This is a genomic window from Dactylosporangium sp. NPDC049742, from assembly GCF_040674675.1.
Taxonomy (GTDB): domain Bacteria; phylum Actinomycetota; class Actinomycetes; order Mycobacteriales; family Micromonosporaceae; genus Dactylosporangium; species Dactylosporangium maewongense.
Genome location: NZ_JBFANF010000030.1, coordinates 57,672 through 115,342 on the forward strand (window position 1 = coordinate 57,672; position 57,671 = coordinate 115,342).

At 73.4% G+C, this 57,671-nt stretch carries 44 protein-coding genes (1 of these 44 only partly in view); 20 read left to right on the top strand and 24 right to left on the bottom strand.

Annotation, left to right across the window (positions count from 1 at the left end; all coding sequences use genetic code 11):
- Positions 1-27: 27 nt before the first annotated feature.
- Positions 28-444, bottom strand: a complete 417-nt coding sequence (locus tag AB0J72_RS31600) for a Fur family transcriptional regulator (RefSeq protein ID WP_363405061.1) — start codon at positions 442-444, stop codon at positions 28-30.
- Positions 445-641: 197 nt separating this feature from the next.
- On the opposite strand from AB0J72_RS31600, the gene AB0J72_RS31605 reads away from it, so the two are divergent.
- Positions 642-2,099 carry an MFS transporter gene (locus AB0J72_RS31605; protein ID WP_363404926.1) on the top strand — a complete coding sequence of 486 codons (1,458 nt, stop codon included), beginning with the start codon at positions 642-644 and terminating at the stop codon, positions 2,097-2,099.
- 47 nt (positions 2,100-2,146) lie between these two features.
- On the opposite strand, the gene AB0J72_RS31610 is transcribed toward AB0J72_RS31605, so the two are convergent.
- From AB0J72_RS31610 to AB0J72_RS31620, 3 genes are all read right to left on the bottom strand, one after another.
- Positions 2,147-2,773 carry a DUF4328 domain-containing protein gene (locus tag AB0J72_RS31610; protein WP_363404928.1) on the bottom strand — a complete coding sequence of 209 codons (627 nt, stop codon included), beginning with the start codon at positions 2,771-2,773 and terminating at the stop codon, positions 2,147-2,149.
- A 79-nt stretch (positions 2,774-2,852) separates the two neighbouring features.
- Complete coding sequence (locus AB0J72_RS31615; RefSeq protein WP_363404930.1) at positions 2,853-3,851, bottom strand: transmembrane transport protein; 999 nt, start codon at positions 3,849-3,851, stop codon at positions 2,853-2,855.
- Positions 3,848-4,717 (bottom strand): ABC transporter ATP-binding protein, encoded by an 870-nt coding sequence (locus AB0J72_RS31620; protein ID WP_363404932.1) that lies wholly within the window; start codon positions 4,715-4,717, stop codon positions 3,848-3,850. The genes AB0J72_RS31615 and AB0J72_RS31620 overlap by 4 nt, the downstream gene beginning before the upstream one ends.
- A 120-nt stretch (positions 4,718-4,837) precedes the next feature.
- Here AB0J72_RS31620 and AB0J72_RS31625 point away from each other — a divergent pair, with 120 nt between their 5' ends.
- The 3 genes from AB0J72_RS31625 (at position 4,838) to AB0J72_RS31635 (ending at position 8,229) form a co-directional block, all read left to right on the top strand.
- Entirely contained in the window at positions 4,838-5,491 is a 654-nt protein-coding gene (locus tag AB0J72_RS31625; RefSeq protein ID WP_344506965.1) for a response regulator transcription factor, read from the top strand.
- A gap of 1 nt (position 5,492) precedes the next feature.
- Complete coding sequence (locus AB0J72_RS31630; RefSeq protein ID WP_363404934.1) at positions 5,493-6,620, top strand: HAMP domain-containing sensor histidine kinase; 1,128 nt, start codon at positions 5,493-5,495, stop codon at positions 6,618-6,620.
- 88 nt (positions 6,621-6,708) lie between these two features.
- Positions 6,709-8,229: a sulfatase gene (locus tag AB0J72_RS31635; protein ID WP_363404936.1), complete on the top strand. Its 1,521-nt coding sequence runs from the start codon at positions 6,709-6,711 to the stop codon at positions 8,227-8,229.
- A 54-nt stretch (positions 8,230-8,283) separates the two neighbouring features.
- Here AB0J72_RS31635 and AB0J72_RS31640 read toward each other — a convergent pair whose 3' ends face one another.
- From AB0J72_RS31640 to AB0J72_RS31650, 3 genes are all read right to left on the bottom strand, one after another.
- A complete protein-coding gene (locus AB0J72_RS31640) occupies positions 8,284-11,865 on the bottom strand; it encodes a hypothetical protein (protein ID WP_363404937.1) in 3,582 nt (1,193 codons plus the stop codon).
- Positions 11,866-12,061: 196 nt separating this feature from the next.
- A complete protein-coding gene (locus AB0J72_RS31645; RefSeq protein ID WP_363404939.1) occupies positions 12,062-12,562 on the bottom strand; it encodes a YceI family protein in 501 nt (166 codons plus the stop codon).
- Positions 12,559-13,146: a hypothetical protein gene (locus AB0J72_RS31650; protein WP_363404941.1), complete on the bottom strand. Its 588-nt coding sequence runs from the start codon at positions 13,144-13,146 to the stop codon at positions 12,559-12,561. Before AB0J72_RS31650 ends, AB0J72_RS31645 begins: the two co-directional genes overlap by 4 nt.
- Before the next feature lie 20 nt (positions 13,147-13,166).
- On the opposite strand from AB0J72_RS31650, the gene AB0J72_RS31655 reads away from it, so the two are divergent.
- Positions 13,167-15,827 carry an AAA family ATPase gene (locus AB0J72_RS31655; RefSeq protein WP_363404943.1) on the top strand — a complete coding sequence of 887 codons (2,661 nt, stop codon included), beginning with the start codon at positions 13,167-13,169 and terminating at the stop codon, positions 15,825-15,827.
- A gap of 63 nt (positions 15,828-15,890) precedes the next feature.
- On the opposite strand, the gene AB0J72_RS31660 is transcribed toward AB0J72_RS31655, so the two are convergent.
- From AB0J72_RS31660 to AB0J72_RS31685, 6 genes are all read right to left on the bottom strand, one after another.
- Entirely contained in the window at positions 15,891-18,134 is a 2,244-nt protein-coding gene (locus AB0J72_RS31660) for a tetratricopeptide repeat protein (RefSeq protein ID WP_363404945.1), read from the bottom strand.
- Positions 18,135-18,232: 98 nt separating this feature from the next.
- Positions 18,233-18,814 carry a protein kinase gene (locus AB0J72_RS31665; protein WP_363404947.1) on the bottom strand — a complete coding sequence of 194 codons (582 nt, stop codon included), beginning with the start codon at positions 18,812-18,814 and terminating at the stop codon, positions 18,233-18,235.
- A 61-nt stretch (positions 18,815-18,875) separates the two neighbouring features.
- Positions 18,876-21,521: a BTAD domain-containing putative transcriptional regulator gene (locus AB0J72_RS31670; protein WP_363404949.1), complete on the bottom strand. Its 2,646-nt coding sequence runs from the start codon at positions 21,519-21,521 to the stop codon at positions 18,876-18,878.
- A gap of 131 nt (positions 21,522-21,652) precedes the next feature.
- A complete protein-coding gene (locus AB0J72_RS31675) occupies positions 21,653-24,256 on the bottom strand; it encodes a hypothetical protein (RefSeq protein ID WP_363404951.1) in 2,604 nt (867 codons plus the stop codon).
- Positions 24,257-24,271: 15 nt separating this feature from the next.
- Positions 24,272-25,027, bottom strand: a complete 756-nt coding sequence (locus AB0J72_RS31680) for a TerD family protein (protein ID WP_363404953.1) — start codon at positions 25,025-25,027, stop codon at positions 24,272-24,274.
- Positions 25,028-25,236: 209 nt separating this feature from the next.
- Positions 25,237-27,309: an RICIN domain-containing protein gene (locus tag AB0J72_RS31685; protein ID WP_363404955.1), complete on the bottom strand. Its 2,073-nt coding sequence runs from the start codon at positions 27,307-27,309 to the stop codon at positions 25,237-25,239.
- Here AB0J72_RS31685 and AB0J72_RS31690 point away from each other — a divergent pair.
- The gene (locus AB0J72_RS31690) at positions 27,248-27,946 is read left to right on the top strand and encodes a substrate-binding domain-containing protein (RefSeq protein WP_363404957.1); all 699 of its coding nucleotides are present in this window, start codon (positions 27,248-27,250) and stop codon (positions 27,944-27,946) included. The genes AB0J72_RS31685 and AB0J72_RS31690 overlap by 62 nt on opposite strands.
- 86 nt (positions 27,947-28,032) lie before the next feature.
- Positions 28,033-30,381: an EAL domain-containing protein gene (locus AB0J72_RS31695; RefSeq protein WP_363404959.1), complete on the top strand. Its 2,349-nt coding sequence runs from the start codon at positions 28,033-28,035 to the stop codon at positions 30,379-30,381.
- 11 nt (positions 30,382-30,392) lie between these two features.
- Here AB0J72_RS31695 and AB0J72_RS31700 read toward each other — a convergent pair whose 3' ends face one another.
- The 3 genes from AB0J72_RS31700 to AB0J72_RS31710 are packed head-to-tail and all read right to left on the bottom strand — an operon-like array spanning position 30,393 to position 33,117.
- The gene (locus AB0J72_RS31700) at positions 30,393-30,752 is read right to left on the bottom strand and encodes a hypothetical protein (protein ID WP_363404961.1); all 360 of its coding nucleotides are present in this window, start codon (positions 30,750-30,752) and stop codon (positions 30,393-30,395) included.
- The gene (locus AB0J72_RS31705) at positions 30,749-32,161 is read right to left on the bottom strand and encodes an amidohydrolase family protein (protein WP_363404963.1); all 1,413 of its coding nucleotides are present in this window, start codon (positions 32,159-32,161) and stop codon (positions 30,749-30,751) included. The genes AB0J72_RS31700 and AB0J72_RS31705 overlap by 4 nt, the downstream gene beginning before the upstream one ends.
- Positions 32,158-33,117: an amidohydrolase family protein gene (locus AB0J72_RS31710; protein WP_363404965.1), complete on the bottom strand. Its 960-nt coding sequence runs from the start codon at positions 33,115-33,117 to the stop codon at positions 32,158-32,160. The genes AB0J72_RS31705 and AB0J72_RS31710 overlap by 4 nt, the downstream gene beginning before the upstream one ends.
- A 99-nt stretch (positions 33,118-33,216) precedes the next feature.
- Between AB0J72_RS31710 and AB0J72_RS31715 the strand changes: the two genes are divergently transcribed.
- Complete coding sequence (locus AB0J72_RS31715) at positions 33,217-34,014, top strand: IclR family transcriptional regulator (RefSeq protein ID WP_363404967.1); 798 nt, start codon at positions 33,217-33,219, stop codon at positions 34,012-34,014.
- 583 nt (positions 34,015-34,597) lie between these two features.
- On the opposite strand, the gene AB0J72_RS31720 is transcribed toward AB0J72_RS31715, so the two are convergent.
- Positions 34,598-35,548 carry a DUF4118 domain-containing protein gene (locus AB0J72_RS31720; RefSeq protein ID WP_363404969.1) on the bottom strand — a complete coding sequence of 317 codons (951 nt, stop codon included), beginning with the start codon at positions 35,546-35,548 and terminating at the stop codon, positions 34,598-34,600.
- On the opposite strand from AB0J72_RS31720, the gene AB0J72_RS31725 reads away from it, so the two are divergent.
- The 4 genes from AB0J72_RS31725 to AB0J72_RS31740 all read left to right on the top strand — a co-directional run bounded on the left by AB0J72_RS31725 (position 35,521) and on the right by AB0J72_RS31740 (position 38,556).
- Positions 35,521-36,060, top strand: a complete 540-nt coding sequence (locus tag AB0J72_RS31725) for a hypothetical protein (protein WP_363404971.1) — start codon at positions 35,521-35,523, stop codon at positions 36,058-36,060. The two genes, AB0J72_RS31720 and AB0J72_RS31725, sit on opposite strands and share 28 nt — an antisense overlap.
- Positions 36,061-36,182: 122 nt before the next feature.
- Positions 36,183-36,878 carry a CPBP family intramembrane glutamic endopeptidase gene (locus tag AB0J72_RS31730; RefSeq protein WP_363404973.1) on the top strand — a complete coding sequence of 232 codons (696 nt, stop codon included), beginning with the start codon at positions 36,183-36,185 and terminating at the stop codon, positions 36,876-36,878.
- Positions 36,879-36,890: 12 nt separating this feature from the next.
- On the top strand, positions 36,891-37,736 hold the full coding sequence (locus AB0J72_RS31735) for an ATP-binding cassette domain-containing protein (protein ID WP_363404975.1): 846 nt from the start codon (positions 36,891-36,893) through the stop codon (positions 37,734-37,736).
- Positions 37,696-38,556, top strand: a complete 861-nt coding sequence (locus AB0J72_RS31740; RefSeq protein ID WP_363404977.1) for an ABC transporter permease — start codon at positions 37,696-37,698, stop codon at positions 38,554-38,556. The genes AB0J72_RS31735 and AB0J72_RS31740 overlap by 41 nt, the downstream gene beginning before the upstream one ends.
- A 321-nt stretch (positions 38,557-38,877) precedes the next feature.
- Here AB0J72_RS31740 and AB0J72_RS31745 read toward each other — a convergent pair whose 3' ends face one another.
- Genes AB0J72_RS31745 through AB0J72_RS31755 form a run of 3 tightly spaced genes read right to left on the bottom strand, consistent with a single transcriptional unit; the run spans position 38,878 to position 41,187 of the window.
- Positions 38,878-39,654, bottom strand: coding sequence for a MerR family transcriptional regulator (locus tag AB0J72_RS31745; protein WP_363404979.1), 777 nt, complete (start codon positions 39,652-39,654; stop codon positions 38,878-38,880).
- A gap of 7 nt (positions 39,655-39,661) precedes the next feature.
- Complete coding sequence (locus AB0J72_RS31750) at positions 39,662-40,423, bottom strand: ABC transporter permease (RefSeq protein WP_363404981.1); 762 nt, start codon at positions 40,421-40,423, stop codon at positions 39,662-39,664.
- Positions 40,420-41,187, bottom strand: a complete 768-nt coding sequence (locus tag AB0J72_RS31755) for an ATP-binding cassette domain-containing protein (protein ID WP_363404983.1) — start codon at positions 41,185-41,187, stop codon at positions 40,420-40,422. The genes AB0J72_RS31750 and AB0J72_RS31755 overlap by 4 nt, the downstream gene beginning before the upstream one ends.
- A gap of 323 nt (positions 41,188-41,510) precedes the next feature.
- Here AB0J72_RS31755 and AB0J72_RS31760 point away from each other — a divergent pair, with 323 nt between their 5' ends.
- The 4 genes from AB0J72_RS31760 to AB0J72_RS31775 all read left to right on the top strand — a co-directional run bounded on the left by AB0J72_RS31760 (position 41,511) and on the right by AB0J72_RS31775 (position 44,640).
- Positions 41,511-42,188, top strand: a complete 678-nt coding sequence (locus AB0J72_RS31760; RefSeq protein WP_363404985.1) for a response regulator — start codon at positions 41,511-41,513, stop codon at positions 42,186-42,188.
- A gap of 100 nt (positions 42,189-42,288) precedes the next feature.
- On the top strand, positions 42,289-42,663 hold the full coding sequence (locus AB0J72_RS31765) for an Lrp/AsnC ligand binding domain-containing protein (RefSeq protein WP_363404987.1): 375 nt from the start codon (positions 42,289-42,291) through the stop codon (positions 42,661-42,663).
- A complete protein-coding gene (locus AB0J72_RS31770) occupies positions 42,660-43,991 on the top strand; it encodes a diaminopimelate decarboxylase (RefSeq protein ID WP_363404989.1) in 1,332 nt (443 codons plus the stop codon). The genes AB0J72_RS31765 and AB0J72_RS31770 overlap by 4 nt, the downstream gene beginning before the upstream one ends.
- A gap of 109 nt (positions 43,992-44,100) precedes the next feature.
- Positions 44,101-44,640: a hypothetical protein gene (locus tag AB0J72_RS31775; protein WP_363404991.1), complete on the top strand. Its 540-nt coding sequence runs from the start codon at positions 44,101-44,103 to the stop codon at positions 44,638-44,640.
- A gap of 9 nt (positions 44,641-44,649) precedes the next feature.
- Here the strand turns inward: AB0J72_RS31775 and AB0J72_RS31780 are convergent, their stop codons facing one another.
- On the bottom strand, positions 44,650-45,324 hold the full coding sequence (locus tag AB0J72_RS31780) for a response regulator (protein WP_363404993.1): 675 nt from the start codon (positions 45,322-45,324) through the stop codon (positions 44,650-44,652).
- Positions 45,325-45,596: 272 nt separating this feature from the next.
- Here AB0J72_RS31780 and AB0J72_RS31785 point away from each other — a divergent pair, with 272 nt between their 5' ends.
- Both AB0J72_RS31785 and AB0J72_RS31790 read left to right on the top strand, forming a co-directional pair.
- Entirely contained in the window at positions 45,597-47,543 is a 1,947-nt protein-coding gene (locus tag AB0J72_RS31785; protein ID WP_363404995.1) for an amino acid permease, read from the top strand.
- Between the two features lie 114 nt (positions 47,544-47,657).
- Positions 47,658-48,389, top strand: a complete 732-nt coding sequence (locus AB0J72_RS31790) for a phosphotransferase (protein ID WP_363404997.1) — start codon at positions 47,658-47,660, stop codon at positions 48,387-48,389.
- A gap of 73 nt (positions 48,390-48,462) precedes the next feature.
- On the opposite strand, the gene AB0J72_RS31795 is transcribed toward AB0J72_RS31790, so the two are convergent.
- A complete protein-coding gene (locus AB0J72_RS31795) occupies positions 48,463-49,392 on the bottom strand; it encodes an aminoglycoside phosphotransferase family protein (protein WP_363404999.1) in 930 nt (309 codons plus the stop codon).
- 407 nt (positions 49,393-49,799) lie between these two features.
- Between AB0J72_RS31795 and AB0J72_RS31800 the strand changes: the two genes are divergently transcribed.
- Positions 49,800-51,677 carry a DUF4118 domain-containing protein gene (locus AB0J72_RS31800; RefSeq protein ID WP_363405001.1) on the top strand — a complete coding sequence of 626 codons (1,878 nt, stop codon included), beginning with the start codon at positions 49,800-49,802 and terminating at the stop codon, positions 51,675-51,677.
- Positions 51,678-51,707: 30 nt separating this feature from the next.
- On the opposite strand, the gene AB0J72_RS31805 is transcribed toward AB0J72_RS31800, so the two are convergent.
- On the bottom strand, positions 51,708-57,041 hold the full coding sequence (locus tag AB0J72_RS31805) for an AAA family ATPase (RefSeq protein ID WP_363405003.1): 5,334 nt from the start codon (positions 57,039-57,041) through the stop codon (positions 51,708-51,710).
- 264 nt (positions 57,042-57,305) lie between these two features.
- Between AB0J72_RS31805 and AB0J72_RS31810 the strand changes: the two genes are divergently transcribed.
- The gene (locus AB0J72_RS31810) at positions 57,306-57,575 is read left to right on the top strand and encodes a metal-sensitive transcriptional regulator (RefSeq protein WP_344513859.1); all 270 of its coding nucleotides are present in this window, start codon (positions 57,306-57,308) and stop codon (positions 57,573-57,575) included.
- A gap of 10 nt (positions 57,576-57,585) precedes the next feature.
- Here AB0J72_RS31810 and AB0J72_RS31815 read toward each other — a convergent pair whose 3' ends face one another.
- Positions 57,586-57,671, bottom strand: the end of a protein-coding gene (locus tag AB0J72_RS31815; RefSeq protein WP_363405005.1) for a sulfite exporter TauE/SafE family protein. It continues 691 nt past the right edge of the window; 86 of the gene's 777 nt are visible here — the last part of the coding sequence; its start codon lies beyond the right edge, outside the window — the gene reads right to left on this strand; the stop codon is at positions 57,586-57,588.

A 57,671-nucleotide genomic window follows, 5' to 3' on the forward strand; every position in this document is an offset into this window, starting at 1 on the left:
TTCCGTCTTTCGTCCGAACGGACCGAATCATTTCGAAGCGCAGTCGGGGCAGGTGCCCCAATACACGACTTCCGCCTCGTCGACCACGTAGCCGTGGTCGTCCGAGGCGGAGAGGCAAGGAACGTGGCCGGTGGCGCAGTCGACATCGGCGATTGCGCCACACGAACGGCACACGACGTGGTGGTGGTTGTCCGCCACCCGGGACTCGTAGCGGGCGGTGCTGCCGGCCGGCTCGATGCGCCGCACCAGACCGGCGTCGGTGAACGCCCGCAGAACATCGTAGACCGCCTGGTGGGAGACCATGGGATGTTCGGCGCGCACGAGGGTGATCACCGTGTCCGTGTCGACGTGCCGGTGCTCGTGCAGGGCGGCGAGGACCGCCAGCCGCGGCTTCGTCACCCGCAACGAGGCCGCCCGCAACTGCGCCTCGAAGTCGAACGTCACACGATCAACATAGACCACTAGTCTGGAACAGTTCAAGTTTTCACCGGGAGTGTTCCTGCGCTTCATCCTGCCGGATGAGACGCCGCGGAACCCGCGGACGCGCCGTCCGGTCATCCCGCGCGGATGGCGCGGCCGGCCCCGGCGCGGCCGACGATCGACAGGCACCGAACCCTCCGTCCGCGGACGTCGCGCGGGCAATGATTCTGCCGCTCGCCCTGGCCCAGTTCATCTGCAGCTACGCCGGCACCGCGATGAACGTCGCCATCACACCGATGGCCCGCGACCTGGACACCACGGTGTTCGGCGTCCAGGCGAGCATCACGCTGTTCACGCTCACCATGGCCGCCCTGATGATCCCGGGCAGCAAGCTCACCGACGTGTGGGGCCGCAAGCGCTGCCTGGTGGCCGGGCTGCTGCTGTACGGCACCGGCGCCCTCCTCGCCGCGCTCGCCCCCGGCCTCGGCGTCATGATCCTCGGCAACGCGCTGCTGGAGGGCGTCGGCTCGGCGCTGATGATCCCGCCGATCTACATCCTCGTCACCGTCATGGCCCCGGACCTCGCGACCCGGGCGCGGTACTTCGGCGTCGTCAGCGGCGCCGGCGCGCTCGGCGCCGCGACCGGCCCGCTCATCGGCGGCCTCATCACCAGCCTGTTCAGCTGGCGGGCGTCGTTCCTGCTGCAGGTCATCGTCATCGCGTGGATCATCGTGCTGATCCGCCGGCTGCCCGCCCCCGCCCGCACCGGCCCGGCACCGTCCTTCGACGTGACGGGCGCACTGCTGTCCGCCGTCGGCCTGCTGCTCGTGGTGCTCGGCGTGCTGCTGTCCACCACGTACGGCTGGGGCGCCGCACGGTCGGACGTCGTCGTCGCCGGCCGGGTCGTCATCGCCGAGGGCGGCATCTCACCCGTCTGGCCGACGCTCGCCCTCGGGGCGCTGACGCTCGCCGCGTTCGCCTGGCACCTGCACCTGGCCGAGCGCCGCGGCCGCGAGCCGCTGCTGCACCCGCGCCTGTTCCGCGACCGCGCCGCCAACCTCGGCCTGGGCACGCAGTCGGTGCAGTGGCTGGTCATGCAGGGCACGTTCTTCGTCACCGCCGTGTACCTGCAGGACGCCCTCGGCTACGACGCCGTCATGACCGGCCTGGTGCTCACGCCCGCGACCGTCGGCATCCTGGCCTCGTCCGCGGCCGCCGAGCGCTTCGCCCGCAACCGCACCCAGCGCACCCTGATCATCGCCGGCTTCGTCCTCACCGTCGCCGGCATGGCCACCCTGCTCGCCCTGGCCTCCACCGGCACGGGCGCCTGGCACACCGTCCCCGGCCTGCTGCTCGCCGGCCTGGGCCTCGGCACCATGCTCACCGCGTCCGTCAACCTGGTGCAGTCCTCGTTCCCCGACCGCGACCAGAGCGACATCTCCGGCATGTCCCGCTCCATGTCGAACCTCGGCTCGTCGCTGGGCACCGCCCTGGCCGGCTCGGTGATCGTGTCCGCCGCTCACCCCGGCGCCCACCCGTACGCGGCGTCGCTGGTGGTCCTGCTCGTGATCGCGGTCGGCGGCCTGCTGGTGTCAGTGCTGCTCCCCCGCACCCCCGCCCCGTCCCCGTCCCCGTCGCCGTCCCCGACCCAGTCCCCGGCCCCGGAACAACCGCACTGACCAACTGGCCCGTCGGTTGCTCCTGGTCGAGCTCAAGCACGACGGTGTCAGGGCCGGGCGTTGTCCTGCCAGGTGGTGATGCGGAGGACGATGAAGGCGGCGAGGAGGGCGGCGAGGATGCCGGCGGCGCCGGTGACGTAGGCGACCTCGACCGGGGTGTGCACGTCCTCGAAGCCGTCGGCGTAGCGCTTCGTCTCGGTGGAGGCGAAGAGGCTGACCAGCAGCAGCAGCCACCAGGAGCTGACCACGCCGGTCGGGGTCCAGGAGCGGTCGGGGTTGCTGCGGGCGTACAGCTCCTTGACCACCTGCTGCGGGATGACGATGTTGGCGACGGGGATGAACCAGCCGGCGATGGTGAAGGCCTTGGGCCAGCGGACGCTGGTCTCGTCGCGCCGGTCGAAGTTGTCGCGGACCAGGTACAGCCAGACGACGAGGGCGGCGAGCACCAGCAGGCGGGCGGCGTTGAGCACGATCGACTGGGTGTCGGCGTTGGCGAAGATGCCGAGGGTGACGCTGGACTCGGACGCGACGACCTCGCCGGTGCCGGCGACCGGCCCGCGCAGGGAGTCGACGATGGTGTATGCGTGCGCCAGTGCGGCGACGCCGAGCGCGCCGATCACCACCCAGCCCGTCGTCGCCAGGCGGTGCGGTGCAGCGGTACCCGTCTCGATCATTCGGGCAGCATGCACCGCACCACTTGCAGCCCACGTGCAATCCACGTGCAATCCACGTGCGCCGCCTGTCCGGAAGGCGTCAGGCGCGGCGCCGGCGGATCCACAGGAAGCCGAGGGCGGTCAGCAGCAGGGTCAGGACCAGGAAGGCGGACAGCTCGATCCACTGGAAGGGCCAGTACCGGGAGCCCGGCTGGTAGATGTAGGAGAAGTGCAGGTTCTGGCTCGCCGTGCAGGCCTTGGCCTTCGCGAAGCTGCCGGCGGCCATGCAGGGCACGGCGTCGGCCTCCAGGTACGGCGACCCGTCGGGCTTGAACAGCTTCATCTCCTCGCTGAGCGACCACACGCCGGGCGCGCTGTACCCGGTGAGGAACGCGCCCTCGGAGCCTCTGATGCCGAGGCCGTTGATGCGCTCCATGACCGCCGCGTCCACCGTCACCGTCTCGGAGACCGGCGGCATGATGTGCTGGCGGATGCCGTTGGGCACCGCGACCTGTACCAGCGCGAAGACGGCCAGGGTGATCGCCATCGCCGGCAGGGTGCGGCGCACGACCAGGCCGGTGACCGCGCCGAGGGCGAACGCGAAGAGGGCGTAGCCGACAGGCACGACGTTGCGGGCGGCGAAGTTCAGCGCGGCGAAGCGGTCGCCGGTCACCTGGTCGTAGCGGCTGGCGCTCCACGTCAGCAGGAGGCTGAGCAGGCCGCTGGCGAGCACGGTCACGGCGCCGAGGAGGCCGAGCTTGACCGCGAGCCAGCGGGCCCGGGTGACGCTCTGGTTCCAGACCAGCTTGTCGGTCTTCTCCTCCAGCTCCCGGGCGACCAGCGGCGCGCCCCAGAAGATGCCGACGAGCGCGGGGATCGCCAGCAGGAGCGCGCCGACGAGGCCGACCTGGGCGTCGTACGTGTTGGTGAAGTGCTCGACCGCCGTGCTGCACGTGGCAGGGGTGCAGGCGGCGATGTCGGTGTCGTACGCGGCGCGGATGCTGAACCCGAGCACCAGCAGGTACACGGTGAGGGCGGCGAGGGCGGCCGCGGTCACGACGGCCTGCACGCGGAACTGCCGCCAGGTAACCCAGGTCATCGTTGCGCCTCCGCGAGCATCGGGGCGCCGTCGAAGCCGGCGGCGCGGGTGAGGTAGGCGAGGACGAGGTCCTCCAGGTCGACGCGGTCGGCGCCGTCGATCGGGGTGGCCGTGCGGACGACCATCGTGTTCTGCTCGGCGTGGATGATCTCGGTGCCGGCGGGCAGCCGGTCGAACCCGGGCAGCGTGCCGGTGAGCCGCTGGTGCTCGGCGAGCAGCTGAGCGACGTCGCCGTTGAGCTGGACGCGCGCCGAGGCGAGCACGATGAGGTGGTCGCAGACCCGCTCCAGGTCGCCGAGCAGGTGTGAGGAGAGCACGACGCTGACGCCGAGCTCGCCGACGAAGTCGAGCAGGTCCTGCAGGAACGCGCGCCGGGCCAGCGGGTCGAGCGCGGCCACGGGCTCGTCGAGGATGAGCAGGTCGGCGCGTTTCGCGGCGGCGATGGTCAGGGCGAGCTGGGCCCGCTGCCCGCCGGAGAGCCGCCCGGCCTTCTGCCGCGGGTCGAGGTTGCGCTGCCGGACGCGGCGTTCGGCGAGGGCGGCGTCCCAGCGCGGGTTCAGGCGGGCGCCGAGCCGCAGGTGGTCGGCGACGGTGAGGCTGCCGTAGATCGGGGCGTCCTGCGCGACGAACCCGACCCGGGCCAGCTGCGCCGCGCTGGCGGCGGGCGGGTTGCCGAGCACGGCGATGCTGCCGGCACTCGGTGCGATCAGCCCGCAGACCAGCCCGAGAAGGGTCGACTTGCCGGCGCCGTTCGGGCCGACCAGCCCGACGACGCGCCCTTCCGGGATGCTGAGGGTGCAGTCGGTGAGCGCCGTGACGTGCCCGTAGCGCTTGCCGAGTGCCTGGGTTTCGATGACCGCTGTCATCGCCGGCTCCTAGTCCTCGATGGGATCGTGTCGAGGTCAAGTTCTAGGCGCCGGACGGTCACGGGACGGTCCGCGCGGCTGTGACCGGGCTGTGACCGCGCCGCGGCTAACCTTCTGGCGATGCGGGTGCTGGTGGTGGAGGACCAACCGGAGCTGGCCGACTCGGTGGCGCGGGTGCTGCGGCGCGAGGGCATGGCGGTCGACGTCGCCTATGACGGCGGCGCCGCGCTGGAGCGCACGTCGGTGGTCGACTACGACGTGGTGGTCCTGGACCGTGACCTGCCGGGGGTGCACGGCGACCAGGTGTGCCGCACGCTCGTCGCGCAGGGCTCCCCCGCCCGGGTGCTGATGCTGACCGCCTCGGGCACGATCGCCGAGCGGGTCGAGGGGCTCGGGCTCGGCGCCGACGACTACCTGCCGAAACCGTTCGCCTACGCGGAGCTGGTCGCCCGCGTCCGGGCGGTCAGCCGGCGGTCACGTCCGGCGACGCCGCCCGTGCTGACGCACGGCGACCTGCGGCTCGACCCGGCGCAGCGCGTCGCGGCGCGGGCCGGCGAGCGGCTGACGCTGAGCCCCAAGGAGTTCGCGGTGCTCGAGTACCTGCTCACCTGCCGCGGGCGGGTCGTGTCGGCCGAGGAGCTCCTCGACCGCGTCTGGGACGAGGCCGCCGACCCGTTCACGACCACGGTGAAGGCGACGATGAACCGGCTGCGCGCGAAGCTCGGCGACCCGCCGCTGATCGAGACCGTGCCCCGGGCCGGATACCGGATCTGAGATGCGCAACGGCCCGAACCGCCTCCGCTGGCGCCTCACCCTGGTCATCTGCCTGGTCGCCGTGGTGTCCGGCGCGGTACTGCTGGTCATCATGTACAGCATCGCCCAGGGCCTCGACGGCGACGTCCGGGGCTTCCTGCCGCAGAAGGCGCCGGCTCCGCCGCCGGTGCCGGGGCAGGGCCCGCTGGCACGGCCGGACATCCTCGGCCCGGTGCACGAGCAGTCCTCGCTGCTCACCGTGCCCGCCGTCGCCCTGGCCATCATGACGGCGCTGTCGCTGGCGTTCGGCTGGCTGATCGCCGGCCGGTTGCTGCGCCCGGTGCGCACGATGGCGGAGCGGCTGCAGCACATCTCCGAGCGCAACGTCCACGAGCGCCTCGCCGTCACCGGCCCCCGCGACGAGCTCAAGGACCTCGCGGACACCGTCGACGGCCTGCTCGGCCGGCTGGAGACGTCGCTGGACGCGCACAAGCGGTTCGTCGCCAACGCCGCGCACGAGCTGCGCACCCCGCTGACCGTCGAGCACGCGCTGCTGGAGGAGCCGCTCATCGACCCCGACGCCGACGTCGAGGCGTTCCGGGCCAACTTCCAGCGGCTGATGAAGATCAGCGCCGGCCGGGCGCGCCTGCTCGAGTCGCTGCTCACGCTGTCCAGCAGCGAACACGACCAGCCGCGCGACGAGCCCTTCGACCTGGCCGCCATCGTCACCGAGGCGCTCGCCGAGCGGTCCGGCGAGCTCGACCGCGCCGGCCTGCGCGCGGTGCCGTCCCTCGAGCCCGCCCGCATCTACGGTGACCCGCTGCTCGTCGCCCGGCTCGTCGCGAACCTCTGCGACAACGCGATCCACTACAACGCGCCCGGCGGCCGGGTCGAGGTCGCGGTCCGGGCGCTCGTCGGCCGGGTGAGCTTCGCGATCGCCAACACCGGTCCGGTCGTCCCGCCGGACCAGGTCGACCGGCTCTTCGAGCCGTTCCAGCGCATGCAGCGCACCGCCGACGACGGCCACCACGGCCTCGGGCTGTCCATCGTGCGCGCCATCGCCACCGCGCACGCCGCCACCCTGAAGGCCCACCCGCGCCCGGGCGGCGGACTCGTCGTCGAGGTGACCTTCCCGTCGTTCCGCACCTGACCAAGTCGTACCGCACCTGACCCACGACATCGATGCCGATGAAACTTCACACAACCCGAACACTATCTAGACGGTAGGATTAATAGACATGCATGACGATGGTGTCATGCGCTTCCTTCCCAGACGCCCACGGCTTCTGATCGCCTCCGCGGCCGCGCTGCTCGCGGCCGCCGCCTCTGCCGTGGCCGCCTCCGCGGGCCGCACCGCCGAGGCCGCCGAGGCCGCCCCGCCGCCCAACATCGTCTTCGTCCTCACCGACGACCTGGCGTGGAACCTGGTCCAGTTCCTGCCGCAGGTACAGCGGCTGCAACGCGACGGCGTCACGTTCACCAACTACACGGTGACCGACTCGCTGTGCTGCCCCTCCCGCTCGTCGATCTTCACCGGCAAGTTTCCGCACGACACCGGCGTCTTCACCAACGGCGGCACCGACGGCGGGTTCGGCGTCTTCAAGGGCCGCGGCAACGAGGAACGCACCTACGCCACCGCCCTGCGGGCACGGGGCTACGCGACCGCCATGATGGGCAAGTACCTCAACGGATACCTGCCCGCCGACACGCAGGGCGGCGCGCTGCCGTACGTGCCGCCGGGCTGGTCCGAGTGGGACGTCGCCGGCAACGGCTACGCCGAGTACAACTACGACCTCAACGAGAACCATGCCGTCGTGCACTACGGCTCCACCCCAGCGGACTACCTGACCAACGTCCTCGCCCGCAAGGGCAGCTCCTTCATCCAGCGCAACGCGGCCGCCGACACCCCATTCGTGCTGGAGGTCTCGACGTTCGCGCCGCACGCGCCGTTCACCCCCGCGCCCCAGGACCTCGACGCGTTCCCCGGCCTCACGGCGCCGCGGACCCCGGCGTTCGACGCGCTGCCCGCCGGGGCGCCCACCTGGCTGGCCGGTCAGGACCCGCTGACCGCGGCCGAGAAGACGAAGATCGACACGGACTTCCGCAAGCGCGCGCAGTCGGTCCAGGCCGTGGACCGGCTGATCGCCAAGCTGCGGGCAACCCTCGAGGACAGCGGCGTCGCGGACAACACCTACTTCGTGTTCAGCTCCGACAACGGATTCCACCTCGGCGAGTACCGGCTGGCGCAGGGCAAGCAGACCGCGTTCGACACCGACGTCCGCGTGCCGCTCGTCATCGCCGGACCGGCCGTCCCCGCCGGCAGCACCCGCGCGGAGATCGTGCAGAACATCGACCTGGCGCCGACCTTCCAGCGCCTCGCCGGCGGCACCGTCGCCGCGGACGTGAACGGCCGCAGCATCGTCCCGCTGCTGCAGGGCCAACCGGCCGCGAACTGGCGCACCGCATCGCTGATCGAGCACCACGGGCCGGACGCCGCCGCCGACGACCCGGACGCCCAGACCGCCCGCGACGGCAGGCCGACCACCTACGAGGCGCTGCGCACCGCGTCCTACACCTACGTCGAGTACGCCAACGGTGAGCGCGAGTACTACGACCGGCTCGCCGACCCGTACCAGCTGAACAACATCGCGGCGCAGCTGCCGGCGGCCCGGCGCGCGGCCCTGCACACCGCGCTGCAGCAGCTGCGCGACTGCCACACCCACGAGGCCTGCTGGACCGCTGGCCACGTGACCGCCTGAGACCCGTGGTGGGGCCCCACCCGAAGGTGGGGCCCCGCACCCCAAGCGGACCGGTCACCCGGCGGGCGTCAGGTGCCCGTCCAGCACGGCGGCCAGGTCGGCGGCGCGGCCCACCGCGGCCCGCGCCCACGACGCGGCCGGGCCGGTGTCGGCGTCGTCGAGGCCGAACGCGAGCAGGCCGGTGAGCTGACGCAGGTTGCCGGCGATCGCCCGCACGTCACCGTCGGGCAGCGTGTCGAGGGCGGCGGGCAGCAGGTCGAAGTAGCGCTCGGCGGCCTGTCTCGCCGCGGCCCGCTGGGCGGCGAGTTCCTCGGCCGCGTGCTGCTGCTGCGGATGGAACGCGATCTCGTGGTGGGTGAGCGCCTCGCTGGTGTAGGACGCGCCGAGGTCGGCCCGGTGGTCGCCGGGCAGGTCCGCGTAGATCGCGCGGCCCACCTGGAGGATCGGGGCCATCGGCGCGGAGTCGGCGGAGCCGAAGACCCGCAGCCGGGCGACCCGGTCCAGCTCGCGGGCGACGGCGAGGCGTTGCGCGGCGTCGAGCGGCCCGCGCAGCGCCACCGCGTAGGCGTCGGCGGCGTGTCCGGCCGCCTCCCGCTGCGCGGCCAGCTCCTCCTGCGGGTGCGGCTGGGCGGGATGGAACGCGACCTCGTGGTGGGTCAGCGCCTGGTTGGACCAGGACCGGGCGATCTCCAGCTCGTGCCCGCCGATTCGGGCGTACAGCTCACGGGCCAGGGTGGCGGCGCGCACGCCGGCCGACGAGTCGGTCGAGCCGAACGCGAGCAGCCGCGCGAGCAGGTCGAGCTGCGCCACCAGGATCCGCAGCCGCTCCGGGGTCACGGCGGGCGACGCCGCGAGCCGGGAGGCGACGTCCCACGCGTTGCCGGCGGCGGCGAGCTGCGCCGGGATGTCCGACGGGTGGGCCGCCTGGGCGCGGGTCAGCCACAGCGCCGCCGCCGCGTAGGCGGCGCCCTCCACCAGCGCCAGCTCCGCCTCGGCGGCGGACGCGTCGCGGCCTTCCGCGCGCAGCGCCGCGACGAGGGCGGCAAGGGACGCGGCGAGGACCCCGACCCGGTGCGGCGTCAGATCCGCCAGGGGCGTCCCGGCCGGCTCGGCCAGGGTGCGCAGGACGCCGGAGCGCCACACCGCCGGCTCGGCACCAGGCGTGGCCGCGTACGGTCCCGGCACGGGAAGGTCGCCCGGCCCGCCGAGGTCGTACACCCGCAGACCGCCGCTGGAGGGCTCGATCACCCACGCGCCGGGCCACGGGCGCCACACGCCACGGTCGGGGACGCCGTCGCCGTCGTAGTCCGCGCCGGCGGGCAGGTCCGCGCTCGTGTCGACCCGCGCGGCCCGCCAGTCGAGCCGGTCCGGCTGGCCGGGCGGGCTGACGTAGGCGATGGTGTACCGCCCGCTCGCCGACGCCGTGGCGTAGGACGGCTCCCGGTCGGTGCGGACGGTGAACGGCGCGTCGACGACCGGCCGGTCGTCCTCGGTCTCCCAGGCGCCGCTGGCGTGCTCGTCGGGCTCGAACAGCCCGTCCTCGTCGAAGATCTCCAGCCGCACCCCGAACGGGCGGACCGCCGCCGGGCCGGGCCCGATCGTCGCCGTCCACGGCGGCCCGGCGGCGTGCAGCGAGCCGCCGGTGCCGAAGACGTCGCCGGCCTCCAGCTCCGCCCAGTTGTCCTCGTCGCCGAACTGCCACCGCCGGACCCGTTCGACGACGCCCTGCCGGACCAGTCCCGAGTACACCTCGGCGCTGAACCAGCCGTCGGCGGCGCCGGAGTCGCCGGACGCGACGATCTCGACCCGGTCGACGGTGACATCGACCCGCCGCTGCCGCAGCGTCACCGGCGCGACCGTCTCCGACCAGTAGCCGCGGGTGTCCATGACCCGCACGATCACGGTGTACGTGGCGCCGGGGCGCAGCTCGTGCCCGGGCGCCTGGACGAGGTCCTCCTGCCACGCCTGCCGCAGCTCGCCCAGCACGAGGCGCCCCGCGCAGGTGTCGAACGCGTGGTAGGTGTGCCCGTACGGGCGGTGCTCGGCCGGTGCGCCCTCGCCGATCTCGGCGATGAGGCAGACCGGCCGCGCGTCGTTCGTGACCTCGACGCGGACCCGGTCCGATTCGGGGAACGCGTGCACCCCGCCCTCGTCGACGAGGTTCCCGGGCCGGCCCGTCGCGATGACGTACGCCAACTCGGCCCGCGGCGGCGGCGTCACGCGGGGGTCGGCCGACGGGTCGGTGGTGCCCCAGACCCGCACCACGGTGCCGGCGGTCAGCAGCGGCGTGTCCAGGTGGCCGGTCCGCTCGAACGTGTCCAGGCCTTCCTCCGCCGCGGCCTCGCCCCGGGTACGGACGGTCGACGCGCGCATCTGAGCCCGGAGCGCCTCCCCCGTGTACGACACCCAGACACCGGGCTCCGAGGACAGCCAGATGATCGGGCTGCCCGCGAAGCACGTGTACCGGATCCGCCGCACCTCGCCGCGCTTGAGCGGCGACACCACGACGAAGTCCTCCTCGACGGTGAGCCGCACCTGCGGGCGGGCCGGGTCGCCGAGCGTCGGCAGCTGCTCCCAGCGGAACCCGTCGCCGATGTGCCGCTGCTGGAACAGGTCCACCCACGGCTGGCCGTCGCACCGCGCGAACAGCCACAGCGGCGCGCTGCTGTCCCCCTCGGGTTTGTCCTCGTCGCGCAGCTGCACGACCGACACCTCGTCGTAGAACCCGGTGCCGACGGTGCCCGCCTCGGCCCAGTCGTTGTCCTCGTGCGCGTAGCCGGGGTTCGGCCGCCAGAAGTGCCGGATGCCACCGGTCCGCGACGGCGCGAACAGCTCGTAGTTGCCGTGCCGGCCGAAGCCCATCCACGGGTCGGAGCGGCCGCGGTCGCTCTGGATGATCGCGGGCCGCCCCCGCACCCCGCGGCCGATGTCCTGCGGGTACTGGTTCGCCTCGAACGCACGCAGCGTGCCGTCGCCGCGGACCGCGACGTACATCTCCCGGCCCCGGTAGTTGTCCTCGAAGTCCGTCTCGTGGGTGCCGACCGTCCCCAGCACCCAGCCGACGCCGTCGAACGGGCCGGTGACGGGTTCGGTGTCGGCGCTCACGGCGTACAACCGCACGATCTCCTCGAACGGCCCGCCGGTCCAGTCGTACACCGTGGAGTGCAGCGTCATGAGCTGGTGCTGCTGATACATCCCGCCGCCCGTGCGGGGTGCGGTGACCAGGAGCAGGTTGTGCCGCGGAGAGCTGTCCCCGTCGACCGGCGCCCAGCGGGTCCGGGTGAGCGTCGCGCTCGCCGCGTCGGCCAGGTCCCCGCCCAGGCCGACGCGGGCGCGGGTCCACCGGTTCGGCGGCCCGTTGTCCCGGAACCAGTGCACGGTCCGGCCCGACTCGACCGTCACCAGCTCGAAGTTGTTGTGCTCGCCGTCCTGGCTCTGGTAGTCGCCCTCGTGCCAGCTGACCGAGTCGACGACGCCCGCCGACGGCGGCACGCACGGCCACGGCCCGCTCCACCGCCCGGCGCCCCGGTCGAACCAGTACAGCGCGAACCCGCCCGCCGGCCACGGCACGATGACCTCGACCGTCCCGTACGTCGTGTTCTGCGCGAACCCCGCCGCGAATCCCACCTGTCCCATTGCCGTGTCCCCCCGGTCCGAACCTGTGTGGGCTTCACTATGGGTGCCGTCCCCGCGGCGGCGCTGTCGCCAGTCGGCCAGCCGGATCGTGTATCTGGCGGCGGCCGGGGTGTTCCGTGCGGTGGCTCGGCACCGGTGGCCGGGGTGTTCCGTGCGACGGCTACGGCGCCGGTGGCCGGGGTGTTTCGTGCGGTGGCTACGGCGCTTCGGCGGCCGGCCTGACCAGCCGGGCCGAGATCGTCAGCGCGACGTGCCGGCCGACCAGGAACCCGGGTGCCCTGATCCCGGCGGCGCGCAGGTCGAGGCGGGCGGTGCCGGTGACCGACGGGCCGTCCAGGGTGCCGTCGATCCACAGTGGAGCTTCCGCGCCGGCGACCCGGAGCACGGCCTTCGCCCGCCATCCGGCGCCGGCCGGCTCGATGTCCCCGGCGGTCAGCTCCATCCGCGGGTGGTGCGCCACGTCAAGGAAGCGCTTGCCGCGCAGGTCCTTGTCGCGCCGCGGGTTGCCGGTGTCGATCGACGCGGGGTCGAGGGTGCCCTCCAGCCGAACGGGCCGCCCGCCGGCGTCGAACTCGACGGTGCCGCCGGTCACCGCGATCGTGCCGTGCACGGTCCCGAACCAGAAATTCCGGGCGGCGAAGCCGGCGCGCAGCGGCGTCGCGACCGTCCAGGTGCCGGTCATGGTCGTGGTGGTCATACCGGGCTCCCGACGGGCGTGAGCGGCAGGTCGGCGTGCACGAGGTGGTAGACGCCGATCCGGTCGGGGCCGGTCAGCAGCGCCGGGTCCTCGCCGGGCAGCAGCGGGGTCGACATGACCGCGCGGACGGCGGCGTCGATGGCGTCGGCGGACTCGGCGAGCGTCACGATCGTCACGGCGTTGCCGGCGGCGCGCAGCCGCACGGTCCAGACGATGCCCGGGACGTCGCGGACGGCGGGCCACAGACGGGTCGCGGAGCGTTCCTCGGCGGCGGCCCACTCCGCCGTCCGCGGCCCGTCGAACGTGACGACCTGCATGTACCTGGCGGGCGCCGGGCCCTTGCCGCGGCGGGCCTCGACGATCTCGAACAGGCCCTCGCCGGCCGCCGCGATCATGATGCCGGCGCCGCCGCCGACGGGGCGTCCGATGATCGCCTCGGCGGTCGCCGTCGTGGCCAGGGCCTCGTCGACCCAGGCGGTGTCGACTGGGTGCGGGTCGGGGACTGTCTGCACGGTGATGTTCATACGGTCGAGGATCGCGGCGGGCGGCGTGGCGGACATCCGTACCGTCACTGAACCCGCCACTGAACCGCGATACTGTGCCGGTGTCCACGTTCGTCGGCCGGGATCGGGAGCTCGCCGCGCTCACCGGCGCCTTCGCGGCGGGTGGGGTCGTGCTCGTCGACGGCCCGGCCGGCATCGGCAAGACGACGCTGGTCGACCGGGCGCTGCGGCAGGCCGGCGCGACCGCGGTGCGCGGCTACTGCCCCGCCGAGCCGGCGCCGCCGCTGTGGCCGTGGCGGGCGGTCCTGCCCGGCGCCGTCAGCCCCGATCTTGGGGCGCCCTTCGAGCCCACCGCCGCCGCCTCGGCCCGGTTCGCGGCGCTCGCCCGGCTGAGCGACGCGGTGCTCGCGGGTGGTTCGCCCCTCATCCTCCTGGAGGACCTGCACTGGGCCGACGTCGCGTCGCTGGACCTGCTGCGGCACGTGGCGCAGGGCGCGACGGCGGCGGGGGTCACGGTCGTCGGCACGGTCCGGTCGCCCTCACCCGACGCGGTGGCGCTGCGGCTGGCGGATCTCGCCCGGTACGGCGCCGTGCGGGTGCCGCTGTCACCCTTCACCCTCGACGAGGTGGCGCGGCTCGTCGACGCCGCGTCGGCGCCGTCCGTGCTGGCCCGGACCGGTGGGTTGCCGCTGCTGGTGGCGGCCGTCGGGGCCGGGTCTGAGCCGGGCGACCTGCCCGCCGTCGTGCGGACGCTGCTGGCCACGCTGAGCCCGCAGGAGCGGGCCGCGGTGGAGGCGGCGGCCGTGCTGGGCGAGGAGGTCGACGACTCCCTGCTCGCGGTCGTCGCCGGTACGCCGGTGGGCGGGTTCCTCACCGCCGCGCGGCACGCCGGTCTGCTGGTCGTCGCGCCGCCGGAGCACCGGTACCGGTTCGCGCACGCGCTCGTCCGCGACACGATCGTCGCCGGCCTGGAGCCGGCCGCGCTGCGGGAGCTGGCCCGGTCGGCCGCCGTCGCGCTCGAGTCGGCCTCGGGGTCGCCGGCCGCGGCGGGCGGGCGGGGCACGGTGCCGGCTGCCCGGATCGCGGCGCTGTGGCGGCAGGCCGGGGTGCCCGACGCGGCGGCGGCCTGGTCGCGGCGGGCGGCGGCACAGGCCCGGGCCGCGCACGCGTACGACGACGCGGCCGCCCACCTGTCCGCCGCGTCCACTGTGGAGCTTCCGCCGGCGGAGCGGGCCGAGCTGCTCGTCGAGCTGGCACAGGCGGAGTACCTCGCCGGCCGCTACGACCGGTGCCTGGACCACTGCGTGGACGCGGCCGGGGCGGCGGCGGAGGCGGGCCGCGGGGACCTCGTCGCGGCCGGCGCCCTGGTGCTGCAAGGGGTGACGTACGCGCACGCGGGCAGCGTCGTCACGCGGCTGTGCCAGCGGGCCCTCGCGTACCCCGACCTCGGCGACGGCCTGCGGGCCCGGGTGCTCGCGCAGCTGGCCGTGATGACCGCGGACGCCGGACAGGTGGGCCAGGCCGCGGCGCCCGCGCGGGAGTCGCTCGCGCTCGCGTCGGCGTGCGGCGACCCGCACGCGGAGATCGAGGCCGCCCGGGCCCGCGAGATGACCCTCGTCGACCCGGCCGACACCCCGGAGCGGCTCCGCCTCGGTGACCTCGTCGCCGACCAGGCCGAAGCGCTCGGGCAGCCCCTGGCGGCGCTCATCGGCCACGAGTGGCGGATGCAGTGCGGGTACCTCACCGGCCGGCTCGACGTCGTCGAGTCCGCGGCCGCGGCGATCGAGGACCTGGCGGGCCGCTCGCCGCTGCCCGTGCTGCAGTGGCACCGCAACCGGATGCTGGCCAGCCGGGCGACGCTCGCCGGCCGGTTCGACGACGCGGTCGCGCACAGCCGCCACGCGACGGCGATCGCGCTCGCGTCCGGCGACCCGAGCGCCACCGTGATGCACTTCGCCCACGGCGTGCACGTCGCCGTGCTCCGCGGCGACCCGGCGGCGCTGCCGGAGGGGCTCGACGCGGCGTTCGCGGCCGCGCCCCTCGACCCGCTCATCGACGTCCAGCGCGCCAACGTGGCCCTGCTGACCGGCGCCCTCACCGATGCCCGGGAGGTGTACGACCGGCTGCGCGCCCAGCTGCCGCTACCGGCCGACCACCCGGCCTGGCCCGCCGTCCTGACCCAGCTGACCGGCCTGATCGAGCACTTCGCCGACGCCGAGGCCGCCGCGATCGTCCACCGCCAGCTGCTGCCGTTCCGCCCCTACCCGGGCGCCCTGGGCACGGCGACGGTCTTCTTCCACGGCACGGTCAGCCGCTTCCTCGGCCAGCTCGCGGCGGTGGCCGGCGACACCACCGGCGCCGTCGAGCTGCTGCGCGAGGCGCTGACCCGCAACCGGGCCATCGGCGCCCGCGCCGACCTCGCGCTCACCGGCCTGGCCCTGGCCCGAGTCCTGCCCGCCGGGCCGGAGGCGACGGCTCTCGCCCGGGACGCGGCCGACCTCGCCTCCCGCCTCGGCATGCCCGGCCCGGCCGCGGCCGCCGGCGGGAACACGAGCGCCGATCCGCTGACCGCCCGCGAGCGGGAGATCGCCGGCCTGCTCGCCGAGGCACTCACGAACCGCCAGATCGCCGCCCGCCTCGTGCTGTCGGAGCGCACCATCGAGTCACACGTGCGCAGCATCCTCGCCAAGACCCAGTGCACCAACCGGACCGAGTTCGTCGCCCGCTGGCCCGCTCACCACAGCCCCGGCAGGCGGCCGTAGCCGAGGGCCTGGCGGCGTCGTGTTCTTCCGAGTTCGCCGCAGGGAGCCGCGTCGAGGACGGTGTCAGACCGGCGGGGTGCCACGACCGCCGAAGGCGTCGGGGCGCAGTTGGTACGTCGCCACCGCTTCGGCGTCGCGTCCGGTCCGGATGAGCAGCAGCGCGAGATACCTGACCGCCTCCGGGCTGCCGGCCGCGACCGCCTGCCGGTAGAGGGCTTCGGCCTCGTCGTCGCGGTCGAGGACCTCGAGCAGCCCGCCCAGGTTGACCATGCTGACGGCGTTGCCGGCCGCGACCGCGAAGCGGTAGAAGCGCTCCGCCTCCGCGTGCTCGCCGTCCTCGGCCAGGACGGCCGCCAGGTTGTTCGAGGCCTGGATGTGGCCGGCCTCGGCCGCGGTACGGTAGAGACGGCGCCCTTCCTCCAGCCGCCCCTGGCGACTGACCAGCCTGCCGAGATTGTTGGCCGCGCCGAGGTTGCCCAGCTCCATCGCCTGGCGGTAGAGCTGCTCGGCCTCCTGCTCCTCGCCGCGGTCGACCAGCAGCAGCGCCAGGTTGTTCATCGCCGCGGCGTGCCCGGAGCCCGCCACCGTGCGGTAGCACTCCTCGGCCTCCTGGACGCGGCCACGTCTCGTGAGCAGCACGCCCAGGTTGTACGCCGCGTCCGGCCAGCCCGAGCTGATCGCGGCGCGGTACATCGCCTCCGCCTCGTCGTCCGCGCCCTTCTGGGCGAGCAGGTTGGCGAGGTTGTTGCGGGCGAACGGCTCGCCGAGCCGGATCGCCTCACGGTAGTGCCGCTCGGCCTCGTCGCTCCGGCCGAGGTCACCGAGGGTCAGGCCGAGGTAGTAGTGGCATTGACCGTCGCCCACGTCTGCGCCGCGCCGCCCGGCCCGCTCGGCCGCCGCGTACCTGCGGGCCCGGCGCGCCGCGGCGCAGACGGCCGCGCACGCCCCGGACCGCGCGTGCGCCGCGACGATCCCCCAGGCCGTCTCGTCCGGCGCTGGGAGCTCAGGGTCGTTGTTGGCGTGGTTCAGAAGGATGTCGCTGACGCTGTACCCCTCGACCCGGCCGACGACCGTGGAGTCGGGCGACAACGGCGCGATGTCACCCCTGATCGGCGAACAGGCCCACGCCAGCGCGTCGCGGAACCATCCGTTTGCGTCGGCGGTGGCGCGCTGGAGGCCGGTCAGGTCCCGCGCCGCCAGGGCCTCGAGCACACCGTCGGGAATCGGCTCCGGATGGCCGCACTGCCGGGCCGTGATCGCGGCGGTGAGCGCCGCACGGCCGTAGTGGTTACCGCCGTGCCGCCACCGCCGGATGAGGTCGGGCGCGTTGGCCAGCATGGCGGCGAGGTCCCGGCCGTGCGTCAGCTGCACGACCTCGGCGATCCGCGGGTCGCTGGCGCTGAGTTGCGTGGCGCGCCGCCACTCCGCGTCGGAGAAGGTCGGCGACAGGTCGATCTGGTCGGCCATGTCGACGATCTTGCGGGCGTCCGCGTGCGGACCGGTGGTCGAGAGCCGCGAGTGGGACGTGTACCGGTCGCGGTGCTCGGGCCAGGTCATGCCGATCACGATCACGGGCCCGTTGCTCGGCAGGATCAACCGGCGCATGAGGTCGGAGGTCAGCCAGGTGTGCGCCCGGTCCGGCGCGCCGGAGGGCTGCGTGCCGCTCGCGTCGTCGCTCGGGTCGAGGACCTCGTGGATGTTGTCCAGCCACACGACGGTACGGCGCAGGTCGAGGCCGGTCTCGAGCACCTCGGCGAGGTTGGCGGTCGAGCTGTGGATGTAGAGCCGCCAGTCGCCGAGCAGCTGCTGCATCGCGGTGACGACCGAGCGGGTCTTCCCCGCCGCCGGCGGGCCGACGACCAGCAGGAACCCACCGGGCCCGGACATCCTCGTCAACGCCGTCCGGATGTCGGCGTCCCGGTCGCGGGGGACGTAGGTCGGCAGTTCGGAGTACAGCTGCGGGTCGGCGTCGACGGGCAGCGGAATGGCGGGATGGATGCCGAGCGCGCTCCGCGAGGTGACGTCCCGGACCAGTGGCAGGTCGTCGGTGCTGCCCATGGATCGGAGCAGCACGTCGGCCCGCTTGTCCCGGTTCTCCTCCCTGGAGGTGATCCGCCGGCCGGTCACGGACATCCGGGCGGTGATGACCGGCGTGATCACCAGGGAGGTGATGGCGCCCGCGGCCGCGACCAGCAGCGGCGGCGCCCACGACGGCAGCTGCACGTGCATCGCGGACAATGCCGCCGGGCCGCCGGCGAACGCGACCAGGGCGCCGACACCCCCGGTCACCGCGATCCACGACGTCATCGAACGGCGGAGCCTCCGCAACATCGTCCCGACCCGGACCTATCCCGCGTCCGCGAGACGCGGACGGCCCGATGCGCGGATCGCCGATCGCACGCTCATCACGGACGCCATCCCAATTCCCTCAACCGCCTGAGCCGGGCGATCCCGTCTGTGAGGTCATTGGTGGTTTCGTTGGGGTCCGCGCCGCCCTCCAGGGCGGCGCTTCGCGCCGTTCTCAGTTCACGGCGGAGCAGTTCGGTAATGCGATCCTCCGGAGACCGCGTGCTCCTCGACCGGATCCCCGCCTGCAACTCTCGTGCGGTCGGTCGATTGCCGCGCACCCTCGACATACCGCGTCGAATGAGGTCCGTCAGCCAGTCCGGCATCGAATCCAGAGCATCGATCGGCTGGTCGTACAGCGCCCCGATCTCCTCGAGCCGCGGTGCCTGATCGGGCCGCCATCGAGGCGGTCTCCCCGACATGATCGCGTAGAGGGTCGCGCAGAGCGAGTACACGTCGGCCGCCGGCGTCGGTTCCCTTCCTTCCAGCAACTCCCTCGGCGCGTACGCGAGGGTCAGGACGTTGCCTTCGTCGGCCAAGGCCCGCTGCCCGGGGATCGTCGCGGTCCCGAAGTCGGCGAGCACGGGCTCATTGGCCGTCGTCACCAGAATGTTGCTCGGCTTGACATCCAGGTGCAGCACACCCTGCTCGTGCGCGCTCGCCCGCGGACCCGTACGTACCGCGTGACACGGCGCCGGGGTGTCATGGGGTGAGGGTGGCGATGAGGGCGCCGGCCTCGGTGCGGGACATGTCCAGGCCGCGGACGTAGGCGTCGGCGTGGCGGGGGGCCGGGGCGCCGTGGCGGTTGCGGTGGGCGTTGGCGCGGCCGATGGCCTGGGCGGTGAGGCCGACGCGGCGGCCGATGCCGGTGACCGCGCCCCACAGCAGCGCGCCCGCCTCGCCGTCACCGGTGAGGGTCAGGGCGCGGGCCAGCGACAGCGACGTCACCAGCCACGAGCTCACCGTCGGGGCGTCGGCGAGGCGGCTGGTGAGCCGCAGTGCGGCGTGCCGGGCGTCGTCGTAGCGGGCCTGGTCGAGGGCGACCTCGACGCCGAGCCAGCTGGCCACGGTCACGACCCAGCCGTAGCCGCAGTCGCGGGCGGCGTGGCGGGCCTCGGCGAGCAGCTCTGCCGCGCCGGTGAGGTCGCCGGCCAGGTACCGGGCGTGCCCGGACACCATCCGGCCCTGTGCGAGCAGGTCCGGCCAGCCGACCCGCTCCGCGGCCCGGTGCGCCCGGGTGGCGGCCTCGCCGGCGAAGGTCGCCTCGCCGGACGCCGCCGCCACGAACGACAGGCAGCACAGCGCGTCGGCGCGCAGGTAGTCGTGGCCGGCCCGTTCGGCGTCCCACACCGCCTCGTGTGCCTGGGCGACGGCGTCGGGCACGTCACCGGCGATCGACCGCAGCGCCGACAGGCCGAGCAGTGCCCGGCTGCGCGCCGACTGGCCGGTCGCGGACCTGTCCTGCCCGCCCGCGGCGAGCGCGGCCCGCAGCCAGGCGGTGCCCTCCGCGGTCGCGGCGTCGTGGAACCAGTACCAGGCGACCCCGCCGGCGATGTCGACGGCCGCGGCGCCGTCCCCGTCGGCGAGCGCGCCCCGCAGCGCGGCCCGCACGTTGCGGCGCTCGGCGTGCAGGCGGCGCAGCCAGTCGTCGGCGGCGGCGGTCCGCAGCCCGGTCGCGGCCTCGCCGGCCATGCGCCGCGCCCACTCCCGGTGCCGGCGGGCGGCGCGGGCGCCTTCGTCCTCGTCGATGAGGTGTCTGGCGTACTGGCGCAGCGGCCGGCCCATGCGGTAGCGGTGCGCGGTCCCGCCGTCGCGGTGGACCTGGATCAGCGACCGGTCGACGAGCCCCGGCAGCCGGCCGCGCCGGCCCGGTGCGACGGCGTCCATCGCGTCGAGGTCGAACCCGCCCTCGAACACCGAGAGCTGCCCGAGCAGCGTCGCGTCCGCCGGCGTGAGCGCCCCGCCGAGCGGGTCGGTGGCGGGCCCCAGCAGCGCGGTGGGGTCGTCCCGCAGGTGCGCGGCGAGCACGGCCAGCGGCAGCGAGCGGGACAGCGTCGCGGCCCGCTCGACCGCCGCCGGCAGGCACCCGACGGCGACGCAGACCGCGGCGGCCAGTCGGCGGTCCGCGGTGCCCGGCGCCCGCGCGGCAGCGCCCGGGACCCGCGTGAGGAACAGGTCGACCGCCTCGCCGACCGGCAGCGGTGCCAGCTCCAGCAGCGCCTCGCCGGGCACGCCGAGCGGCTCCCGGGCGGCGAGGAGCACCCGCAGCCCGGGGGCGGCGGCGCGTTCCAGGGCGGCGACGACGTCCCGCGGGCCGGGCGCACCGTCGACCACGAGCAGCCGGGTCGCCGGGCCGGGCTCCTCCGGCCACCGCACGGTGGGGACCCCGGTCAGGTCGGCGTGCCGCTGTCCGTACTCCAGCACCAGCCGGCTCTTGCCGACCCCCGGCGGGCCGGTCACGGTGACGACCCGGGCCGACCGCAGCAGGTCGGCGACGGCCACCAGATCCGCGGCACGCCCCACGAAGTCCGTTTCCTGCGGCGGTACGTCGGAGCCGACCTCGACGACCGGACCGCCGGAGGCCAGCGGCTCGTGCCGCAGGATCGCCGTCTCCAGACCGCGCAGCCCCGGCCCGGCGTCGACGCCGAACCGGCCGGCGAGTGTCTCGCGGGCTTCCCGCAGCACGTCGAGAGCGTCGACCTGGCGGCCAGACCGGTACAACGCCACCGCCAGCAGCTGCCAGAGCTGCTCCCGGCCGGGGTGCTCGCGGGCCAGCCCCGACAGCTCGGGGATCACCGCCTCGTGCCGCCCGAGACCAACGTCGGCGGTCACCCGGCCGATCCGGGCCTGGACCCGCACCTCTTCGAGGCGGCGCCCGGCGACCAGGGCGAACGACGCGTCGGGGAAGTCGGCGTACGCGCCGCCGCGCCACAGCCCGAGGGCCTGGTCGAGCGCGGCCCGCCCCGGCTCGAGCTGCCCGTTCGCGATGAGGTCCTGCCCCTCGGCGGCGAGCGCGCTGAACAGGTCGGCGTCGAACGCGCCGGGTGCGGGACGCACCGCGTAGCCGCCGCCGACCCGCACCAGGACCCGCGACGGCGACCTGGGCGGCCGGTCGGGTTCGAGCGCGCGCCGGAGCCGGGCGAGGTGGCTGTGGACGGTGCCGAGCGCGGTCGCGGGCGGCTCGGCGCCCCACAGCACCTCCACGATCCGGTGGAACGGCACCTCCTGCCCACCGGTGCTGAGCAGCAACGCGAGCAGCATCCGCGGGCGCAGACCGCCGAGGTCCACCTGCTCGCCGGCGATCGTCACCTCCAGCCGTCCCAGGACCCCGAACCGCGGATCTGCCATGGCCGTACACCTACCCGAATGATCGTTTACACGGACGTCGGGTCAGACGACCAGCACCGCCCCGCGGTTGCGGCGGCGGTCTGTCGCAAGTCCGCCTGCGCCGGCCGCGCCGATGCGCTAAGCGGGCTCGGCTACGGCCACCGCGCCTGCACCTCGTCGATCGCGTCGAGCACCCCCTGCGCCGCGCCGGGCCCGCCCACCCGGACGATGGTGCCGGCGAGCGCGCCGATCGCGGCGAGCGAGCCGTAGGTCCGGTGCTCCGGCAGCGCGCGGCGCAGCACCTCGACCGCGAGCCGGACGCGCTCCGGCGACGGGTCGGCGTCGACGAGCGCCTGCGCCCGTCCGGCGAACGCCCGCGCCGGGAAGCGTCCGCGGCCCACGGCCGGCAGGGCGGCGGCCAGCAGCTCGGGGGTGAGCCGGTCGGCGAGCCGGGCCAGGAGCTCGGCGCGCCAGAACCGGCTCGGATCGGCACCGGCGGCCGCCACGGCGTCGGGCAGCAGCTCGTCCGGCAACCGCCGCGCCAGCTCGACGAACCGTTGTGCCCGGGTCTCCGGATGGCGGACCGCGGCGACCGCGGCGACCGCCTGCCGCTGCAGGTCGGCGGGCAGGTACGGGGCCAGGGCGGCCAGCAGCACCGACGGGGGCCGTGGGCCGTCCTCGGCCAGCACGGCGGCGATCGTCGCCTCCCGCCGCTCGGGCGGCAGGTGCCGGACGGCCTTGGCCAGGGCCTTCGCGCGGCTGTCGGGCGCGGTGAGGGCGAGGGCCAGCTCCGTGGCCCTCGCCGCGACGGCCGACCGCTGGTCGGACGGCAGGTGGGCGGCGATACCGGCCAGCAGGTCGACCTCGGAGCGGTCGCCCCGGGCGGCGGCGAGGGCCTGCTCCAGCGCGGCGGCGCGTTCCCCGGCGGGCAGGTGGGGCGCCAACGCGGTCAGGGCCTTCGCCCGCTGCGACGCGGACCGGGCACGGCCGGCCGTGGCGGCGGCGGTGAGGAGCAGCTCGCCGGGCAGGTGCGGGGCGAGACCCGCCAGGACCTCGGCCCGGACGCGCTCGGTCCTGATCGCGGCGGCGGCGTCGAGGGTGCCGCGCAGCTGCCCGGCGGTCAGGTGCGGGGCGAGCAGGAGCAGGGACTCGGCGCTGCCGTACTCCTCCTGCGCCGCGTGCAGCGCCCGCGTGAGCGCCTTGTCCACCGCGGCGGTGCGCAGGTCCGCGGCGAGGTGCGGCAGGAGCCGGATCACCGCGTCCGGCCGGTGGCGGCCTTCGCGCAGCGCATCGGCGGCGGTGCCGGCCCGCAGGTCGGGCGGCAGGTGCGGGATGAGCGCGACGAGCGCGTCGGCCCAGCTCCCGGGCTCGGCGAAGGCGGCCGCGAGGGCGGCGGCCGCCGCGGCGCGGAACCGGTCGCCGGAAGCGTCTCCGGCCAGCAGCCGCCGGACGGCCGTCGACCGCCGCTTCTCCGGCAGGTACGGGGCGAGCGCCGCGACCGCGTGCGCGTGGTAGATCCGGCTGTGGATGGCGGTCGTCACCGCGAGCGCGCGGGTGAGCGCGTCGCGGCCGGCCGGCTCTGGCGCGTAGGGTGCGAGCCCGGACCACGCGTCGCGGCGGTCGTGGTCGCCGCGCAGCTCGCCGGCGGCCTCCAGGAGCCGGGCCACCCGCCACGCCGGCAGGCTCGGCGCGAGCGTGCAGTACAGGTCGAATCGCGACCTCGGCGAGGTGATGTCATCGGCCGCGGCGAGCGCCCGGTCGAGCTGCCCGGGCGACAGACGCGGCGCCAGCCTGCGGAGCACGAGCGCGCGGTCGGTCCAGCCGAGCGCGAGGGTGGCGGCGAAGGCGACCTCGATCTGATCCTCGCGAAGGTGCGGCACCAGCCGGTCGAGCGCGGTCGCGGAGCCCGCGGCCGTCGCCGCGTCGAGGGCCTCGTCCAGCGCGTACGGTCCGAGGCTGCTCAGTGCCCTGGCCCTGGCGCCGGCGTCGCCGAGCGCGTCGGCGCTGGCGAAGGCCGCGCTCAGCACGGCCGTGCGGTCGGGCTCGGGCAGGTGGGCGGCGACGCCCGCGAGGGCACCGACGCGGTGCTCGCCCTCCTCGACGGCGCCGGCGGCGGCGCGGGCGCTCGCGAGCTGCGCGGGAGACAGGTGCGGCGCGACCGCGGCCAGCGCGTCGGCCTGCTGCGACGGGTACCGCGCCAGCAGGGCCGACGCGAACGCCTCGGCGACGACCTCCGCGCGCAGCGGCTCCGGCAGGCGCGGCGCCACGCCGGCGAGGGCCCGGGCCCGATAGTCCGGCGGGTCGATGGCGCGGGCGGCGGCGATCACCGGGTCCAGCTCGTCCGGGGTGAGGTGGGCGGCCATCGCGGTGTACTGGTCCGCGCGGTGGCTGCCGACGGAGCCGGCCAGGCCGTCGAGGATCCGGGCGGCGACGGCGGGGCGCTCGGCGGGGTCCAGGTACGGCAGCAGACGGTTGAGCAGGCCGGCCCGCCCTTCGGGGGAGCTCAGCCGGTCGGCGTGGGCGACGCCGCGCGGGGCGGACCACAGGCCGGCGGCGACGAGCCGCTCCACCAGGTGCGCCGGGACGTTCTCGGTCATGCTCAGCAGGCTGGACACGACCAGGCCGTGCCGGATCTCGTCGACGAGGCTCGGCGCCGCCCCACCGCCGGCCAGGGCGGTGTCGGTGTCCGCGGCGGCCCGCCGCCAGGCCGATTCCGCTTCCTCGAGCGAGCCGTCGGCCAGCTCCCCGGCAGTCATTGCGACACCCTACGCTCAGATGCGGGCGCCCTTCTTGAGGTTGCAGCCCCGGCACAGCAGCTGCAGGTTGCCGGCGCTGGTCGCGCCGCCGCGGCTCCACGGGATGACGTGGTCGAACTCCAGGTACTCGGTGGCCTGGCACTCCACGCACGCGCCGCCGTCGCGCTGCCACACCTCCGTCCGCACCGCGGCCGGCACCGACCGGGAGTCGCGCTGGGCCGGTATGACGGCGGTGCGTCTCGCCTTCCGCATCGCGCCGGTGAGCACGGCCGCCACGTACTCGGGGTCGCTGACCTCGTAGATCCCGGAGTCCCAGCCCTGGCCGACCGCCCTGAACTTCCAGCCGCCGCCGCGCCGGTACAGCTCGCCGAACACGACCGCCGCGACCCGCTCGACGTCCAGGACCGGAAAGCTCGCCAGCTCGTGGCCGTGCTGCCCGGTCACGGTGACCTTCAGCCCCGGCACGGTGTCGAACGTGCCGGCGTCCATGGAACCCGCGATGACCACCTTGTCCACATCGGACGGCAGCCGCCCGAGATCGACCGCGATGGTGGCCGCGCACTGCCCGTCGGTGCTCAGCTCGACCGCCCCGGCGGCCCCGCTCGGCTCGTTGTAGAACACGAAGTCGGCGTCCGAGCGCACCTTGCCGCCCGCGTCCAGCAGCAGCGCGCACGGGTCCACCTCGGATCCGGTCCCCCACGCCACCTGCACCCGCACGACCGTCTCGCCGATCGCCGTGTTCGCACCCCGCACCAACGCCGCCACCACCATCGGGCCACCTCCGCCGCGACGGTACCGACACGCACCGCCAACACGCGATCACCGCGCGCTGAAAACAGCCGATCGCCAGCCGCCACCGACACGGAGGGCGATGACCCCCGTCCGATGCGTGCATCGTCAGGCACCGAACGGCCGACCCCGGGCCCGACGATCGTGCGGGCCCGGCGTCCCCGTGACGCCGGGCCCGCTGGGGCGGGGCGTTACGGCTGGACGACCAGGCGGAAGGACTGGGCCGGGCCTCCGGAGCAGGTCCACTGCTGCAGGCGGGCGCCGTCGCCGGTGGAGACGTCGGTGACGTCGAAGCACTGGCCGGTGTTGTTGCGCGGGTTGAGGGTGTACGTGCCGTTCGCGCCGGCCACCGCTCGCCACTGCTGGTTGGTGCCGCCGCCGTACGCCCACAGCCGGATCTTCGCGCCGTTGCCGGTGCTGCCGGGGCCGCCGGTGACGTCCCACGCCGCGGTGGCCGCGTTGCGGCTGACGACCCGGTAGAAGCCGTCCGTGGTGGGCTGGAACTGCCACAGCTGGTTGTTGTTGCCGGCGGCGCACGTCCACTGCTGCACCGCGGTGCCGTTGCCGGTCGAGCCGCCGGCGGCGTCGACGCACTTGCCGCTGTTGACGTTCACGACCTGATACCAGGCGGCCGGGTTGATGCCTCCGCCGCCGGTGCCGCCGGTGGTGGTGACGGTCAGCTGGTTCGAGGCGGCGGACTGGTTGCCGGCCGCGTCCCGGGCCCTGACGGTGTACGTGTACGCGGTGGACGGGGCCAGCCCGCTGTCGGTGAAGCCGGTCGTGGTGGTCGTCCCGATCTGCGTACCGTTGCGGAACACCAGGTAGCCGGTCACGCCGACGTTGTCCGTCGAGGCCTGCCACGACAGGTTCGTCGTGGAGGACGTCGTGCCGGACGCGGTGAGGCCGCCCGGCACGGACGGCGCCTGGGTGTCGCCGCCCGTGCTGCCGGCGGGCCAGGTCAGGGTGGTGATAGCGCCGCCGGGGACGGTGTAGCTGACGACCATGCCGTTCCAGGACACGCCGAAGGTCTGCGTGCCGCCGCCGATGTTGGCGACGAACAGGGCGGTGGAGCCATCCGGGTTGCGGTAGGCGACGTTGTACAGGTCGCCCGCGTTGTTCGTGCCGAGCCGCACCGCGCCCGGCTTGATGAACTTCGACTGGTGACCGATCGTGTAGTACTCGGCGTTGCGGGTGACGGTGGTGCCGTCGATGGTGAGCACGCCGGAACACATGCCGGCGGGGTTGTTGCCGCAGCCGCCGTTGACCGGGCCGCCGCGGGGGTCCAGGGCGACGTTCCAGTTGATGACGGACTTGCCCCAGTTGCGCGGGACCTCGACCTGGAGGTTGCGCGCGTGCCACTTCAGCGTGTCGGAGAAGACCTGTGCGGGCGAGTCGTTGACGCCGTGCCACCCGGAGCACTCCGTGAACCAGATGTCCTTGTTCGGGAAGGCGTTGTGCAGGCCGGTCTGTGCCCCCGCGTCGCCGGAGTAGCAGTGGTACGCCGAGCCGGCGATCCACTGCGCGGCGGAGGTGCGCAGGATGTCGTACGGGTAGTTCGGCTCCGGCGGCACGCCCAGCCGGGCCGCGTCGGCGGCGTCGTCGGGGTGCTGCGTCCAGTTGTGGTCGTACGAGATGATCTTCACGTTGCCGAGGCCCGCGTCGCGCAGCATCGGGCCGAGTTCGTTGATGACGGCGGCCTGGTGCGCGACCGGCATGTCGGTGCCCGGGTAGGCGTCCGGGGTCCGGTTCTGCGGTTCGTTCTGCACCGTGAGGAAGTGCACCGGCACGCCGGCGGCCTGGTACGCCTGGACGAACTTCACCAGGTACAGCGCGTACGCCCGGAAGATCGCCGGGTCGTCCTTCAGCCGGCCGCCGACGAGGGAGTTGTTGGCCTTCATCCAGGCCGGCTGACCCCACGGCGACGCCAGGATCCGCAGGTTCGGGTTGAGCTGCAGGGCCCGGCGCAGCAGCGGCAGGATCTGCGCCTCGTCGTGCGCGACGCTGAAGCGGGTCATCTGGTGGTCGGTCTGCCCGGCCGGCAGGTCGTCGTAGGTGTAGTGCGGCTCGTCGTCAAAGTCGGACCCGCCGATCGGCTGGCGCAGCAGGCTCATGCCGATGCCGTCGACCGGGTGGAACAGCGAGGTCATCACCTGGTCGCGCTGGGCGGCCGGCAGCCGGTAGAGCAGCGCCGCCGACGAGTCGGTGATCGACGCGCCGAAGCCCACCCTCGCCGGGCGGGCGGGCGTCGACGCCGCGATCCTCATCCTGCCCCCCGAGCCCGGCGAGGCGCTCCAGCGGCTGCGGGAGCAGGGGTTCCCGTTCGTGGTCGTCGACCCGCGCACGCCGCCGCCCCGCGACATCCCCGTCGTGTCCGCGGCTCACTTCACCGGCGCCCGCACGCTCACCGAGCACCTCCTGGACCTCGGCCACCGCCGCATCGGCGTCCTCGCCGGCCCGCAGAACTGGCTCGCCGGCGAGGCCCGGCTCGCCGGGCACACGTCCGCGCTCGCCGACATCGGGATCCTCGCCGACCCGGCCCTGACCAGGTCCGCGGAGCCCACGGCGCACTACGGCGAGCACGCCGCCGGTGAGCTGCTCGACCTCGCCGACCCGCCGACCGCGATCATCGGCTTCAACGACAAGGTCGCCGTCGGCATCCTCGCCGCCGCGGCGCGGCGCGGCCTCCGCGTGCCGGCCGACCTGTCCGTCACCGGATTCGACGACATCGATCTGGCCACGGCGACCACGCCCCAGCTGACCACGGTCCGGCAGCCCCTGCGGGAGATGGGGCGCATGGCCGTCAGCCTGGTCATCCGGCTGGTGCAGCAGCACCGGCTCGACGCGCTGCACGTCGAGCTCGCCACCGAGCTGGTCGTGCGGGGATCCACCGCCGCGCCGTGACGACCGGCTGACCGTGACGGGGGGCGCAAATCGGTGAACCTCGAACGTTCGGGTGAGATCAGGTACGTAACCGGCAGGATAGTCTCGTGCCCGTGACGCGGGAGGCGCTTCGGTCGGCGGGTCCCGAGGCCGGGGTGGCCGCGTGGCGGTACGTGCAGGCGGCCGTGGCCGTCCTGTTGCTCGGGACCGTCTGGTGGGCCGCGTTCCTGGCCGGCTGGGTCGACTCCGAGGCGTTCGCCTACGTCTTCGTGCCGGTCGGTGGGGTCCTGGCCACCGCGTCGGTGCACCACATGCTGCTCGGCGGCGCCCTCGACCCCGTCGCCCGGCGGTTCTGGCGCGGGCTGCGGGGCGCCATGGCGCTGATCACCATCGGGTACGCGTGGCTGGCGCTGGACATGCTCACGCACGCCGACGAGGCCCACACGCGCACGATGCCGGTCCTCGCGGCCGTGAGCGTCGGGATCGGGTTCCTGGCCGCGCTGTGGGCGGTGGCCCGGGTGCCGGTGATGCCGACCGGCGGCGTCGAGTGGTGGCGGATGCTGCTGGACCGCACGATCGGGTTCCTCGGCTGCGCGGCGGTCCTCTGGTACGCGGGGCTGGCCCCCATGCTGTCGGCCCGCGAGCCGTGGAGCCGGCAGGCGATGGTGCTGGTCGGGCTGGCGTTCGTGGCCGCGGTCGGCGCCGCGACGAAGGTGTCCTACGTCGCCGGCGGCCCCGTCGACCGGACCGCGATCCGGCTCATCGCGGCCAGCGGCGGCGTCACCGCCGGCATCGTCGCGGTGCTCGCCGTGCGGTTCGGGCTCATCGCCGCCGTGCCCGCGCAGGCGGTCGTGATGCCGCTGACGCCGGTGCTGGCCACGCTGAGCGTCGCGGCGCAGTGGCGGGCCAACCTGGGGCTGCGCCGCGACAGCGCCCGCAGCGGCAAGTGGCTGCCGTACCTGGCCGTGGTCGCGGTCGACCTGCCGCTGGTCGCGATGGCGTTCGGCGCGCCGCTGGAGTGGCCCGGCCGCGTCGTCGTGATCGCCGCCGTGCTGGTGACGGCGCTGGTCACGGCCCGGCAGTACCTCACGTTCCAGGACAACACGCGGCTGCTCGCCGACATGCGCGACCAGGAGGAGCGCCTGCGGTACGAGGTGAGCCACGACGCCCTGAGCGGCCTCGCTAACCGGGCGCTCTTCCGGGGCCGGATCGCGACGGCGCTGACCTCGCCCGACCCGGCGTGGGTGCTGCTGGTCGACCTCGACGACTTCAAGGCCGTCAACGACCTGCTCGGCCACGGCGTCGGCGACCGGCTGCTGGTCTCCGTCGCGCAGCTGCTGCAGGCCGAGGCCGGCACCGCCGGCCTGCCGGTGCGCGTCGGCGGCGACGAGTTCGCGGTGCTGCTCACCGGTCCCGGCGCCGACCCGGAGGACCTCGCCGCCCGGATCCTGGCCGCGCTCGACCAGCCGATCAGCGAACACCGGCTGCTGGTGCAGGCCAGCATCGGCATCGCCGCCGTGCGACCCGGCGCCACCGTCGACGCGGTGCTGCGCGACGCCGACGTCGCCATGTACACCGCGAAACAACGCGGCAAGGCCGGCTTCGTGCGCTACGTCGACGGCATGGGCGAGCCCGTCCTCGCGCACATGCAGCTCGGCGGCGAGCTGCGGCGGGCCCTCGACGGCGGCGAGCTGCGGGTGCTGTACCAGCCGATCCTGCGCCTCGACGACCGCCGGCTCGTCGGCGTCGAGGCCCTCGTCCGCTGGCACCACCCGACCCGGGGCGTCATCAGCCCCGCCGAGTTCATCCCGGCGGCGGAGCGGACCGGGCTGATCGTCCCGCTCGGCCGGTTCGTGCTGCGCGAGACCTGCCGGCAGGCGGCGAAGTGGCTGGCCGAGTTCGGGCCGGACGCGCCGCTGCGGGCCGCCGCCAACGTCTCCGCGCGGCAGCTGCACGACCCCGACTTCGTCGCCGACGTCACCGCCGCCCTCGCCGACAGCGGCCTGCCCTGCGAGCGGCTCGTCCTCGAGGTGACGGAGTCCGCGGTGCTGCGCGGGCAGCAGGTGTCGCGGACGCTGTACGACCTCGACCGCATGGGCATCCGCCTGGCGCTGGACGACTTCGGCACGGGCGAGTCGTCGCTGAGCCTGCTGCGCGCGTTCCCCGCCGCGATCGTCAAGCTCGACAAGTCCTTCGTCGACGGCGTCGAGATCGACGACGGCCAGCCCGCCGCCGTCAACGCCCGCCAGGCGGTCGCCCGCGCCGTCGTACAGCTCGCCGACACCCTCGGCCTCGACACGGTCGCCGAGGGCATCGAGAGCGCCGAGCAGGCCGCGGTGCTCCGCGAGCTCGGCTACACCGTCGGCCAGGGCTACCACCTCGCCCGCCCGATGACCGCGGAGAGCGTGTCCGCCCTCCTCGCCCGCCAGCAGACGCTCACCGCCGCCGACCGCTGACCCGCCGCCGGTCAGCCGGACAGCCAGCGCAGGGTGTCGGCGTAGAAGGCGGCGGTGCGGTCGGGCTGGTCGTCGCCGAGGAGGTCGGCGCCGACGGGGTAGCCGCGGCCGGCGAGGAGCCAGCCGAGGAGGGCGTACGGCGCCCGGAACGGCGCGAGCTCCTCCGGCGGGACGTGGCGGTGCACGCTGGCGTTGCCGGCGGCGGCCATGGCCCGGGAGGCGTCGACGAAGCCCGGGCCGTCTCCGGTGTACCAGCTGAGGGCGACCGTCGAGTCCGGCCAGTAGCAGGCGCGCATCTGGTCCCACCAGCCGCGGTCGCGGGCCTGCCGCTCCAGGAGCACCACCTGACCGGCCGCGGCGACGTCGCTCACGTGACCACCGTCCCGGCGAGGCGGTCCTTCGCCGCGGCCAGGTGCGCCGCGGACAGGTGCGTGCCGGCCCGCACGACTCCGGTGACGCGGTGCAGGTGCGCGGCGTCGGTGACCGGGTTCGCGTCCAGGAGCACGAGGTCGGCATCGCGCCCCGGCTCGACGGTGCCCATCGTCGCCGTCGTACCGAGGAACGACGCCGCGTCCAGCGTCAGCATCTGCAGCAGGCGCAGCGGCGCGATGCCGGCCTCGGCGAGCAGGTCGATCTCGTCGTGCAACGCCGCGCCCGGCACGACCCAGACCGCGCCCGAGGAGTCGGTGCCGACCAGCATCCGCACGCCGGCCTCCTCGAAGATGCGGGCCATGCGGTACTCGTAGCGGTGCGAGGCGGCGAGGGTCGCCCGCTGCGCCGGGGTGAACCTGCCGAAGCGCGCGGCGACGCGGTCCCACGTCCTGCGGGTCGCCGCCGCCATGTACCGCAGGTCCTCGTCGGCGGCGAACGACGGGTCGTCGCAGAGCTTGCTGGTCTTCTGCCGGATGAGGGTCGGCACGTGCCAGGTCCCGTCGGCGGCGAAGCGCGCGGCGAGGTCGTGCGCGTGGTGCTCGTCGAAGGTCCGCACGGCACGGTCCAGGATCTCGACGTCCTCGGCCTTGTTGAGCAGCACCGGGTTGAGCACGACTCGCCGCATGACCGCCGCGACGACCCGGTCCATGAACGGCAGCCAGGCCGGCGGCAGCCGCAGCCGCGAGCGGGCGCCGGAGGCTTCGCGCAGGGCGGGCTCGTCGGTGGAGCAGCAGGCGAGGACGCCGAGGCCGGACCCGAAGTGTTCGACGGACTTCATACCGATGCTGGAGGCGCGCAGCACGTCGATCCCGGCGGGCAGGTGCCCGACGATCGGCACGCCGAGCCGCAGCGCCTCGACCTGCGCGTCGAAGAAGCGCTCCTTCGACATGGCGGCGGACTTCACGAAGTCGGCGCCGGCGGCGACCTGCTCGCGGACGGTCGCGACGGCCTGCTCGGCGGTGCCGGTGTTGAGCATCGTCAGCAGCGGCCCCGGCATCGCCAGCAGCGCCGGCGACGCGGCGGGCAGGCGCAGGTCGCCGGCGGCCCGGGCGCGCAGGAGACCGAGGTCGCCGTGCATCTGGCGGAAGCCCGTGATGCCGTGCGCGAGCATCAGCTCCAGGGTCGGGGCGGGGTCGCCGTGGCCCAGCGGGTGGGCGTGCATGTCGTTGTAGCCGGGGACCAGGTACCGGCCGGAGACGTCCACCACGGTGGCGCCGCGGGGCGCCTCGAGGTCCTCGCCGACCGCGGTGATGACGCCGCCCTCGGCGAGCACGTCGGTGCCCGGCCGCAGCGAGCCGTCGCGGGTGTCGACGACGGTGCCGCGGCGCAGCAGCAGCGGCGCGGTCACCGCGCGCCGCCGGTCAGCTCGTGCGCGTTGCGCGTGGTCAGGTCGCGCCAGGTGGCCGTGTCCGACGGTGGCGGTGCGGCGTCGACGGCGGCGATCTGGGCGAGGGCCGCGGCGGCGGGTGTCCAGCAGTAGTCGCTGCCGTAGACGAGCCGCGCGGTGCCGAACGCCGCGTCGAGGGCGGGGATCTGCCGCGGGAACGGGGTGCCGGCCATGTCGTACCAGAGCCGCCGCAGCTGACTCGTCACGGTGGGCGCGTCGGGTGCGGCCCCCATCGGGAACGCCGCGCGGAACATGTCCATGCGGTCGGCGAGCAGCGGCAGCACCCCGCCGCCGTGCGTCAGCAGCCACCGGATCCGCGGATGCCGCACCAGTACGCCGCTGAAGACGAGATCGGCGGCGGTCCTGGCGGTGTCGAACAGGAACTCCAGCATCGGCCGCGGGCGGCCCAGCGCGACCGACTCCGCGTGCGGCGGCGAGGTGGGGTGCACGAAGACGAGCGCGCCGCGCCGGTCGAGGTCCTGCCACAGCGGCTCGAGCCGGCCGTCGCCCAGGTACATGCCGTGGTGGTTGCTCTCCACGACGATGCCGTCGGCGCCGAGTGTGTCCAGCGCGTACGCGGCCTCGGCCCGGGCCCCGTCGACGTCCGGCAGCGGGAGCGTCGCGAAGTGCCCGAAGCGCTCCGGCCGCCGCGACCGCACCGCCGCGCCGAACTCGTTGACGTCCCGGGCGAGGGCACGCGCGGCGGTGTCGTGGCCGAAGTGGACGCCCGGCGAGGAGATCGACAGGTACGACCTGCCGATGCCGCCGCGGTCCATGAGCTCCAGGTGCGCCTCCGCGCTCCAGGACGGCCAGCCGGGCATCCCGTCGGGGTGCTCGATCCCGGCGGCGCGGGCGGCGGCGACGTAGTCGCCGGTCACGAAGTGGGCGTGGAAGTCGATCAGACCGGTGGGTGCCATCTGGAAAGTCCTCGTTCCGCTGTCCGGTTCGGCGTCCGGAGGTTTCGCGGGGTTTCGCGGGGTTTCGCGTTCGCCGGAGCCGTGTGCGACAGTAGGTCGGTGACCCGTCCAGCGGAACTGGCCGTGCCGGTGAGTGGAACACCGACCGCGGCACCGGCCGCCAGGCCTGGTGACGCGGTGATCGAGCGGGCGTTCGCGCTGCTCGGCGCGTTCGACGCCGACCACCGCTCCCTGCCGCTCGCCGACCTCGCCCGGCGCAGCGGCCTCCCGCGCAGCAGCGCGCTGCGCCTGGCCCGCACCCTGGTCGACGTCGGGGCGCTGGAGCGGCTCACCGACGGCCGCTTCGTCGTGGGCCTGCGCCTGCTGGAGATCGCGTCGCTGGCACCGCGCGGGCACGGGCTGCGCGCCGTCGCCATGCCCTACCTGGAGGACCTGTTCCACGTGACCCGCCAGCACGTGCTGCTCGCCGTCCGCGACGAGGGCGAGGCGCTGCTCGTGGAGCGGCTGTCCGCCCGCGACGCCAGCCCCGTCCGGTACCGCATCGGCGGCCGCCTGCCCCTCACCTCGACCGGCGTGGGCCTCGTCCTGCTCGCCGAGGCGCCGCCGCAGGTACAGGAGGACACGATCGCCGCCTTTCTGCCCGACGACGGCGGCGACGACATCCACACCCCCGCCGACCTGCGCCGCGCCCTTGCCGAGATCCGCCGCGGCGGCTACGCGTACGCCCGCCAGAGCTCCCCGTGGCCGATGAGCACCGTCGCCGCCCCCGTCCGCGGACCGTCCGGCGTCGTCGCGGCGGTGTCGGTCGTCGCCCCCAGCCCAGGCTTCGCGACGTCGTCCTACATCCCGGCCGTCCAGGCCGTCGCCCGCGCCATCTCCCGCCAGCTGGCCGCCTGACCCCGGCCCTCTTCCTGTTCGTCAGTGGCAACGGGCCGTCTCTCGACGGCCTCAGACCACCAGCTCATGACGGACACGCCGGGTCAGGCAGTGTCGGGCTGGCTGCCATGGATGCGACAATGGGCTCAACAGCGTGCAAGCGGTCGCCGGCCGCTGGGATGGGTGGACCCGGCCCAGTTCGCCGCCGCGTGCCGTGAGCGGTTCGGCGTCTCGCCCTGCCACACCACACCGTGCGGACCTGACAGGAAAGCCGGTCATGGGTGAGGTCTTCGCGGCGACCGACATGGCAGCCGCCGGGCACGTGCTGGCCAGCGTCTACACCGCCCCCCGCCCGCATCCAGCGGCCGCTGCGCTTCACCGGCTACGAACCCGTCTCACCCGACGCCGCCCAGCTGTGGCGCTCCACCTACGCCCACGTCCGCGACGGCATCCTCGCCGACCCCCAGGCCGCGGCTGAGCGTCGACCTGGCCGGTGTCCGGCTGGTCGCGTTCGTCCACGACGGGGTTGCCAGCGCGATCAGTCAGGCCAAGGCCGCCGGTGACGGCACCGTCGGCGTCTCCGGCCCGAACATCGCACAGCCGGTCAGGTTCGGCGGTCGGGCCTGGTGGCATGTACGGCGTCGAATGCCTCGGCGACCTGGTCGGCGAGCGTGACCGCGACAAGCCGGGACTGGAGCGGCACGGCGTGGCCAGGGGTGGGGGTGAGCATGAACCGCCCGTAGTAGACGCCGTCCGCGCAGACCCTGAGTTCGACGTCCTCATCCGGTAGCTCGGCCGCCTGCGACGACCAGTGAACGGGTTTCGGCGTGATGCTGCCGTCGGGTTCGAGCCGCGGTGGACGGCCGAGCAGGCGTCCCTGCTCGAATCGGCATCCGCGCAGGTGCAACAGGTCGACCAGCTCGGGGCGGACCTGGTTGACGACCTGGTTGGGGGCGGCGCCGGACTGGACCAGCTGCGTCGTCCGGTGGATCCAGGACAGCTGGTCGGCGTCGGTGACAGTGATGAGGTGCAGGCGGTTGGCCCGCGCGGCCAGCTGCGACACCGCCAGGCCGACGGCGAGCAGGAGGACCGCCGTGAGGACGTCGGTGTTCGCGGCGATGGCGAACCGCTCGTACGGCTCGGTCAGGAAGTAGTCGAACCACACCGTGGCGGACAAGGCCGCGACCGCACCAGCCAGGCGGCTGCCGATGGCGGCCACCGCGACGACAGCCACCACCAGGACCAGCGCCAGGTTCGCGCCGGAGATCGCGGTGCGGAAGGGAATCAGGACTCCGGCGACGGCCAACGGCCCGAAGATCGCCGCCGCGAGCGCGATCCGTTCCCGGCTGAGGGGGCTGAGCGTCGTGCACCGCCTGCCTCTTCGCCCAGCGGTAACCGCCTCCAGCGTACGTCTCCCAGCTGGGCGGCGTACCGACGCGGCTGGGAGTTGCCTGTGACCTGCCGGGAGCGGGTTTGTCGCCGGTCCGGCGGTGGTATCGACAGTTCTGGTCCAAGTGAGGAGGGGCCATGAAACTCCATCGAATCGGACTCGCACTCAGCTCTGCTGTGCTCGCCGGAGTCGGCGCGGTGGGCGTGCCGGCGGTGGCGGGTGCCCAACCCAGTCCGGCGGCTCCGGGCGGCGGCACGGAGACCGTGGCGCCGAGCCCGGAGTCGACGGCCTGCGCGCAGGGTCACCGGCACGCGGGCATGCTCAGGAACGTCGAGCACGGCGAGGGTGTCGTCCAGACCAAACAGGGACAGGTGAACGTGGCCATGCAGAACGGCACGCTCACCGCCGTCTCGGCGTCGGCGGTCACCGTGAAGTCGGCCGACGGGTGGACCAGGACGTGGACCATGGGCGACAACCTGCGGGTCGTCGAGCATCGGCACACCCTGCAGCCCGGCGCCCTGACCACCGGCACGAACATCACCATCGCCGGCACGACCAGCGGCACCGGCACCGGCACCGGCACCAGCGAGAAGTACACCGCCCGGATCATCCGGCTGCACGAGCACACCGGCATGCAGCCGTCGCCAGGCGCGACACCAGCGCCATCCGGCATGTAGCGCCACCGCCGAGCCGGCGTGGGGCCACCTTCCGGGGTGGCCCGGGCCCGGTGCCGTTGCCGGGGTGCGTGTCCGGCTGTGTGGGAGGTAGCACGAGGTAGCGCGAAGTAGGTGGAGCGCCGATGGACGATCGGGCCTTCGCCGGCACCCTGTCCCGCCGGCAGGAACTGGCGGAGTTGGGCGTGTTCCTGCTGCTGCTCGTGCCGCCGCTGGTGCTGTCGTACTTCGCGGCCGGGCAGGCCGCCGTGCCGTTCACCCTGCTGGCCAGCGCGACGATCGCGCGCGACGCGGGTCTCGTCGCGTTGATCCTGCTGCTGCTGGCCCGTGCCCGGCAACCGGTCGCGGTCATCGGCTGGACCGGCCGTACCGCCTGGCGGGAGGTCGCCTGGGGGGTCGCCCTGACGGTGCCCGTCCTGGTCGGGGCGCAGGTGCTGGACGCCGTCCTTCGGGGCGCGGGCCTGTCCGGGCCGCGGCCGTCCAGCGCGAGCCTGCAGCCCGCGCCCGGGGTCGGACAGCTGCTCCTCGCCGTGGCGCTGGTCGCGGTGGTCGCCGTCGCCGAGGAGACGGTCTTCCGCGGGTACCTGATCCTGCGGATCGCCGGTGTCCTCCGCAGCCGTACGTCGGCGGTGCTGCTGTCCACGGTGATCTTCTCCGTCGGGCACGGATACGAAGGCAGCGCGGGAGTCCTGACTGTCGGTGCGACCGGCCTGGCCCTCGCCGCCGTCTACGTCTGGCGGCACAGTCTGGTGGCGCCGATGGTGATGCACTTCCTGCTGGACTTCCTCGCGATCGTGGTGGCACCCCTGCTGCTCCGCTGAGACGGCGCAAGGATGAGGCCGGTGAACGCTTCGTATGCTGGGATGGTGGGGTGTCACCCGGATCTCGCGGTGGAAACCCGGGGCCTGACCCGGCGGTTCGGCGATCTGCTCGCGGTCGATCATCTTGATCTGCTGGTGCCGCAGGGCATGGTGTTCGGCCTGCTGGGACGCAACGGCGCCGGCAAGACCACGACGATCAAGATGTTGACCACGCTGCTGGCCCCGACCGAGGGCACGGCCAGGATCGCCGGCTTCGACATCGGCACCCAGCCGGCGCGGGTACGCCGCGCGGTGGGCTACGTGCCGCAGCTGCTCTCCGCGGACGGTGCCCTGACCGCGTTGGAGAATCTGCTGGTCTTCGCCCGCCTGTACCACATTCCCCGGGCGCAGCGGCGGACGCGCATCGATGCGGCGCTGGTGTCGGTGGGGCTGCAGGACGCGGCGCACAAGCTGGTCCGCGACTTCTCCGGCGGGATGATCCGCAGGCTCGAGATCGTCCAGTCGATGCTGCACCGTCCAGCGGTGCTGTTTCTGGACGAACCCACGATCGGGCTCGACCCGGTCGCCCGTCACGGCATCTGGGAGCAACTGCGCAACCTGATCGCGCAGGAAGGCACGACCCTGTTCCTCACCACGCACGACATGGAGGAGGCAGACGCGCTGTGCGGCCAGGTGGCGATCATGCACCGCGGCACGGTGGTCGTCCACGGGACCCCTGAGGACCTGAAGGCCCGGCTGGGCCCGCACGCGAACCTGGATGACGTCTTCGTCGCGTACAGCGCGGCGACCGAGGAGACGGAGGAAGGAGCGCTCCGCGATGTCCAACGTACCCGGCGCACCGCACGGCGCCTCGGCTGAACGCCAGTTCCCGTACCCGGCACAGGCGGTGATGCGGCGCCTGGCCGTGCCGCTGCTGTTCGCTCAGGACACCGCCACGATCGTCGACGTCGAGATCCGCAAGCTGCGCCACGATCCGGTCGAGCTGCTGACCCGAGCGGTCCAGCCGGTGCTGTGGCTGCTCGTGTTCGGCAAGGTGATCGCCCACGCCCGGGCGATCCCGACCGGGGACCTGCCGTACCTCGACTTCCTGGCACCCGGGATCCTGGCCCAGAGCACCCTGTTCGTCGCGATCTTCTACGGCATCGCCGTGATCTGGGAACGCGACCTCGGGGTGCTGAACAAGTTCCTGGTCAGCCCCGCCTCCCGGGCATCACTCGTGCTCGGCAAGGCGCTCTCGGCCGGGGTACGGGCTCTCGCCCAGGCCGCCATCGTCTACCTGATCGCGGCCGCGCTGGGCGTGAACCTGGCGGTCGCCCTGGCGCCGCTGGCCGGTGTCGTCGTCGCGCTGATCCTGGGCGCGGCGGTGTTCGCCACCTTCTCGCTCATCATCGCCTGCCTGGTCAAGACCCGCGAACGGTTCATGGGCATCGGGCAGATCCTCACCATGCCGCTGTTCTTCGCGTCCAACGCCATCTACCCCATCGCCATCATGCCCACCGCGCTGCAGTGGCTGGCCAAGGCCAACCCGCTCACGTACCAGACGGACATCCTGCGCACCCTCATGCTGCAGGGCGGCACCAGCGCCTTCGGGCTGCCGCTGGACTTCGCCGTGCTGACCGGGACGCTCCTGGTCCTCGTCGCGGTGGCGGCACACCTCTACCCCCGGGTCGTGCTGTAGCGCGGTGACCGCTGACGTTCACCGCGTGCTCCTCCGTGGTGTCCCATGCATCCCCCTCTCTTCGAACAACCAGGCCGAGCGGCGGCCGCCGTGGACGAGCGCGTATTGGTTTCGTCAAGAGCACTGGTCCCGCCGCTCGGCACGCGCTGTGATCGGGGTGGCGGCCGGCGTCATCCGGTCGCCGACCTGGTGAAGGGCAGTGATGGCGATGCGGTGCGCTCCGCGCTTCCCGGGCACCGCGGCGTCGAGGCTGGTGGGGTGTCGCAGCCGGTCCCGGCCGTGAAGGGTCCGAGCCGGAGCCGTGGGCGGCGGGCCGCCGCGTCAAGAGTCCGGCGCCGCCAGGCGTTCCAGCCGGGTCCAGCGAGCCCAGCCACGCTCCCGCATCAGGTCCAGCAGCAGTTGCACGCGCGGTTCGGACTCGAGAGCGAGCGCGTCCAGCAGGTCGAACGGTAGGTCGTCGGCGGCCTCCTCGTCGAGGATCTCGTGGGCGGCATACCCCTGCTCGGCCAGGTCGGCCAGAATGTCCGCGACCTCGTGCAGGCGCGGGTCCTCGACGGCGTCGCTGTCCAGGAGCTCCGACGCGAGGTGGTAGAGCCGCACGACGCGTGGGTCGGCGAGCTGCGCGATCTTCGCGGGCATCCATTCGCGGACGCGGTCGGGCCAGCGGGCCGCCATCAGGATCCAGGCGTCCCGTTCGGTCTGCACCAGCCGCGGCGAAACGCCCATCTCCCGGAGCCGCTGGAGGTAGGCGGCGACCTCCGGTGGCAGCGCAAGACTGTCGCCGGCGGTGAGTCGCGCGATCTGCTTGCGGCTGCTCTTGAGGCGTTCGATCTCGTGGCGCAGGTTGCCGTCGATCCTCCGGACTGCCTCGGCGAACGCCGGCGCGTCGGCCTCGAGCAGCTGACCGATCTGTGCGAGGGGCACGCCGGCGTCGGCGAGGGTGCGGATCTTGATGAGGGCGACGACGGCGGTGGCGCCGTACTGCCGGTAGCCCGAGGCGTCCCGGGCCGGCTCGGGCAGGAGTCCGATCTGGTGGTAGTGCCGCACGGCCCGCACCGTGACGCCGGCGTACGCCGCCAGTTGGCTGATCGTCAGCATGACCGGCTCAGGAGATCCTGCGCCGGTAGGACATGTTGGCGAAGATGTAGGCGACGACGAGAATGGCGACGCACCAGCCGAGGGCGATCCAGATGTCGGTGCCCACCGGCTGCTGGGTGTAGAGGTCGCGGATCGCGTCGACGATGGACGTCACGGGCTGGTGCTCGGCGAATGCCCGGACCGGGCCGGGCATGGTCTCGGTGGGCACGAAGGCCGAGCTGATGAACGGCAGGAAGATGAGCGGGTAGGAGAACGCGCTCGCGCCCTCGATGGAGCTCGCGGTGAGGCCGGGAATGACGGCGATCCAGGTCAGCGCCAGCGTGAACAGGACCAGGATGCCGAGGACCGCGAGCCACCCCAGGACGCCCGCGCCGGAGCGGAAGCCCATGAGCAGGGCGACGAGGACGACGACCACGACCGAGATCAGATTGGCGACGAGCGAGGTCAGCACGTGCGCCCACAGCACGGAGGACCGCGCGATGGGCATCGACTGGAACCGTTCGAAGATGCCGCCCTGCATGTCCAGGAACAGCCGGTACGCCGTGTAGGAGATGCCCGAGGCGATCGTGATGAGCAGGATGCCGGGCAGCAGGTAGTTCACGTACGAGCCGGTGCCGGTCTGGATGGCGCCGCCGAAGACGTACACGAACAGCAGCATGAACGCGATCGGCATCGCCAGCGTCGTGATGATGGTGTCCGGGCTGCGCAGGATGTGCCGCAGCGACCGGCCCAGCAGGACCGCGGTGTCGCCGACGAAGTGCTTGCTCATCGTTGTCCTCCGGTGAGGGTGAGGAAGACGTCCTCCAGGCTGGGCTGCTTCTCGACGTACTCGACCTTGGCGGGCGGCAGGAGCTTCTTGAGCTCCTCGAGGGTGCCGTTGACGATGATCCTGCCCTCGTGGAGGATCGCGATCCGATCGGCGAGCTGCTCGGCCTCGTTGAGGTACTGGGTCGTGAGCAGCACGGTCGTGCCGCCCGCGGCGAGGGCCTTGACGGCCTGCCACACCTCGATGCGCGCCTCGGGGTCGAGTCCGGTGGTCGGCTCGTCGAGGAAGATGACCGGCGGGCTGCCGATGAGGCTCATCGCGATGTCGAGGCGGCGGCGCATGCCTCCGGAGTAGGTCCCGGCCCTGCGGCCGCCGGCGTCGGTGAGCGAGAAGCGGCGCAGCAGGTCGTCCGCGATCGCGCGAGGGTCCTTGAGGTGCCTGAGCTTCGCGACCAGGACGAGGTTCTCCCGGCCGCTGAGGATCTCGTCGACGGCCGCGAACTGGCCGGTGAGGCTGATCGACTCGCGGACGTCGCCGGCCTGGGTGACGACGTCGAAGCCGTTGACCGTGGCCGTGCCCGCGTCTGCCTTGAGGAGCGTGGACAGGATCTTCACGACCGTGGTCTTGCCGGCGCCGTTCGAGCCGAGCAGGGCGAAGATGCTGCCCTTCGCCACGTCGAGGTCCACCCCACGCAGCACGCGGAGCTCCTTGAACGACTTCTCCAAACCCTGCACGTGAATCGCGGGTTCCGGAACGTGGGTGTTCATGACGGGAGTATGGAGGGTTGACCCAGCGTCAGGGTCAAGCGTTCAGGGCACATTCGATGCTCGTCTCCATCAGAACCGGATGCCGAGCCGGGCGGCGGCGTTAAGAAGGCGTCAAGGTCCGGGTGATGGGCGTGTGGATTTCATCAACGCACCTGGGCACGGCAGGCAGCCGGGGTTTCACTTCGGATGCGGCCGGACGTCGGCCGCGACGTGGCAGCAAGCGCGCACCGCCGCCCACCGTCCTCCGACGAGCACGCCGACCCGGCCCTGCCGCAACGGCTCGACGAGCTTCACCACGACCACAGCACAGCGGAAGGCACCGGATGACCCGCGTTCTCATCGTCGACGACGAGCCACAGATCCTGCGCGCCCTACGGATCAACCTGCAGGCGCGCCACTACGACGTCGTCTCCGCCGCCGACGGTACCCAGGCGATCGCCGCCGTCGAGGCGGAACACCCCGACGTCGTCGTGCTCGACCTGGGCCTGCCCGACGTCGACGGCGTCCAGGTCATCCGGGCCCTGCGCGCGTGGACGCCGGTGCCCGTCATCGTGCTGTCCGGCCGCCGCAGCAGCACCGACAAGATCGACGCCCTCGACGCCGGCGCCGACGACTACGTCACCAAACCGTTCGACATCGGCGAGCTCCTCGCCCGGCTCCGCGCCATCACCCGCCGCCACGGCACCGCCGACGAACCGGCCCAGGTCCGCATCGGCCCGTACACCGTCGACCTGACCGACCTCGACGCCCGCCGCGACGACGGCGAACGCCAGCACCTGACCCGCACCGAATGGCGGTTGCTGGAACGGCTCGCCCGCAATCCCGGCCGGCTCATCGGCCATCGCGAACTGCTCCAGCACGTGTGGGGACCCACCTACGTCAACGAGGTCCACTACCTGCGCCAGTTCGTCGCCGAGCTGCGCCGCAAACTCGAGGACGACCCCGCCCGGCCCCGGCATCTGCTCACCGAACCGGGTATGGGGTACCGCTTCCAGCCCTGACCGTCCCCCGCGCGGATGGGCGTCCGGGAAACGTCAAGGCGCGTAGGGATTGCATATGGAGGCCTTGGCGCACCTGACCTGCACTGCCAGCGTGGACGGCATGACCACGCACGAACTTCTGCAAGCGTTGGTGTTCGTCCGGCTCGCCGACCCGACCCCGGTCCCGTTCGAGCGGTTCCTCAGCGGCACCGACGGCGTCGTCGCCGCCTGGCACGTCATCGGCGACGTCGACCTCGCCGTCCAGGTGCACTGCCCCGACCTGGTCGCCCTCGACCGGCTGCTCACCCGCATGCGGACCGAGGGCGGCGCGGTCAGCACGACAACCCACCTCGTCGTCCGGCAGGCGGACCTGGCCCCGGCGCCGGACCTGCACTGCCCGCGGCTGCCGTGGCACCCGGCCGGGACCGCCGTCACGTTCCAGGCTCCGCAGTCCGCGACCCGCCGCCACCGCTCGCTGCGGAGGGCCGGGCGATGACCCTGGTCGAGATCATCCCGTCGCTGCGGGCGTCGCTGCCGCCGGCACTGAACGGCGACGTCTGGCCGGCCGGCGCGCGCTGGGCCGACCATGGCGACCTCGTCGTCGGCGGTGTCAGCCTGACCGGGCTCGCCACCGCACACGGCGCACCGGCCTACGTCATCGACGAGACCGACGTGCGGCTGCGCTGCCGGCAGTACCTCGCCGCCTTCGGCGCCGAGCGGGTCGCCTACACCGCCAAGGCACTGCTCAGCGTCGGTGTCGCGCGGTGGATCGCCGACGAGGGGCTGAACCTGTACGTCGGTTCCGCCGGTGAGCTCCGGGTCGCGCAGGCGGCCGGCTTCCCCATGGACCGGGTCGTGCTGTACGGCAGCGCGAAAACCCCGGAGGACCTCGACTCCGCCTACACCGCCGGGGTCGGCACGATCGTCGTGGAGTCCCTGTCGGAGATCACCCGGCTCGCCGCGACCGCACCCGCCGGGCAGCGGGTCCTGTTGCGGGTGCTCGCCGGGCCGGAGCCCGCCGGCCTTTCCGACAACCGGTTCGGGCCGAGGATCGGCACCGGCGAGGCCGAGGCCGCGGTCGCCCGCATCGCCGGTCAGCCATCGTTACGGCTCGTCGGGTACGACTGCTCGGTCGGGCATCAGGTCAGCCGTTTCAGCGTGTACGAACGGGAAGTACGCCGCATCGTCGAGTTCTGCGCCGCCATGCACGCCCGCCACGGCGCCGCCGTGACCCAGGTCAACCTTGGCGGCGGACACGCGGTCGTCTACTCCGGCGCCGACCTCGGCTTCGCCCTCGACGCGTTCGCGGGCCGCATCCGCGCGGTCCTGCACCTCGAACTCGACCGGCACCGGATCGCCGAGCCGGCGCTGACCGTGTCACCGGGCCGTGCCATCGTGTCCCGCGCCGGGCTCACCCTGTACCGCATCATGTCGGTGATCCGGGGGCAGGACGGCCGTCGTGTCGTCGCCGTCGACGGCGGCATGACCGACTGCCCGGTCGCGGCGTTGTGCGGCGGCGCCCACACCGCCGCGCTCATCGGCCGCGCCAGCCGCGCCGACCTGGCACCGGCGACCGTCGTCGGACGGCACAACGACATCGACGACGTTGTCGTGCCCACCTTGGTCCTGCCTGCCGACGTGCACCCCGGCGATCTCCTCGCGGTCGCCGGCACCGGCGCCTACCACCACTCCCGGGCCTGCAACTACCACCTCGTGGGCCGGCCGCCGCTGATCGGCGTCGCCGGCGGGCACGCCCGCACCCTGGTCCGCCGCGAGTCGCTCGCCGACCTGCTGTCCCGTGACGCCGACCACTGCGGAGCGTGACGTGCCGACCGGGGAAGGTCACGGATCCGCTCCAGCACTGCTCGGCAGCTGGACGACCATCACGCTGCGGCTGGAGCCCACCGGCCGGCCGCGGCCGGTGGGCTGAGCCGTGCAGGTCGTCGTCGCCGGCGGCACGCTCGTCCTGCTGCTGCTCGTCTGGGTCGGCGCGCGGTTGTGCCGCCTCCACGCGCCCCGACTGCCGGGTGTCCGGCTCGACGAGGCGGCGGCGTGCTACGTCGACGAGGCGGCGTCCGACGGCCGGCTGACCCTCATCGCGCGGGAACCCGGCGGGCTCCCGGTCGCGGCGCCGCCGGATGCCGGGTCACCGCTGGTGTTCGAGGTCGCACTTCCACGGGACGCCGGGCGCGCCGCCGTGCTCATCGTCACCGGGCAGCGCCGCGACGGGCAGACGGTGCTGCGGACGGAGTCCTGGGACGTCGCCGACGCCGTCGCCGCGGTGCTGCTCCATCTGCGGGACCGGACCGGTTTGCCGCCCGGTGTGCGGTTCGGCTGGCCGGAGCGGCATCCGCTCACGCAGTGGGTCCGGTTCGTGCTGCTCGGCTCCGGCCAGACCGTGCTGCTCACCCGGCACCTGCTGCACGAGGCGGAGCCGGATCCGGGCAGACGACCGTCCGTGCACGTCGACTGAGCCCGCCGGTCAAAGGTCCAGCCGATACCCGATCCCCGGCTGGGTGATGAGGTGCCGCGGCCGGGCAGGGTCCTGCTCGAGCTTGCGGCGCAGGTTGGCGAAGTGCACACGCAGGTAGTTCGTCTCCGTCTCGTACCGCGGTCCCCACACCTCACGCAGCAGCTGCCGGTGCTCGACGAGCTTGCCGGCGTGACGGGCAAGGATCTCCAGCAGGTGCCATTCGGTCGGGGTGATCCGGACGTCCCCGGCCGGGCCGGACGCCCGCTTCGCGGACAGGTCGACGGTGCACGCCCCGATGGTGATCACCGCCGTCTCGACGGTGGGTGTTCCGCGCCGCAGCGCGGCCCGGATCCGCGCGAGGAGCTCGTTGACGCCGAACGGTTTGGTGACGTAGTCGTCGGCGCCGGCATCGAGGGCAGCGACCTTGGCCGCCTCCGAATGCCGCGCCGACAGCACGATGATCGGAACCTGGCTCCAGCCACGCAGCCCTTCGACGACCTGGATGCCGTCGACGTCGGGCAGACCCAGGTCGATTATCGCCAGGTCCGGCGAGTGATGACCGGCAACGGCCAGGCCGTCGGCGCCGTCGGTGGCCGTCTGCACCTCGTAGCCGCGGGAGGTGAAGTTGATCCGCAGCGCAAGCAGCAACGGCTCGTCGTCGTCGACGATCAGGATCCGGGTCACGGCTCACCCTCTCCGCCGCGGCACCGGCGGCAACTGCTGGATCCGGGACTCTCCCTCATCGCCGCGGGCCGGGCGCCGCGGCGTCGGGCGACCTGATCGAGACCCGGCCTCCCGTTCCGAGCAGTGTCCTACAACCGGGTAGAGCACCTTCCCTCAGGTTCGCACATCCGCTCATGCGGATCTTGACGCGTTCTTAACGCCCTCGATGTGAGCCAACCGATCGGCGCCGGGTGAGGATGGACCGGCAAGCGTGCGCAGCGAAGGGGATCGTCGTGGGGCAGCCGGCACAACAGCACATGTTCCGGCGTCGGCTCCGCGGATGGCTACTACAGGATCTCAACGCCGAGCACTCCGGCGGCCCGCACGCGAAACCGGGCACCGCGCATCAGCGGCCGTGGTGGCAGGTGATGTGCCTGACCGGCCTGGACTACTTCTCCACCCTGGGCTACCAGCCGGGCATCGCCGCACTCGCCGCCGGCGCCGTCTCACCTCTGGCCACGCTCATCCTGGTGCTGCTGACGCTCCTCGGCGCGCTGCCGGTCTACCGGCGGGTGGCCAGGGAAAGCCCGCACGGGCAGGGCTCCATCGCCATGCTGGAGCGGATCCTGCCCCGCTGGACGGGCAAGCTGTTCGTCCTGGCGCTGCTGGGCTTCGCCGCCACCGACTTCATCATCACGATCACCCTGTCGGCCGCCGATGCGACCGCGCACGTGCTGGAGAACCCGTACCTGCCGGAGAGCCTGCACGGCGAGCAGGTCATCGTGACACTGATCCTGATCGCCCTGCTCGGCGCCGTGTTCCTGCGCGGCTTCAAAGAGGCGATCGGGATCGCGGTCGGGATCGTCGTGGTGTACCTGACGCTGAACGCCGTCGTCGTCGCGGTGGCTCTGCAGCACGTCGCGGCCCACCCACACGTGGTAGCCGACTGGCGGGCGCTGCTGAGCACCGAACACCCCGACGCCTTCGGCATCGCCCTGGTCGCCCTGCTCGTGTTCCCCAAGCTCGCGCTCGGCCTCTCCGGGTTCGAGACCGGCGTCGCGGTGATGCCACTGATCAAGGGTGACCCCGGCGACGACCCGGCGGAACCCCGCGGACGGATCCGCGGCGCACACCGGCTCCTGACGACCGCCGCCGTGATCATGAGCGTGTTCCTGGTCGCCAGCAGCTTCGTCACCACGCTGCTCATCCCACAGCCCGAGTTCGAGGAGGGCGGCAAGGCGTACGGCCGGGCCCTGGCATATCTGGCCCACTCGTACCTCGGCAACGCATTCGGCACCGTGTACGACGTCAGCACCGTGCTCATCCTGTGGTTCGCCGGTGCCTCCGCCATGGCCGGACTGTTGAACCTGGTGCCGCAGTACCTGCCCCGCTACGGCATGGCACCGAAGTGGACCCGGGCGGTCCGGCCGCTGGTCGTCGTGTTCACCCTGATCGCGTTCCTCATCACCGTCATCTTCGCTGCCGATGTGAACGCGCAGGGCGGCGCCTACGCCACCGGCGTCCTCGTCCTGATCACCTCCGCGGCGGTCGCGGTGACCATGTCGGCCCGCCGCCGCGGCCACCGCAAGACGACGATCGCGTTCACCGTCGTCACGGCCGTCTTCGCGTACACCACCGTGGACAACGTCATCGAACGACCGGACGGCGTCAAGATCGCGTCGCTGTTCATCCTCGCGATCGTGGCCACCTCGCTGCTGTCGCGCATCCTGCGCGTCACCGAGCTGCGGGTCACCGAGGTCCGTCTCGACCCGCTCGCGCAGCGCTTCGTCGACGAGGCCGCGGAGGAAGGCGAGATCCGCATCATCGCCAACGAGCCCGACGCCCGCGACGAGGCCGAGTACCGGGACAAGGAATTCGAGCAACGCAAGCACAACCACATCCCGGCCCGCTGCTGGCCGCTGTTCCTCGAAGTGACCGTCGCCGACCCGTCCGACTTCGAGGCCGCGCTGCACGTGACCGGCGAGGAACGCTTCGGCTACCGCATCCTGAAGATGAACAGTCCCACCATCGCCAACGCGATCGCCGCCCTGCTGCTGCACCTGCGCGACGACACCGGCGACCTGCCCCACATCTACTTCAACTGGACCGAGGGCAACCCGGTCGTGTACCTGCTGCGCTACCTCTTCCTCGGTGACGGCGAGATCGCCCCGGTCACCCGCGAGGTCCTGCGCGAGGCGGAACGCGACCCGGAGCGCCGCCCTCTGGTCCACGTCGGCTGATCCTGCACAGGTGGTCGCCCGCCCCATCGTCGCCGGCGCCGAGGCCGGCGGCCTGACGCCGTTCGGCCTCGGTCGGACCCGAACAGTGATGCCGGAAACTGTAAAGTGTGGCGAATGGGGTGGGAGGCGCTCGGGCAGTGGGGTGACGACGTCGCCCGCATCGAGCGGCTCGCCGGTGGTGTCGCCAACGACGTGTGGAGCGTGCGCGTCAACGGGCAGCTCGCGGTCGGCCGTCTCGGCCGCCGCAGCGACGCCGATCTCGCGTGGGAGACCGGGCTGCTCCAGCACCTCGACCGTGAAGGTCTGACCGTGCCGGTGCCGATCCCGACCACGGACGGCCGGCTGTTCGCCGATGGTCTGGTCGTGATGACCTACCTGGAAGGCGGACCGCCCGAGACGCAGGCCGACTGGCGTCGCGTGGCCGGCGCGCTCCGCGAGCTGCACCGGTTGACGCGGGGCTGGCCGCAGCGCCCGGGTTGGCGATCCTCGACCGACCTCCTGCACGCCGAGACCGGGACGAAGGTCGACCTCGGCGCGATGCCGCCGGAGGGCGTGGCCCGCTGCCGGGCGGCGTGGGCGCGGCTCGCCGGACGCCAGACCTGCGTCGTGCACGGCGACCCCAACCCCCGCAACGTCCGCATGACCGCCGACCAGGTCGCGCTGATCGACTGGGACGAGGCGCACGTCGACGTCCCCGACCTCGACCTCGCGCTGCCCGACAACGCCGCCGGCCTCGACGACGGCGCGTACGACATCGCCACCCAAGCCTCCGCAGCATGGGAGGCCGCCGTCTGCTGGGACGACGACTACTCGATCAAGCGGCTCGCCGAAGTCCGAGCGGTCTGACAACGCGGCGATCAGGCCTCGGCCGTGGCGGGCAGCCTGACAGCACACCCCTGCAGCGGCAACCCGGCCTCGGTCACGGGGACCTGAGCAGCTCCTGCAGTTGCGGAAGCCGGCCGAACAGGTCGGGGAGGCCGCGCACGCCGTTGCGCGCGGACTCGTGCGACAGCGCGAGCTCGGGGCCGGTGCCCGCCTCGACACCGGCGAGGCAGCGCAGGATGTTCCACCTCGTGTGCCCGAGCCAGCCACCGATCATGAACACGAACCAGCTCGGACCCCACGGCGGCAGCGCTCCGCCGCCTGCGACGTAGCCGTCGAGGACCGCACGGAAGACGGCGGGCTGAATGCCGTCGAAGCCGGGCCCCTTCGCGATGCTCAGCGCGGTCGAGCCGAGCTCGCTGGACAGGTCGAGCATCCCCGAAAGCTCCCAGTCGAGCACCACCGGCCGGTCCTCGTGGGCGAGCAGGTTCCACGGCTGGATGTCCCGGTGGGTCAGCACGACGGGGCCCGGCCGCTCGCAGGTGTCGACGAAGCGGGCGATCGCGAGGAACGTCTCGACCCGGGAGGCGAGTTCGCCGGCCCACGGCTGTCCGGTCGCCGTCGCCCGCTCGGCGAGCTCGGGCCAGTCCCGTGCCACCGGCTCCTCGGTCGGGACGTCGGTCCACGCGACGTCGAGCGCGTGGATGCGCGCGAGGATCTCACCGATCTCGAACGCGTACGCCGCCGGCACCGGCGCTTCGGGGATCTTCTCGCCCTCGGCCCACCGGTGGACGAGCGTGTCGTGACCCGCCGAGATCGGCTCCGGCATCGGGATGCCGGCGGCGAACGCCGCCCGCTCGAACCTGAACACGTCCTCGACGCGGTACGCCGAGCGGCGGTCGGCGAGGTTCAACTCCTTCACCGCGAACGACCCCTGGTCGGTGTCGAGCCGGTACATCCGGTTGGCGAACCCGCCGTGGACACGGATCATCGGACCGATCGGCGCGCCGAGACGTGAAAGATCCATCCCACGCACTCTAGAACTGGCAGTTCGTCGATGCACCCGCTTTGCCCCGGGTGTGCCGCGGTGGCGTGGGCTGCCCGGTTGGAGGTGACCGTGCGGCGCACCCCGGGGGGCGTGGGCTGCGCCGCATGGCCACGTGCTGATTCGCCGAGGGGGGTTGGCGAACCGGTGCAAGCACAATCGAGCTGACTGTACAGCCGCCCTGAATGGTTGACCAGATGGTCACGCCACCTGTGCGAGCGACCGGCACCGCACGCCGGTGAACAGGGGTGATTCAGGGGGTGAGCCGCGGCGCCCGGACCGTCACCGGGGCGAACGTCCGGTGCGTGCCCGCCCTACGATCGAATGGTTGCCTCCGCTCGACCGGTTCCGTCCGATCCGACACACGGGACCGTTGGAGAAGGGGACCGATGATGCAGGCACGCTTGGCGGCGTGGCTGGTACGGCTGGGTCCGCCGCCCCTCGCCGCAGGGATCGCGGTCGGCGTCGGGTTCATCGTCGTGGAGACGCTGTTGGTCTACCCGCTCCGGCACCTCGCCGCCGTGGAGGCCGTCGCCATCGTCTATCTGCCCGGTGTGCTCGTCGTCTCCACGGTGTGGGGCCTGTGGCTGGGCGTGGCGATGGCGATCGTCAGCACACTCGCGTTCGACTTCTTCTACACCCCGCCGTTCTGGCATTTCGAGACGGAGGACTGGCGGGACTGGCTCGGGCTCTCCGTGTACCTCATGGTGGCCGGGGTCGCCAGCTCGGTGGCCCAGCTGGCCCGCTCGGGGGCGATCGAGACCATCAAGCGGCGCCGGGAGAGCGACGCGGTCGCCGAGCTGACCCGGCTCATCCTCGGCGCCGACGACGTGCGAGCGGTCCTACCGGAGGCCGCCGCCCGGATCGCGGAGGCCATGCGCCTGCCGTACGCGGCGATCGAGCTCGACACCGTCCCGCCGCACGAGGGCCGGGTGCAGCTGCCGCTGCAACCGGGCGCGCTCGTCGTGTCCGCGGATGTGCCGGACCGGGTCATGGGTCGGCTGCGCGACGGTGTGGTGCCCGGGCTGGCGACCGTGTTACGGGCCGGCAGGTCGCTGCAGGCGAGCCGGACGGAACTGCAGGCACTGCTCACGCAACAGGCGGCGCTGCGGCGGGTGGCGGAGCTCGTGGCCCACGGCGTCGCTCCCGCCAAGCTGGTCGCCGCGGTCGCCGCCGAGGCGGCGGAGCTGTTCAACGCCGACGCCGTCCGGGTGCTGCGCCGGGAAGGCATCAGCACGGTGAGCGTCGTCGCCGAGTGGAGCCGAAGGCCGGGAGTCCAGCTGCTGCTGGGCAAGCGGCTCGACGCCTCCGGCGGGGTCGCGGACCTGGTGCTGCGCGACGCCCGTCCGGCTCGCCTGGATTCCTACCAGGACACCAACGGCCTGGTCGTCGACATCGCCCGCACCGAGGGCTTCCGCGCCTCCGTCGGCGCACCGATCATCGTCGACGGCCAGGTCTGGGGTGTCCTCATCGGCCACTGGGGCCAGGGCCCGCCGCCGTCCGGCACCGAGCACGAGCTCGCCCAGTTCACCGACCTCGTCGCGACCGCGATCGCCAACACCGAGAGCCGCACGGAGCTCACCGCGTCGCGGGTCCGGCTCGTCTTCGCCGCGGACGACGCCCGCCGCGGCATCGAACGCGAACTCCACGACCACGTGCAGCAGCGGCTCATCTCGCTCGGGCTCGAACTGCGCGTCGCCGAGGCGCTGATCCCCGAGGAGCTCGGCGAGCTGCGGTCCCGGCTGTCGGACACCACCGCGGGACTGAACGGCGCCTTCGAGGCCCTCCAGCGGATCGTCCGCGGCATCCATCCGTCGCTGCTCTCCCAGGGCGGGCTCGTCCCCGCGGTCAAGGCGCTCGCCCGCCGCTGCCCGGTCCCGGTGACGGTCCGCAGCGGGCCGCAGCGCCGCCTGCCCGACTTCGTCGAGGTTGCCGCCTACCACGTGGTCTCCGAGGCGCTCGCCGACTCCGCCGAGCACCCTGGCACCTCGGCGATCGAGATCGAGGTCGGCATCGTCACCGAGGATCCGGCGACGGGCACGGCCGTCCAGGGCGAGGTCCTCACCGTGACCATCCGCGACGACGGTGCCGGCCGCCCCGACCCGGGTCCGGGCCTGGCCGGCGTGCGCGACCGCGTCGAGGCACTCGGCGGCACGCTGACGCTGACCAGCCCCGCCCACCGCGGCACGACGGTCCACGCGCGGCTGCCCATGGGCGGCCACGACCGCCAGAACTCGGAGGCCGACTGGTCGTTCGGTGGCACCTGAAGCGGCAGGCACCCCGGTGCGACCGGCGCGTCACTGACCGGCGTCGCCGTCCACGGCCGTGAGCGGTATCTCGACGGTGAGACGGGTGCCGCCGCCGTGCGGGCTGTACAGGGTGATGCGGCCGCCGAGTGCTTCGGCACGGTCTTTGAGGCCGAGCAGGCCGGTGCCGTGGGCGAAGTCGGCGCCGCCGATGCCGTTGTCGTGGACGCTGACACGCAGGACGCGGTCGGTGGTGACGGTGATGGTGATGGTCGAGGCGTGGGCGTGTTTCGCGGCGTTGGTGAGTGCCTCGGCGACGATGTAGTAGGCGCTGACCTCGATGGGTTCCGGGAGCCGTCCCACAATCTGGAGGTTGAGCTCGACGGGGATCGTCGAGCGGCGGGCGAGTGACCGCAGGGCCGGACGGAGCCCGCCGGCGGTGAGGATCGAGGGATGGATGCCGTGCGCGGTTTCGCGGAGCTCGTCGGCGGCGGTGGTGGCCGTGGTGACGGCCTGTTCGAGTTGCTGGGCGACCGTGTCGAGGTGGGGTGGGAGCGTCGCCTGGATCGCGCGCAGCTGCAGGGCGAGCGCGACGAGGCGTTGCTGGGCGCCGTCGTGCAGGTCGCGTTCGATACGCCGGCGCGTCTGGTCGGCGGTGGCGACGATACGGGCGCGGGAGGTGGTGAGCTCGGTGCGGCTCTCGGCGTTGGCGATCGCGGTGGCCACGAGTTCGGTGAAGTCGGCCAGGCGGCGTTCGGTGTCCTGGGGCAGTCGCTGATGCCCGGATCCAACGCCGATGGCGCCCCAGAGCGCGCCCTCGACGGCGATCGGGCTGGCGACCGCGCAGCGGCACGGGATGGGCAGGTCCACCCAGCTGGACCGGCCCGCGTCACGGCGGGCCGCCTGGCCGGTGGCCTGCACCGATGCCAGCACCGAGTCGGCGTCGAGCTTGGCGCGTGAAGCTGACGGCGGGTCTTCGAACGGGTAGCCGCCCATGGCGGTCGCCTCGCCGTCCGGCTCGAACCGGACGATCGCCGTGCTGTCGGCGCCGAAGAGGGCGGCGACCTCCTCGGCCACCGCGGTGAAGACGGGGCCGGGGCCGACGCCGTGGGCGACGAGGGTGGCGACCCGACGGAGGGCGGCCTGCTCGTTGGCGATGCGGCGGTATTCGGCGTAGAGGTGGGCGTTGTCGAGGGAGACGGCGAGTTGACCGGCGATGAGCTCGACGGCGTCGAGCCGTTCGGTGGTGAACGCACCGCGGATGAGGCGGTTCTCCAACAGGAGCACGGCGCGCAGCGTGCCGCGGCTGACGATCGGCACGGCGAGCAGGGAGCAGCAGGTGACGTCGGTGAAGTAGGGGTCGCGGGAGAAGCGGTCGTCGCGGGTGGCGTCGTCGACGACGAGCGGGGCAGGTATCCGTTGGGCGTATCGCAGGACGGACAGTGGTGCGAGCTGTTCGTGGCCCGTACCGGTGACGGGGGTGACTCGGCCGGGCGCGGGCAGGAGCCACTCGCATTGGTCGTCACTGCTCATGAGGAGACTGACGCCGGTGGCGCCGGCGATCGCGCTGAGGACCTTGACCAGGCGGGTGTGGAGTCCGTCGATGCTGGTCTCGGAGCTGAGTGCCTGGGAGGCGGAGAGGATACCGAGCAGGTCGATCGTTCCGGTCGTGACGGTGGCGCGGCGGCGGGACAGGTCGGCCGCCGGACCGACGCTCGGGCCGGGTTGGAGCCGCAGCTTCGGGTAGGCCCAGTCCAGTTGCGTGACCTTCGCGGTGGCGCCCCAGTCGAGGTAGTCCTTGCGGGCCTCGACGAGCAGGCCGTAGCCGGCGCGTTCGACGCCGTGGTCGAGGAGAAACCGGGCCGCGCGTTCGGAGATCAGGGCACGGTGCCATGGGCGCTCCCGCTCGATGACGTGGCGCAGCGCGGCGTCGAAGGCGAGGACGGCGGCGCGGAAGTCACCGACGGCCCAGGCCCGCTCGGCCTCGAGCAGCCGCAGCAGGTGCTGGAAGTTGACCGGCACGTCCCTGGCTCGGGCGGCCATCCAGCGCACCTCCTCGTCCAGCTCCCGCAGCGGGCCGTCCCGCTCTCCCCCGCCTGCGGCGCGGACCTGCTCGGCGAGCGCCAGCCCGTGCAGCAGGTGGACCAGGGCCGCGATGTAGACACCGGGGGACGCCGGCAGCAGTGGTACCGCCGCCGTGGCGTGCCGGGTCAGGCGGGCCGCGTCACCGAAGACGGCCGCGGCGAGCGCGCGGGTCGCATGCGCGTGGAGCTCGGCCAGCGGATTGTCGGCGTACCTGTCCGCCGGGAGTGCCCAGCCGGCCCGGCTGGACCGGTCGCCGCGCAGCACGCCGGCCAGCCACCGGTAGCTGTCGAGCGTCTCGCGGATGTGCGCGCCGCCGGTCTGCTGCGCGAAGGCCAGCCCGGCGTCCACCTCGGCCAGGCAGGTGTCCAGCGGTGCGCAGTCCAGCAGGGCCCCGCTGACCACGAAGTACGAGTGCAGGGCGTTGGCCAGCTCACCCCCGGCGATCAACCCCTCCCGGGCCCGCCGAGCCTCCTCGACGGTGCGTTCGACCGGTTCGGACCAGCAGCCCACCAGCGAGGACAGGAAGCGCACCTGTGAGGTCTCGGGCTCATAGCCGCGCGCCTCCCCCAGTGCCAGGACCCGCCGCATCACCCGCCACCCGGCGGCGTAGTCGCTGAAGGTCGCCATGGCGGTGAAGGCGGTGTGGCTGGCCGGGCCGAGCAGAGGACGGGCGGGACCGTGCTCGATCCAGATCCGCAGCGACTCCAGACTCAGCCAGTCGAACGTGGCCTTGTCGGCGGCGAAGTAGACCGCCCCCAGGATCGCGCTGATCACCCGGGCCACGGCGAGCAGCGTCGGGTCGCTGAGGTCCGGCCGCACCAGCTCGTCGGCGTCTTCGGTGTGCTCCAGCCACCGGTACAGCAGGGTGATCTGGCGGTCGACCTCCTCGGCGAGCCGATCCGCGGCCGGGACGGCGAGGCCGAGCTCACGCAGCGACTCCAGGCCCAGCGTGACCGCCTCCCGGTTGCGGTTGCGGTGCATCAGGCTGCGCGCCTGCGCCACCGTCGCGTCCACCCGACCCAGGGCCGTGGGACACAGCCCTTCGATCGTTCGGTACTCCTCGTCCGCCTCCTCCAGGCGGCCCACGCTGTACAGGGCGCGGTGGCGTGCGGTGCTGACCTCGACGAGCGTGGTGACGTCGCCGGGATCGACGAGCGGCACCGCGGCCGCCAGCAGCGCGTTGACCAGGACGTAGTCGCCGATCAGGGCCGCCTGGCCGGCGGCTCGCCGCAGCAGGCCCACCACCCGCCGGCGCTCCGCGGCATCCTCGACGGCGTCGATCACCGGCAGGTACTGCTCGGCCGCCGCCGCGAACAGCTCCGGCACGCGCGCCAGCCGCCGCGCCATGTCCAGCTGCAACGCGGCTCGACGCCCAGGCGCCAGCCCGCGCAGGACCCCGTCGCGGATCCGGTCGTGACGAAACCGCACGCCCTGATGCGCACCGGGCTCCATCACTAGAAGACCTTCGGCGAGCGCCGGCGCCAGCCGCTGTTCCAGCACGCCTGCCGGTACACCGGTGGCGGCCTGCAACAGGCTCAGCTCGCCCCGCCCGGCGAGGCACGCCATCGCCTCCACCACCCGCCGCGTGGGCCCGGGGACCGCCGCGACACCCGCCGGCGGCGACCCGGCAACCTCCGAGCGGACCAGCCGGGCCCGGACGGCCGCCGGATCCCACCGCCACCCGGCAGCGGTCGCGGTCAGCGCACCGTCGCGCCGCAGCGAGTTGAGCAGCTCCACCGTCTCGTACGGATTGCCGGACACGAACGGGTCGATCAGCCGCACCAGGCCGGCCGCCTCGGCCCGCGGCACGCGGAGCATGTCCGCGACGATGGCGACCGTGCCGGGGACAGGCAGGTCGACCAGCCGCAGGTGCCGCACTCCCGCCTGGTCCCGCCACCGTGCCAGCGGCGCCGCCAGCGGATGGGCCTCGTCCACCTCGCCGTCGCGATAGGCGGCCACCAGCAACAGGCCCTCGACCGGCTCCTCGCTCAGCATGAGGTCGACCATGCCCAGCGGCGTGCGCCCCGCCCACTGCAGGTCGTCGACGAACACCACCATCGGCCGCTTCCGCGAGGCGACCGCCCGCAACGCCTCCACCGACGTGCGCTGCACCCGTGTCTGCGCGGTCAGCGGATCGCCCGCTTCGGGCGGCACCCCCAGCAGCGCCGCGAACTCCGGCACCACCGCGGCCAGCTGGCCGGCGTTCGACCCGGCCGCACGCAGAATCCGCTCGCGGACCTCGGCCAGCTCCTCCTCCGGCTCGGCCAGCAACAGCTGACCCAGCCCGCGAAACGCCTGATGCAGTGCGTCGAACTCCAGGTCGCGCCGGTACTGGTCGAACTTGCCCCGCACGAACCAGCCGTCGCCGCCGGTCACCACCGGGCGCAGTGCATCGACGAGCGACGTCTTCCCAACCCCCGGCGCCCCGCTGACCAGCACCCCACGGCACCGGCCGGTCAGCGCCTCCTCGAACGCCACCGTCAGCGTCGCCACCTCCGCGTCGCGTCCCACCAGCCGCGACGGCGGCATCAGCCGCAGCGGCACGTCACGCTCGCCGACCCGCAGCCCCGCCGCGGCCGGGCCCGCGTCGCGCAGCCGCTCCAGGTCGTACACCAGGCCGTCGGCCGTCTGATACCGGTTGCCCGGCTCCTTCTCCAGCAGGTGCATGACGATCTCGGACAGCGGCTCCGGCAGGGCCGGGTTCACCTGAGCCGGCGGCACCGGCACCCGCGCGAGGTGATCGTGTGTCAGCCGCAGCGGGTCGCCGGAGCCGAACGGCGGCTCACCAGTCGCCAGCTCGTACAGCGTCGCACCCAACGCGTAGAGGTCGGCCCGCTGATCCACCGGCCAGCCGGTGCGCCCGGTCTGCTCCGGCGCCAGGTACGCCAGCGTCCCCACGATCTCGCTGTGGTGGGTGAACTCGGGGCGGATCTGCGCCAACGACGACGCCAGGGCGAAGTCGACCAGGCACGGCGCACCGTCCCGGCAGACCAGGACGTTCGCCGGCGTGATGTCGCGGTGCAGCACACCCCGGCGGTGCATCCCCGCCACCGCGCGGGCCAGCCCCGTCGCCAGCGTGATCAGGTCCGCGACCGCCACGGGCTTCGCCAACGCACTCAGACTCGTGCCGCCGACGTCGGCCATGCTGACCGCCCCCGGACACCATGGCGTATCCGCCACCTGGACGACGCCCCGGACACCGCGCAGGCGCTCGAGGATCGCCACCTCGTGCTGCACCCGCCGCGCCGCACCCGGCCCCAGCGGCTCCTTGCGGATGACGACGCGCCCACCGACCGACACCCGACTGATCCGCGTGCGCTCGCTCTCGTGGAGTACGCGGTCAGGTGGAACCCCGCCCGGCAGCACTTCGCCTGCCCCCATCCGGACACCTCCACGGACGGTCGAATCCCCACCTCTACCGTACTGACGCCCATTCCAGGTATGGGCGCCCCCCAAACCACGTTCGGCCACCCAGGGTCGACCTCATGTTGCGGTGATCGCCGACACGCCGCGCGGCGTACCCCAGGGGGTATCCTGAACGGCACAGCGTGGTGAGGAGCAGGCATGCAGATCGACCAGGACGCCCTCGGCGACGTCATCAAGCGGCTGCGGCGCGCCGAGGGCCAGATCCGCGGCGTGATCGCGATGATCGAGGACGGCCGGGACTGCGCGGAGGTGGTCACCCAGCTCGCGGCCGTGTCCCGGGCGCTCGACCGGGCCGGCTTCAAGATCATCGCCACCGGGCTGCGGCAGTGCGTCACCGCGGAGGCGGACGACCGGGAGCCGGCGATCGACGTCGCCCAGCTGGAGAAGCTGTTCCTGTCCCTGGCCTGACGACGCGACCTCAGCCGGCGGCCGGGTGGAGCAGGGTCTGGGTCACCACGAATGCCGCGATGACGAAGACGACGTAGGCGAACCAGCGGCGCAGCC

Bases quoted from the DNA above. Each gene is read 5' to 3' on its own strand.
- AB0J72_RS31640 (WP_363404937.1), bottom strand. From the start codon at position 11,865: ATGGGACAGGTGGGATTCGCGGCGGGGTTCGCGCAGAACACGACGTAC.
- AB0J72_RS31725 (WP_363404971.1), top strand. From the start codon at position 35,521: ATGAAACTCCATCGAATCGGACTCGCACTCAGCTCTGCTGTGCTCGCC.
- AB0J72_RS31645 (WP_363404939.1), bottom strand. From the start codon at position 12,562: ATGACCACCACGACCATGACCGGCACCTGGACGGTCGCGACGCCGCTG.
- AB0J72_RS31710 (WP_363404965.1), bottom strand. From the start codon at position 33,117: ATGGCACCCACCGGTCTGATCGACTTCCACGCCCACTTCGTGACCGGC.
- AB0J72_RS31790 (WP_363404997.1), top strand. From the start codon at position 47,658: ATGGGGTGGGAGGCGCTCGGGCAGTGGGGTGACGACGTCGCCCGCATC.
- AB0J72_RS31670 (WP_363404949.1), bottom strand. From the start codon at position 21,521: ATGGCAGATCCGCGGTTCGGGGTCCTGGGACGGCTGGAGGTGACGATC.
- AB0J72_RS31615 (WP_363404930.1), bottom strand. From the start codon at position 3,851: ATGACCTGGGTTACCTGGCGGCAGTTCCGCGTGCAGGCCGTCGTGACC.
- AB0J72_RS31765 (WP_363404987.1), top strand. From the start codon at position 42,289: ATGACCACGCACGAACTTCTGCAAGCGTTGGTGTTCGTCCGGCTCGCC.
- AB0J72_RS31730 (WP_363404973.1), top strand. From the start codon at position 36,183: ATGGACGATCGGGCCTTCGCCGGCACCCTGTCCCGCCGGCAGGAACTG.
- AB0J72_RS31685 (WP_363404955.1), bottom strand. From the start codon at position 27,309: ATGAGGATCGCGGCGTCGACGCCCGCCCGCCCGGCGAGGGTGGGCTTC.
- AB0J72_RS31630 (WP_363404934.1), top strand. From the start codon at position 5,493: ATGCGCAACGGCCCGAACCGCCTCCGCTGGCGCCTCACCCTGGTCATC.
- AB0J72_RS31620 (WP_363404932.1), bottom strand. From the start codon at position 4,717: ATGACAGCGGTCATCGAAACCCAGGCACTCGGCAAGCGCTACGGGCAC.
- AB0J72_RS31625 (WP_344506965.1), top strand. From the start codon at position 4,838: ATGCGGGTGCTGGTGGTGGAGGACCAACCGGAGCTGGCCGACTCGGTG.
- AB0J72_RS31635 (WP_363404936.1), top strand. From the start codon at position 6,709: ATGCATGACGATGGTGTCATGCGCTTCCTTCCCAGACGCCCACGGCTT.
- AB0J72_RS31810 (WP_344513859.1), top strand. From the start codon at position 57,306: ATGCAGATCGACCAGGACGCCCTCGGCGACGTCATCAAGCGGCTGCGG.
- AB0J72_RS31755 (WP_363404983.1), bottom strand. From the start codon at position 41,187: ATGAACACCCACGTTCCGGAACCCGCGATTCACGTGCAGGGTTTGGAG.
- AB0J72_RS31735 (WP_363404975.1), top strand. From the start codon at position 36,891: ATGAGGCCGGTGAACGCTTCGTATGCTGGGATGGTGGGGTGTCACCCG.
- AB0J72_RS31740 (WP_363404977.1), top strand. From the start codon at position 37,696: ATGTCCAACGTACCCGGCGCACCGCACGGCGCCTCGGCTGAACGCCAG.
- AB0J72_RS31680 (WP_363404953.1), bottom strand. From the start codon at position 25,027: ATGGTGGTGGCGGCGTTGGTGCGGGGTGCGAACACGGCGATCGGCGAG.
- AB0J72_RS31800 (WP_363405001.1), top strand. From the start codon at position 49,800: ATGATGCAGGCACGCTTGGCGGCGTGGCTGGTACGGCTGGGTCCGCCG.
- AB0J72_RS31675 (WP_363404951.1), bottom strand. From the start codon at position 24,256: ATGACTGCCGGGGAGCTGGCCGACGGCTCGCTCGAGGAAGCGGAATCG.
- AB0J72_RS31795 (WP_363404999.1), bottom strand. From the start codon at position 49,392: ATGGATCTTTCACGTCTCGGCGCGCCGATCGGTCCGATGATCCGTGTC.
- AB0J72_RS31610 (WP_363404928.1), bottom strand. From the start codon at position 2,773: ATGATCGAGACGGGTACCGCTGCACCGCACCGCCTGGCGACGACGGGC.
- AB0J72_RS31770 (WP_363404989.1), top strand. From the start codon at position 42,660: ATGACCCTGGTCGAGATCATCCCGTCGCTGCGGGCGTCGCTGCCGCCG.
- AB0J72_RS31605 (WP_363404926.1), top strand. From the start codon at position 642: ATGATTCTGCCGCTCGCCCTGGCCCAGTTCATCTGCAGCTACGCCGGC.
- AB0J72_RS31760 (WP_363404985.1), top strand. From the start codon at position 41,511: ATGACCCGCGTTCTCATCGTCGACGACGAGCCACAGATCCTGCGCGCC.
- AB0J72_RS31660 (WP_363404945.1), bottom strand. From the start codon at position 18,134: ATGACGTCGTGGATCGCGGTGACCGGGGGTGTCGGCGCCCTGGTCGCG.
- AB0J72_RS31750 (WP_363404981.1), bottom strand. From the start codon at position 40,423: ATGAGCAAGCACTTCGTCGGCGACACCGCGGTCCTGCTGGGCCGGTCG.
- AB0J72_RS31745 (WP_363404979.1), bottom strand. From the start codon at position 39,654: ATGCTGACGATCAGCCAACTGGCGGCGTACGCCGGCGTCACGGTGCGG.